The 40,586-nt window shown below is 57.2% G+C and carries 43 protein-coding genes, 2 tRNA genes and 1 pseudogene; 23 read left to right on the top strand and 23 right to left on the bottom strand.

Annotated elements, in window-relative coordinates:
* Window positions 1-355 precede the first annotated feature (355 nt).
* The 3 genes from NW870_RS07490 to NW870_RS07480 form a co-directional block, all read right to left on the bottom strand.
* Window positions 356-1,063 carry an alpha/beta hydrolase gene (locus NW870_RS07490; RefSeq protein WP_414374686.1) on the bottom strand — a complete coding sequence of 236 codons (708 nt, stop codon included), beginning with the start codon at window positions 1,061-1,063 and terminating at the stop codon, window positions 356-358.
* Window positions 1,064-1,102: 39 nt separating this feature from the next.
* Window positions 1,103-2,116 (bottom strand): oxygen-dependent coproporphyrinogen oxidase, encoded by a 1,014-nt coding sequence (gene hemF, locus NW870_RS07485; RefSeq protein ID WP_414342234.1) that lies wholly within the window; start codon window positions 2,114-2,116, stop codon window positions 1,103-1,105.
* A 146-nt stretch (window positions 2,117-2,262) separates the two neighbouring features.
* Complete coding sequence (locus tag NW870_RS07480; RefSeq protein ID WP_011434378.1) at window positions 2,263-2,505, bottom strand: Ycf34 family protein; 243 nt, start codon at window positions 2,503-2,505, stop codon at window positions 2,263-2,265.
* Between the two features lie 214 nt (window positions 2,506-2,719).
* Here NW870_RS07480 and NW870_RS07475 point away from each other — a divergent pair, with 214 nt between their 5' ends.
* The 3 genes from NW870_RS07475 to NW870_RS07465 all read left to right on the top strand — a co-directional run bounded on the left by NW870_RS07475 (window position 2,720) and on the right by NW870_RS07465 (window position 4,890).
* Entirely contained in the window at window positions 2,720-3,016 is a 297-nt protein-coding gene (locus tag NW870_RS07475; protein ID WP_414348680.1) for a hypothetical protein, read from the top strand.
* Window positions 3,017-3,367: 351 nt separating this feature from the next.
* On the top strand, window positions 3,368-3,592 hold the full coding sequence (locus NW870_RS07470; protein WP_414374684.1) for a hypothetical protein: 225 nt from the start codon (window positions 3,368-3,370) through the stop codon (window positions 3,590-3,592).
* A 26-nt stretch (window positions 3,593-3,618) separates the two neighbouring features.
* Window positions 3,619-4,890 carry an MDR family MFS transporter gene (locus tag NW870_RS07465; protein ID WP_414358292.1) on the top strand — a complete coding sequence of 424 codons (1,272 nt, stop codon included), beginning with the start codon at window positions 3,619-3,621 and terminating at the stop codon, window positions 4,888-4,890.
* A 106-nt stretch (window positions 4,891-4,996) separates the two neighbouring features.
* On the opposite strand, the gene NW870_RS07460 is transcribed toward NW870_RS07465, so the two are convergent.
* Window positions 4,997-6,319, bottom strand: coding sequence for a dihydroorotase (locus NW870_RS07460; protein WP_414374683.1), 1,323 nt, complete (start codon window positions 6,317-6,319; stop codon window positions 4,997-4,999).
* 139 nt (window positions 6,320-6,458) lie between these two features.
* On the opposite strand from NW870_RS07460, the gene NW870_RS07455 reads away from it, so the two are divergent.
* Window positions 6,459-6,532: transfer RNA gene (locus NW870_RS07455), tRNA-Arg, on the top strand.
* A 33-nt stretch (window positions 6,533-6,565) separates the two neighbouring features.
* Here NW870_RS07455 and NW870_RS07450 read toward each other — a convergent pair.
* The 3 genes from NW870_RS07450 to NW870_RS07440 form a co-directional block, all read right to left on the bottom strand.
* Complete coding sequence (locus tag NW870_RS07450; protein WP_414374682.1) at window positions 6,566-7,000, bottom strand: type IV pilin protein; 435 nt, start codon at window positions 6,998-7,000, stop codon at window positions 6,566-6,568.
* Between the two features lie 428 nt (window positions 7,001-7,428).
* Entirely contained in the window at window positions 7,429-8,241 is an 813-nt protein-coding gene (locus NW870_RS07445) for an FAD binding domain-containing protein (protein WP_414374680.1), read from the bottom strand.
* A gap of 42 nt (window positions 8,242-8,283) precedes the next feature.
* Window positions 8,284-8,715: a DUF1818 family protein gene (locus NW870_RS07440; RefSeq protein WP_414374678.1), complete on the bottom strand. Its 432-nt coding sequence runs from the start codon at window positions 8,713-8,715 to the stop codon at window positions 8,284-8,286.
* A gap of 89 nt (window positions 8,716-8,804) precedes the next feature.
* Between NW870_RS07440 and NW870_RS07435 the strand changes: the two genes are divergently transcribed.
* Entirely contained in the window at window positions 8,805-10,484 is a 1,680-nt protein-coding gene (locus NW870_RS07435) for a SpoIID/LytB domain-containing protein (RefSeq protein WP_414374676.1), read from the top strand.
* A gap of 85 nt (window positions 10,485-10,569) precedes the next feature.
* On the opposite strand, the pseudogene NW870_RS07430 reads toward NW870_RS07435, so the two are convergent.
* Window positions 10,570-10,665: pseudogene (locus NW870_RS07430) on the bottom strand (IS5/IS1182 family transposase); the annotation flags it as partial.
* A gap of 12 nt (window positions 10,666-10,677) precedes the next feature.
* Entirely contained in the window at window positions 10,678-11,955 is a 1,278-nt protein-coding gene (locus NW870_RS07425) for a cysteine desulfurase (RefSeq protein WP_414374674.1), read from the bottom strand.
* A gap of 184 nt (window positions 11,956-12,139) precedes the next feature.
* On the opposite strand from NW870_RS07425, the gene NW870_RS07420 reads away from it, so the two are divergent.
* The gene (locus NW870_RS07420; RefSeq protein WP_414374672.1) at window positions 12,140-12,358 is read left to right on the top strand and encodes a hypothetical protein; all 219 of its coding nucleotides are present in this window, start codon (window positions 12,140-12,142) and stop codon (window positions 12,356-12,358) included.
* Between the two features lie 137 nt (window positions 12,359-12,495).
* Window positions 12,496-12,804: a photosystem II assembly protein Psb35 gene (gene psb35, locus NW870_RS07415; protein WP_414374670.1), complete on the top strand. Its 309-nt coding sequence runs from the start codon at window positions 12,496-12,498 to the stop codon at window positions 12,802-12,804.
* Window positions 12,805-12,952: 148 nt separating this feature from the next.
* On the opposite strand, the gene NW870_RS07410 is transcribed toward psb35, so the two are convergent.
* Window positions 12,953-13,627, bottom strand: a complete 675-nt coding sequence (locus NW870_RS07410) for a response regulator transcription factor (RefSeq protein WP_414342386.1) — start codon at window positions 13,625-13,627, stop codon at window positions 12,953-12,955.
* A 206-nt stretch (window positions 13,628-13,833) separates the two neighbouring features.
* Between NW870_RS07410 and NW870_RS07405 the strand changes: the two genes are divergently transcribed.
* Window positions 13,834-14,580, top strand: a complete 747-nt coding sequence (locus NW870_RS07405; protein ID WP_414374668.1) for a rhomboid family intramembrane serine protease — start codon at window positions 13,834-13,836, stop codon at window positions 14,578-14,580.
* A gap of 65 nt (window positions 14,581-14,645) precedes the next feature.
* Entirely contained in the window at window positions 14,646-15,242 is a 597-nt protein-coding gene (locus NW870_RS07400; protein ID WP_414374666.1) for a Uma2 family endonuclease, read from the top strand.
* A gap of 51 nt (window positions 15,243-15,293) precedes the next feature.
* Here NW870_RS07400 and NW870_RS07395 read toward each other — a convergent pair whose 3' ends face one another.
* Window positions 15,294-16,898 (bottom strand): NAD(P)H-quinone oxidoreductase subunit 4, encoded by a 1,605-nt coding sequence (locus NW870_RS07395; RefSeq protein ID WP_414357523.1) that lies wholly within the window; start codon window positions 16,896-16,898, stop codon window positions 15,294-15,296.
* Between the two features lie 235 nt (window positions 16,899-17,133).
* Between NW870_RS07395 and NW870_RS07390 the strand changes: the two genes are divergently transcribed.
* From NW870_RS07390 to NW870_RS07380, 3 genes are all read left to right on the top strand, one after another.
* On the top strand, window positions 17,134-18,012 hold the full coding sequence (locus NW870_RS07390; RefSeq protein ID WP_414357522.1) for an isoaspartyl peptidase/L-asparaginase: 879 nt from the start codon (window positions 17,134-17,136) through the stop codon (window positions 18,010-18,012).
* A gap of 127 nt (window positions 18,013-18,139) precedes the next feature.
* Window positions 18,140-19,174, top strand: coding sequence for an adenosine deaminase (locus tag NW870_RS07385; protein WP_414357521.1), 1,035 nt, complete (start codon window positions 18,140-18,142; stop codon window positions 19,172-19,174).
* A gap of 192 nt (window positions 19,175-19,366) precedes the next feature.
* A complete protein-coding gene (locus NW870_RS07380) occupies window positions 19,367-20,170 on the top strand; it encodes a M55 family metallopeptidase (RefSeq protein ID WP_414357520.1) in 804 nt (267 codons plus the stop codon).
* Here NW870_RS07380 and mnmH read toward each other — a convergent pair.
* The gene (gene mnmH / locus NW870_RS07375) at window positions 20,163-21,227 is read right to left on the bottom strand and encodes a tRNA 2-selenouridine(34) synthase MnmH (protein ID WP_414374664.1); all 1,065 of its coding nucleotides are present in this window, start codon (window positions 21,225-21,227) and stop codon (window positions 20,163-20,165) included. The genes NW870_RS07380 and mnmH overlap by 8 nt on opposite strands.
* 191 nt (window positions 21,228-21,418) lie before the next feature.
* On the opposite strand from mnmH, the gene NW870_RS07370 reads away from it, so the two are divergent.
* A complete protein-coding gene (locus NW870_RS07370; protein WP_011430738.1) occupies window positions 21,419-22,114 on the top strand; it encodes a cysteine hydrolase family protein in 696 nt (231 codons plus the stop codon).
* 50 nt (window positions 22,115-22,164) lie between these two features.
* A complete protein-coding gene (locus NW870_RS07365) occupies window positions 22,165-23,709 on the top strand; it encodes an ABC transporter ATP-binding protein (protein WP_414374662.1) in 1,545 nt (514 codons plus the stop codon).
* Window positions 23,710-23,760: 51 nt separating this feature from the next.
* Here the strand turns inward: NW870_RS07365 and urtE are convergent, their stop codons facing one another.
* The 5 genes from urtE to urtA form a co-directional block, all read right to left on the bottom strand.
* The gene (gene urtE, locus NW870_RS07360; RefSeq protein WP_414374660.1) at window positions 23,761-24,525 is read right to left on the bottom strand and encodes an urea ABC transporter ATP-binding subunit UrtE; all 765 of its coding nucleotides are present in this window, start codon (window positions 24,523-24,525) and stop codon (window positions 23,761-23,763) included.
* Between the two features lie 34 nt (window positions 24,526-24,559).
* A complete protein-coding gene (gene urtD, locus NW870_RS07355) occupies window positions 24,560-25,327 on the bottom strand; it encodes an urea ABC transporter ATP-binding protein UrtD (RefSeq protein ID WP_414374659.1) in 768 nt (255 codons plus the stop codon).
* 170 nt (window positions 25,328-25,497) lie between these two features.
* Window positions 25,498-26,706, bottom strand: coding sequence for an urea ABC transporter permease subunit UrtC (urtC, locus tag NW870_RS07350; protein ID WP_414374657.1), 1,209 nt, complete (start codon window positions 26,704-26,706; stop codon window positions 25,498-25,500).
* Between the two features lie 3 nt (window positions 26,707-26,709).
* Window positions 26,710-27,867 (bottom strand): urea ABC transporter permease subunit UrtB, encoded by a 1,158-nt coding sequence (gene urtB / locus NW870_RS07345; RefSeq protein ID WP_414374655.1) that lies wholly within the window; start codon window positions 27,865-27,867, stop codon window positions 26,710-26,712.
* Between the two features lie 104 nt (window positions 27,868-27,971).
* Complete coding sequence (urtA, locus tag NW870_RS07340; protein ID WP_414374653.1) at window positions 27,972-29,246, bottom strand: urea ABC transporter substrate-binding protein; 1,275 nt, start codon at window positions 29,244-29,246, stop codon at window positions 27,972-27,974.
* A 373-nt stretch (window positions 29,247-29,619) separates the two neighbouring features.
* On the opposite strand from urtA, the gene NW870_RS07335 reads away from it, so the two are divergent.
* Both NW870_RS07335 and NW870_RS07330 read left to right on the top strand, forming a co-directional pair.
* Complete coding sequence (locus NW870_RS07335; RefSeq protein ID WP_414374651.1) at window positions 29,620-31,548, top strand: S9 family peptidase; 1,929 nt, start codon at window positions 29,620-29,622, stop codon at window positions 31,546-31,548.
* 177 nt (window positions 31,549-31,725) lie between these two features.
* Window positions 31,726-32,430 carry a Uma2 family endonuclease gene (locus NW870_RS07330; RefSeq protein WP_414374649.1) on the top strand — a complete coding sequence of 235 codons (705 nt, stop codon included), beginning with the start codon at window positions 31,726-31,728 and terminating at the stop codon, window positions 32,428-32,430.
* A gap of 43 nt (window positions 32,431-32,473) precedes the next feature.
* On the opposite strand, the gene NW870_RS07325 is transcribed toward NW870_RS07330, so the two are convergent.
* Window positions 32,474-32,950 carry an urease accessory protein UreE gene (locus tag NW870_RS07325; RefSeq protein WP_414374648.1) on the bottom strand — a complete coding sequence of 159 codons (477 nt, stop codon included), beginning with the start codon at window positions 32,948-32,950 and terminating at the stop codon, window positions 32,474-32,476.
* Window positions 32,947-33,285: a hypothetical protein gene (locus NW870_RS07320; RefSeq protein ID WP_011433606.1), complete on the bottom strand. Its 339-nt coding sequence runs from the start codon at window positions 33,283-33,285 to the stop codon at window positions 32,947-32,949. Before NW870_RS07320 ends, NW870_RS07325 begins: the two co-directional genes overlap by 4 nt.
* A gap of 42 nt (window positions 33,286-33,327) precedes the next feature.
* Between NW870_RS07320 and NW870_RS07315 the strand changes: the two genes are divergently transcribed.
* The 3 genes from NW870_RS07315 to NW870_RS07305 all read left to right on the top strand — a co-directional run bounded on the left by NW870_RS07315 (window position 33,328) and on the right by NW870_RS07305 (window position 35,422).
* Window positions 33,328-33,654, top strand: a complete 327-nt coding sequence (locus tag NW870_RS07315; RefSeq protein ID WP_011433607.1) for a phasin family protein — start codon at window positions 33,328-33,330, stop codon at window positions 33,652-33,654.
* A 107-nt stretch (window positions 33,655-33,761) separates the two neighbouring features.
* Window positions 33,762-34,364 (top strand): 3-isopropylmalate dehydratase small subunit, encoded by a 603-nt coding sequence (gene leuD, locus NW870_RS07310; RefSeq protein ID WP_414374646.1) that lies wholly within the window; start codon window positions 33,762-33,764, stop codon window positions 34,362-34,364.
* Entirely contained in the window at window positions 34,361-35,422 is a 1,062-nt protein-coding gene (locus NW870_RS07305) for an SAM-dependent methyltransferase (protein ID WP_414374645.1), read from the top strand. The genes leuD and NW870_RS07305 overlap by 4 nt, the downstream gene beginning before the upstream one ends.
* On the opposite strand, the gene NW870_RS07300 is transcribed toward NW870_RS07305, so the two are convergent.
* Window positions 35,419-35,613: a hypothetical protein gene (locus tag NW870_RS07300; protein ID WP_011433610.1), complete on the bottom strand. Its 195-nt coding sequence runs from the start codon at window positions 35,611-35,613 to the stop codon at window positions 35,419-35,421. The genes NW870_RS07305 and NW870_RS07300 overlap by 4 nt on opposite strands.
* 139 nt (window positions 35,614-35,752) lie before the next feature.
* Between NW870_RS07300 and NW870_RS07295 the strand changes: the two genes are divergently transcribed.
* The 3 genes from NW870_RS07295 (at window position 35,753) to NW870_RS07285 (ending at window position 36,668) form a co-directional block, all read left to right on the top strand.
* Window positions 35,753-35,941 carry a hypothetical protein gene (locus NW870_RS07295; RefSeq protein ID WP_414374643.1) on the top strand — a complete coding sequence of 63 codons (189 nt, stop codon included), beginning with the start codon at window positions 35,753-35,755 and terminating at the stop codon, window positions 35,939-35,941.
* A 141-nt stretch (window positions 35,942-36,082) separates the two neighbouring features.
* On the top strand, window positions 36,083-36,496 hold the full coding sequence (locus NW870_RS07290; RefSeq protein WP_414329493.1) for an NfeD family protein: 414 nt from the start codon (window positions 36,083-36,085) through the stop codon (window positions 36,494-36,496).
* A 98-nt stretch (window positions 36,497-36,594) separates the two neighbouring features.
* Window positions 36,595-36,668: transfer RNA gene (locus NW870_RS07285), tRNA-Pro, on the top strand.
* A 181-nt stretch (window positions 36,669-36,849) separates the two neighbouring features.
* Here the strand turns inward: NW870_RS07285 and NW870_RS07280 are convergent.
* The 3 genes from NW870_RS07280 to NW870_RS07270 all read right to left on the bottom strand — a co-directional run bounded on the left by NW870_RS07280 (window position 36,850) and on the right by NW870_RS07270 (window position 39,178).
* Entirely contained in the window at window positions 36,850-37,083 is a 234-nt protein-coding gene (locus NW870_RS07280) for a hypothetical protein (protein ID WP_041436636.1), read from the bottom strand.
* A 130-nt stretch (window positions 37,084-37,213) separates the two neighbouring features.
* Window positions 37,214-38,839: a TM0106 family RecB-like putative nuclease gene (locus NW870_RS07275; protein WP_414374641.1), complete on the bottom strand. Its 1,626-nt coding sequence runs from the start codon at window positions 38,837-38,839 to the stop codon at window positions 37,214-37,216.
* A 60-nt stretch (window positions 38,840-38,899) separates the two neighbouring features.
* Window positions 38,900-39,178, bottom strand: a complete 279-nt coding sequence (locus tag NW870_RS07270; protein ID WP_414342410.1) for a hypothetical protein — start codon at window positions 39,176-39,178, stop codon at window positions 38,900-38,902.
* Window positions 39,179-39,633: 455 nt separating this feature from the next.
* On the opposite strand from NW870_RS07270, the gene NW870_RS07265 reads away from it, so the two are divergent.
* Window positions 39,634-40,470, top strand: coding sequence for an ABC transporter ATP-binding protein (locus NW870_RS07265; RefSeq protein ID WP_414374688.1), 837 nt, complete (start codon window positions 39,634-39,636; stop codon window positions 40,468-40,470).
* Window positions 40,471-40,586 lie beyond the last annotated feature (116 nt).

The following is a 40,586-nucleotide window of genomic DNA, read 5'->3' as shown; positions in this document are numbered from 1 at the left end:
TGGCCAGGAACTTCTTGAGTTTTCTCTATCTCGTCAGTGCTCTCTTTTGGCTCAAATGAAAGATCAACACAACCTAGGACACCGCACCCACACCTAAAACGCTGGTCGCGTCAGTGTTGCGGAGCAATGTAACCCAGGCGCTCACCCTAACCTGAAACAACTAATATCCTGGCATCCGAATCCGAAGGAGAGCCGGAAAACCGAGTAGGACACGGATCCCTACCACTTGCCCTCAAAGCCCTAAAGGTGGCGAGAACCGGGCCTGCGCTATTGAGGTTATTGAGGATCTCGCCAAGCGCTGCGAAGCCTTGCCCAACACCTGAATTAGAGTCATCCCAATTTCAGTCAGACTTCTTTAGGGTTTCATTTCCAAATTTCTTCTATCCAATAGATTTTGCAACCACACCTGAATATCGCGCAGACTCTCCGGGGAAACTTCATGGCCCATCTCGTACTCGCGATAGGTGAAGTTCAGTGGCAGCGGGGCAAAATAATCCCTGATCTGGCGGCCAAAAGCAATCGGCAAAACAGCATCAGCAGTGCCATGAACCACCAGGATGGCCAGGTGTTTCATCCGCTCCGGCTCCACCGCCTCGGCCAGGATCTCTGGAGATAGGCGCCCACTCATTGCCACCACCCCCGCCAGCTTCTCCGGCTGGGTCAGAGCCAAGTACAGGCTCATGATCGCCCCCTGGCTAAACCCCAGCAAATACACCTGCCTGGGATCCAAGGCAATATCCGGGATCCCATTGGGCAGCGCCTGTTCCAGAAAGCGGCTCAGGAGCTTGAGGCTATTGCGCGCTTGCTGGGGATCCCCCACCAGCCCTTCTGGCGTCCAGGCCATTTCAAACCAGGCAAACCCGCCCACACTCCCGCCCACACTCCAAGGAATAGGGGCTCTCAAGCTAATCACCGCCAACCGGGGATCCAGATAGGGGGCCAACTGGAACAAATCCCCCTCGTGGCTGCCGATCCCGTGCAGCATCACCAACACAGGTGCGGATCCCAAGCCGACCTGTCGAGGCGGCTGAAAGCGGTAGGTGAGGGGCAAAGAAGAAGGCACGCAGCGGATCCTCAAAGGCGGAGACAAGGTATGGCCGGCCTACGCCCAATCCTGGGGCTGGCGGAGCACCTGGTAGAGCTTAGCTTCCCACGTGTCCGGTTGCGGCTCGTAGCCATATTCCCAGCGCACCAATGGCGGCAAAGACATCAAAATCGACTCGGTGCGGCCCTGGGTCTGGAGTCCAAAGATCGTGCCGCGGTCATAGACCAAGTTGAACTCCACGTAGCGCCCGCGACGATAGAGCTGGAATTGCCGTTCTCTCTCCCCCCATTCCATCCCCTGCCGCCGCTCCACAATCGGCACATAGGCCGGCAAGAAGGCTTCGCCACAGGCTTGCACCAACTGGAAAAGATGTTCCCAACTGCGGGATCCCACCCGCACCTGTAACGATGGTGGCTCAGAAGCCAGTTGTTCGGGATCCCCTTCCGCCTGACCTTCGGGCCGATAGAGCAGCCCAGGGCGTTCATCCTGATAGTCGAAGAAAATGCCGCCAACACCGCGCGCCTCGCCGCGATGGGGTAGGAAAAAGTAGCGATCGCACCAGATCTTGAAAACTGGGTAGTAGACGGGATCCAAGCGGTCACAGGCTGCCTTGAGGGTGCGGTGAAAATGGGCCGCATCCTCCTCAAACAGGTAATAGGGGGTGAGATCCATCCCGCCCCCAAACCACCAAACCGGCCCCGCCTCGAAATAGCGATAGTTCAGGTGTACCGTCGGCACATAGGGGTTGCGAGGATGCAACACCATAGAGGTGCCTGTGGCGTAGAAAGGATGCCCTGCCGCTTCTGGACGCTGTTTCAGAATCGAAGGGGGCAGATGGGATCCGAACACCTCGGAAAAATTGACTCCCCCCTGCTCAAACACGTCTCCCTGCTGAATGACCCGCGAGCGCCCGCCCCCTCCTCCAGGGCGTTCCCAACGGTCTTCCCGAAACTTGGCTTTTCCGTCTAGGGCCTCCAGACGGGCACAGATGTCATCTTGTAGGCGCTGCATGAATTGGCTCACCTGTTGACGGGCATCCACTGGCAGCGCTGTAGGGCTTGAGGCCAGCATCATAGTCTTCCAATCTCTCGAAACTCGATAAAAACCTCTCCAGCCCCCATCAAACCTCTCAGACTGGGAGAGCCGAACTGCCAAACTGAAGAGTTCTAACCTGGCCGGGCAAGAAACTCCCTGGAAATCCAGGCCGCTCTTGGATCTTACGTGGGAACCGCCTCATAGGGACGAAGTCGCGCCCATTTGTTCCGTTCCTCGCGAAAGCTCTGGCAGCCCACCACATCCCATTCCATCTCGGTGCCCCCATTGCGGATATTGACATTGATCTGGGGGCCCTGCGGCTCAAAATCCGGCGTCAGTGTGAGATGAGGTTGCTGATGCTGCGCTTCCACGGCATGGTAGGTGGTACAGCGATCCACGTAGTAGCAGTGAATACAAATACACATGGCTGCTGCCTGCAAGAAACGGTTCCCAATCTTGAGGGTAGCATCCTGCCTCCTTCCAGACGGCGGATCCCCTCTTTCTCAGCCGATTCTTGAGATATTTCTTAGCAAAGAGAGGCATCTTCTCGTCTCTCGTCTAAAATCTCGACATATTTCTCAGGCTGAGGCTTGATCTGCCCTTAGGATCAAACCATCCAGGCTATCCAGAGGAACTGCCATGAACACTCACACCCGCTACCGCTTCACCTGTACCCTCTCCTTTGGAGATATCTACGGCCAGATCATCATTTGGCTGATTGTCATCTTTGCCAGCTTGGCCGCTGCCCTCTCCCTGATGAATAGCCCCCTCTACGCTTTTCTCACCATTGCCCTGATTTTGGTGATTTCTCTGCCTTTCCTGCTCTTCGCCTTCGTGACCACCCTGCTCAACCACATCGAGTTTGCCGTTGTCCCCCCTGAGGAAGAGGAAAATCGCGCTGCTGCTGCGGCTAAGTCGCCCGTGGCCGTCAGCTAGAAGCAACTGGCAGTCGGTTGGCGCTTGTCGGATGGATCCCTTGCCCCAAAGACACCCGTGCTGACTTGAAAAAAACCGCGGCTCTCTTGGTCTAGCGCTTGGGTTGGCTCCTGCAAGGCAAGCAGGTGGATGACTTTTTATTTGCAATTGTTTTACGATTGTTAATGTTAGGACTGTAAGGCACAGCTTTTTCCAGCCTTGTCCAGGTCTGCGGCTGAGCTACAGGCACCCTGTTGTGGGCAAAAGGGAGCTACGGCTCGGCTGTGGCGAGGCAGGGACTGGCTTCCTGCTCAGCAAGTTTTGGGAAAAGCGTTGAGTCGGCTTAGAAGAGGACTGGGTGTTTTGGGGCAGATGAAAAGTAGCTTGGTGCAGCTCGATTATCGAGTTTATAAGTTGGCGCGGCTGTTGAGCGAATATCTGGAGTTGGGGGAATGGGTTGCCCTGTCTGCTGGTTCGCTGGGTGAAGAGCCTTCCGGTAACGAACATCAGGCTTGGCTTGGCAGATTTTCAGCTTACCTGTCAGAGTCGGAGCAGGGTTCTTGCCCTGGCGTCGGTGAACGGGATCCCGTAGGCTAGGTAGGCCCTCCCCCACTGCACCCAACATGCGGATCCCTTCTTGGTGGCCGAAGCTCAGTTTTCAGGTTTGGCTAATCTTTGTCGGTCGGCTGCTTTCCCAAACCGGAACCGGCTTTACCCTGTTTTATGCCACCCTCTTTTTTGTCAATCAGGTAGGGCTGACCGCCACCCAAGTGGGCTTGGGGCTGGGCATTATGGCTTTTGCCGGGGTGTTTGGCCGCATCCTGGGCGGCTCGATGGCCGATGGAGCTTGGGGGCGCCGCTCCACTTTGATCCTCTCCCTGGCCATTTCCAGCTTGGGGTCGTTTGGGTTTGCGCTCTCCCATAACTTCTGGAGTTTTGCTCTGGCCAATGTGGCTGCAGGTTTGGGGCAGGGGTTGTACTGGCCGCCTGCAGAAGCGATTGTAGCGGATCTAACCACCCGCGAGCAGCGCAACGAAGCCTACGCCCTCAACCGTCTGGGGGACAACTTGGGCCTCAGCCTTGGGGTGGCTATGGCCAGCACGCTGGTGGCTCTGACGGGGGCCTATCGGCTCTTGTTTGTGATCGATGGTGTCACTTTTCTGATCTTTCTGGCGGTGCTTTGGTTTTTTATCCGGGAAACTCGGGCGACTTGTCCGGCAGCAGAGCCGGTGTTGGCAGGTTGGAAAACCGCTCTCAGGGATCGCTCCCTCTTGGTGTTTGGCCTGTCGAATATCCTGTTCACCACCTATGTCGCTCAGCTCAGCAGCAGCATGCCCCTCTACTTCCGCAATGGGGTAGGGATCCCAGAGGTGCAAATCGGCATTTTGTTTGCCTTACATGGGGCCTTGGTTGCTCTGCTGCAGATGCCGGTGGCCCGTTGGCTGAATCGCCGGACGCGCATTCAAGGGTTGCAGGGATCCGCCCTGATGTGGGGGGTAGGATTTCTCTTGGTTTGGCTTAGCGGTCTGGCGGCGGGATTGGGGTCGGTGGTGGCAGTCTTGGCGCTGGCGGTGCTCTCTTTGGCGTTGGTGAGCTACAACCCCTCTGCCTCTGCTTTGGTGGCGGATTTGGCACCGGATCACTTGCGGGGAGTGTATCTGTCGGTCAACTCTCTTTGTTGGTCGGCGGGGTTTGCCCTTGGCCCGATGATTGGGGGGATGGCCTTGGACTTGCCGCAACCGTGGGCAAGCGGGCTGTGGATCTTTTGGGTGATCACCGTCAGTTGGGTTTGGGGGATCCTCGGCTTTCTAAACCGCATTCTGCCCTGCAAGGTGAATAGAACCGCAGCGCCTCTGGTGATGGAGCCCGCTCCCCTCGGTGATGCGGAACGCTAGAGCCTAGAAAGGAGACAGATCTCGGGATCCCAATCTTGGCCAACAGTTTGCCAGGGTATGGATGATGACTTTTAGATGGAATAGATAGAACGCCAGGGATCCCTGGCTAGCGCTGAAATTGCAGGGCCTTTCCCCGCACCGAGGGATCCACACGGCCATTTTGAAAGGCGATCTGCCCGCCCACGAGGGTTAGCAGTGGCCAGCCTACCAGCTCCCACCCTTCAAAGGGGCTCCAGCGGCATTTGGTCAACAGTTCTTCTCGCCGCACCGGCTTGGGGGTATGGCGATCCACCAACACCAAGTCAGCATCGTAGCCCACTTGCAGTCGTCCTTTGTTAGGGATCCCGTAGAGGCGGGCCGGCGCCTCACACATCCACCGCACCACCTGCGCCAGCGTACAACGCCCCTGCTGGGCTGCCGTCAACATCAGAGGCAAAGCGGTTTCCACGCCGGGCATACCGGAAGGGGAGTGGGGATAGGGCTGAGCCTTTTCTTCCAAAGTATGAGGGGCATGGTCGGTGGCAATGCAATCCAGGATCCCGTCGTGCAGCCCCTGCCACAGTTGGGCCAGGTTAGCGGGATCCCGCAGGGGGGGGTTCATCTGGGCCAGGGATCCCAGACGAGCGTAATCGGCGGTGCTGAGCAGTAGGTGTTGGGGGGTCACCTCTGCCGTCACCCAAGCTGGCTTGTGCTGGCGCAGCAGCTCGACCTCTAGACCGGTGGAAAGGTGCAAAATGTGTAGGCGATGGCGGTAGCGGGTGGCCAAGTCCAAAGCCCGCCGTGAGGCGATCAGGGCCGATTCCTCGTCCTGAATTTGCGAGTGAACAGCTACGTCTGTGCGTCCGGCAAACAGGGCCTTACGAGCTGTGATGCGAGACAAATCTTCGGCATGGACGGCAATTAAAAAGTTGGGATCCGTTTCCCCGAAAATCCGTTCTAGCGCCGCCTGATCATCCACCAAGAGGGGGCCATGCATGGATCCCATGAAGATTTTGATGCCACAGGCTCCCTGCACCGTTTGCAGCTCTTTTAGGTTATCGGCAGTGGCCCCGATAAAAAAGCCGTAATTGACTACACACTTGCTGGCCGCACGGGCCAGCTTGTCATCCAGCGTCGCTTGGTCAATCGTCAGGGGGTCGGTGTTGGGCATCTCCAAAAAGCTGGTCACCCCGCCCCGGGCACAGGCCCAGGATCCCGTCTGCAGGTCTTCTTTGTGCTCGCGGCCAGGCTCGCGAAAGTGAACTTGGGGATCGATAACCCCCGGCATCAGGGTATGGCCCTCAGCGTCAATGATCCTTGCCACCCCTTCTGGCGAGAGGTTTGGGCCGATTTGGGCAATGCGCCCCTCCCGCACCAGCACATCTCCCCGCCAGGGATCCCCTTCCGGCACCAGCAGCTCAGCATTTCGGATCAGCAAATCGCCAGACAAAGCTCCGCCCTCCCTCAAAGGCGCTCTCAGAATAACACCAACCCCAGTCGGAGCGCGTTAAGAATTGGCTGAGCACCACTTCATCTGCAAAAGGGCTGTAATCTGGGATGGGGGCTAAGATCGGTAGGATGTCCGACAAGGGGCTGTAGCTCAGATGGATAGAGCAAGCGCCTCCTAAGCGCTAGGTCGGCGGTTCAAGTCCGCCCAGTCCCGTCTCCTCAAGCCACCAAATCTCGCCCAGGCAAGTCAATGATAAAGGTTGCAGGAGTTGTGCAGGTCGTAGCCAGAGACCAGAACCTCTTGCTGGCGATCCCCGAGGCCAATGTCACAGCGCAGGGGATCCCCACCAGCAGTTGTGTAGGTGTAAGACTCAGTCATCCAACGAATGCCGCTTGGGCCAGGTGTGGGAGGAACAACTTCGGGGAGACGATAGTTGGGGGCTTGCCAGGGATCTTGCAGATAACGATCCCCGTGGATCCCTCCGAATTGAATATCGGCGTAGCTGGAAGGATAAACCGTAAAATCCATGCGGAAGATTTCTGAAGCGCGGCCAATGGTCGCCAAAGCTGTTTGGGCTTCAGCAACTCTGGAGCGGCGAATGTGGTTGAGCAGGTTGGGAATGGCCACCGCGCAGAGAGTACCGACAATCACGATGACCACCAGCAACTCGATCAATGTCATGCCACGAGGAGCCGCAGTGGCCAGACGGAAAAGGATTCTCCTGAGATAGACTTCATGAAGGGAAAACCGATTCATGACAGCCTCAGCCCCACTTTGGGAGAAATCAGGCACCCGGCTAAACCCGAAGGATCTTGCCCTGGTATTCAAGCCTTTTCTTGGTCTCAGGTTACCCTTCGCAGACCCAAAACTTTCCCTGTCAAATCACGCGAACTCCTGAATCCAAAACCTCACTGGCTATCAACTGTGGGTAAGTTTTTTATAAACTGGCCTCAAGTTTTAAGCTCAGATAAAGCTGGGTTCACTGTGAACTATTTTCGCGGTTGTCTGTGGGGTGGCACTTGCTGCCGCCGCGGACTCTCATGGGTCATTCGTTTTTGGGAGCTCAGCAGATGAATTTATCCTCTCTCATTTGGTCAGGGAGGTCAGGCTTACTCTCGGAGCAAGATTGCCAGACAGCGGCGAATCAATACCTCGCTCATGCGTTGGCGGTAAAGGGCGCTGGCCCGAAAATCCGCGATCCAGCCGTGGGCTTGCTCTGCCAAAAGTTGGGGAAGATGTTCTGGATCGGGCCGGGATCCCATCTGGATCAGTTGTGGGGGCGAAAGGGCGGCATTGAGCCCGAAGCGATAGTTGCCTGAGTCGGGATCGCGCGATCCGGCAACGATCACCAGGGCGGGATCCGTTTGGGTGATGCCGAGCCGCTGAAAGGTGCTGGGGCCGCGCAGCCGTTGGGCCGGGATCCAGATGGATCGCAAGGCTTCGCCCGGCTGCAGCAGAGTTTGTTGGGGGCCGATTTGAAAGTCCTGAGCGGGGATGTGGCGCAGGGATCCCTGCAGATCGATCAGCGTGTAGGTGGCCTCAAGGGCGATCAACACGGGCGCTACGACACCGACACTCAGGGCCAGGCAGAGATTTCCCCCTATCGTTGCCAAGTGGGCCACCTTAAAAGAGGCCAAAGACGCCATTCCCTCGCACAGGGCGCGGATCCCTGGCCAATGGGGTGGCCAAGGGTATTGCAGCAGTTGCTGGAAGGTACAGGTTGCCCCCAGTTTTAGCCCTTCTGCGCTGATTTCCAGCTCGTTCCAGTCCAGAGGATGCAAATCGACCAGTCCCCGCAGGTGGGGTTGCGGCTGTGAGAAGAGCCAAGTCCCCCCGGCCAGCCAGTTCCAGCCGGGATCCCATGCGGTCAAGTCCTCAAGCTGTCGGGGACGAATGTAAGTGTGCAGATGGTGCAGATCCATGGGTTCTCTCAGGCAGGGATCCAGACTGCAGGCTTCAGGGGGCTAGAGAGCTTCCTGAAAGCATTGGGCGAGGGCCTGGCATAGCTCAGGGACAACATCAGCAGGCCAAAAACCTTCTCCGCGCCGGCCTTGATGCAATTGCACGTAGAGGCCCCAGGCAGTGGCGCTGCCGCTGGCTATCAGGGTCAAAGCAGGGAAAGTCTGCTCCAGCGTAATGCTCTCCTCCGCCATCAGTTGGGAGGCGATGGCCTCCATATCCTGCTGCAGGCGCTGCACCCCCTGCACAAACGCTTGCCACTCCTCCTGAGTGAGCTCCAGCGCCCAGGTTTCTCCCCCCACCAGCGCAACAAAAGGGGAACGGGTGGGATCCCAGCCCAGCCGCCAGCCGGATCCCTTGTGCAAAGAGGGGCGGCGTCCCGCCGTGGCGATTGGGAACCCGTCGTCGGGAACAGACATGCGAGGAAAAGCATCCATGGTGCTCCGCACCGCTAACGCGACCACTGCAGGTGGGCCAGAAAAGATGCGGGTAAAATCGACAGGGTGTGTTTTAGGATAAAGCGGCCATGGCCAGTTGTCAGCCTCCCACTGCCAAACCTCGCCGGTTTTCAAGGACTTCGTCCTGCAAGCAGAGCACCCTCATTTCCGGCTTGGGCCTGTTGCTGACGGCCTTGGCGCTCCATGCCGCCGACGCGACCGGCGTTGGCGAAGAGACCTTTGCCACGGCGGCCACCCCCGAAAACCCAATCCTGCACATAGGCATTGTGCAACGCTTTGGCCGTTCTGAGACGGATCAGGTGGAGCTGGCAGCGCCGACGGGATCCCTTCTCACCCTGGAATTTGCCCAAGCAGACGGCAGCACCCAAACGCAGCGAACGCCTCGGGTCAGCATTGGCATTGTCAATCGCGCCCTGACCTCCCCGGAAACCGTATATCGTCTAATTCTCAGCAGCCACAAAAGCTTTGAGAGTGCCGAGGCCAATGCCAACCATTGGCAGTCTCTGGGCATCAGCACCGAGATCGCCCAGCCGCAAGAATGGCAGGTGTGGGCCAGCCGCGCCTACACCCCGCAACAACTGGCCCAGATTCAGCAGTATGCCCAGAAAGAAGGGATCCCCCATGTGCGGCTCGAGGTGCAGGAGCGGCGAGAACGGGCGGAGCTGAGCTGGATCCATGAACACTTTCGCTACCACCGCACCCGCCTCAGGGTGACCTCTGATGCCGGCTATCTACGGGTGAACGACCACTACTATGCCGGATCCATCACCTTTCAGCCCAATGCCTACGGCAGCTACACTGTGGTCAATGCCGTGCCTCTGGAAACCTATTTGCGGGGGGTAGTTCCCCACGAGGTGGGGCCAGGGGCCCCTTTTGCCGCGATGGCCGCCCAGGCGATTTTGGCGCGCACCTACGCCCTCAAGAACCTCCACCGCTTTCAGGTTGACGATTATCAGCTCTGCGCCAATACCCATTGCCAGGTTTACAAGGGGTTGACCGGAACTCACCCACGGGCAGACGAAGCCATTCGCCAAACCAGTGGCCTGGTGCTCACCTACAATGGCGAGCTGGTGGATGCTGTCTATTCCTCTACCAATGGCGGCATCTCGGCGGCCTTTGAAGATGTTTGGGACGGGGATCCGCGCCCCTACCTGCGCCGGCAAGCGGATATTGCCCATCAACCGGGTAAGCCCTTGGATTTGCGGCAGGAGAGCAGCTTCCAGGCGTTTTTGGCCCAACGAGAGGGCTTCAACGAAGCAGGGGTATCCCGCCTATTCCGCTGGGAGTTCTCCCTATCTCTGGAGGAGCTGAACACCCAGTTGCGCGCCGGCCAAGACTACCTGGGGATCCCCATGCCCACTTGGAGCAGCATCGCGGGAATGCAGATCCTGGAGCGCTCCGCCAGTGGCCGGGTGCAGGCGATGCAATTGGACTTGCAGACGGCAGAAGGGATCCACTCCATTCTTTTGCGCAAAGATCAGGTGCGCTTGGCTTTTCCCCGCCTGTACAGCACCCTGTTTCGGATAGAGCCTCTCAAACAAGGGGAGCGATTGGCGGGCTATCGCTTTATCGGCGGCGGCTTCGGCCATGGGGTGGGCTTGAGCCAGTACGGCTCCTATACCCTGGCTCGGCAGGGGTTTAACGCGGCGCAAATCCTCGCTTTTTACTACCCCGGCACCACCTTGGCCCCGCTGGGATCCCTCTCCCTGCAGTTGCCTGCCGTCTCAGCAGCCTACTCCGTCCGCTAGAGATTCAGCTAGAAGCCACAGGAGCCCTGCCCTCTGCCCACAGGGCGAGGGTCGGGAGGAATGCAAGGTTGTGTTGATCTTTATATTTGAGCCAAAAGAGAGCACTGACGAGATAGAGAAAACTCAAGAAGTTTCTTGCCAATTTGTCAAAACGAGAAAATAGATGTCGGTACTGCTTTAAGATCAACACGACCTAGCTTAGGGCAACGCTGAAGAACTCCACCGCTTCTGCCAACACGTCCAAAAAGCGATCCACCTCCGCCAAGGTGTTGTACAGGTAAACACTGGCTCGGGCAGTGGACTGTACTCCCAAATAGCAATGGAGAGGCTGAGTGCAGTGGTGCCCTGCTCGAACGGCAATGCCCTGCTCATCCAGCAAGGTAGACAGGTCGTGAGGATGGACGGCCTCCACCGAAAAGCTGACCAGCCCTGCCCGTCGCGCCGGATCCTTGGGGCCATAAACCCTAATACCCGCTATGCGCTGGATCCCGTCCAACAGGTGGGCAATCAACCTTTGTTCGTGGGCATGAACCCGCTCCAGACCGATCTGGCTCAAGTAATCTACGGCTGCCCCTAACCCCACCGCCTGGGCAATCGCCGGCGTACCGGCTTCAAATTTGTGGGGGATATCCGCATAGGTGGCGTGATCCCAGTACACATCGGCGATCATCTCTCCCCCGCCCAAAAAGGGAGGCATCGCTCGCAGCAGCTCCCGCCTGCCGTAGAGGACGCCGATCCCCGTCGGGCCACACATCTTGTGCCCCGAAAAGGCCAGCCAATCGCAATTCAGCGCCTGGACATCCACAGGCATGTGGGGCACGCTCTGGCAAGCATCCAGCAGAACCTTGGCCCCGTAGCGATGGGCCAGCTCAGTCATCTCCTGGACGGGATTGATGGATCCCAGCATGTTGGAGACCTGGGTTACCGCCACCAAGCGGGTGCGGTCGCTGAGCAAAGACCGGTAGTGCTCCAGATCCAGCTCTCCCTCTGGCGTGATCTGGATGAACTTGAGGTGGGCTCCCGTCCTTTGGGCCACCCATTGCCACGGGATCAGGTTGCTGTGATGCTCCATCACCGAGAGGACGATCTCATCCCCCCGCTCCAGATGGCTCAAGCCCCAACTGTAGGCCACCAGATTGATGGCTTCGCTGGCATTGCGGGTGTAAATGATCTCCTGAGGAGAAGGCGCGTTCACAAAACGAGCGATCTTTTCCCGCGCCCCCTCATAGGCATCTGTGGCTTCGTTGCTCAGCGTATGCACCCCGCGATGCACGTTGGCATTGCAGTGTCGATAGTAATGATCCATCGCCTGCAGGACTGCCAGTGGCTTTTGAGAAGTGGCAGCGTTGTCAAAGTAGATCAGCGGGTGGCCGTTGATCTGGCGCTGCAAAATCGGAAAATCTGACCGCACCTGGGCAGCCAGGTCGAAAGAATGATCAAGCTTGAAAGAAGAAAGGGGGGATACCGCCATAGTCTGCGCAAAAGGCCTGCTTCCCTCAGTATGACATTGCTTCCGGCCAGCCCTCGGCCAACCCCTCTGCCCAAACCGTTGCAACGGCCAGGGATCCCTTCCGCCCTGACCTGAAAGCGAAACTTGTCACAAAATGTAACCTGATGTTAAGATTAGTTACAGCAATCGATATGAGGTATTGACAATGCAATCTTCTCCCAGGATCCCTTCTCGCTTGGACTCCGCTTCTGTTGCCCAGTACTACGACACCACCAACGACTGGATTCCGGGCTGGACGGAGCAAGCAGAGCGTTGGAATGGACGCTTGGCCATGTTGGGCTTGGTGATCAGCATCGCTACGGAAGCGGCGTTGGGCCACAGTGTTTTTGCCAGCACTCTCGCCCAGTGGCTAGGTCTGCAATAACCTGCAATAATCTGTCAAAGAACTTTTCGGTAGAGCCACATCGGGCATCTCACAGACTTTCTCTTCGGCTTTGAGATGTTACAGCTCTACCCTTTTTGGGAGCTTTTTCATCCTTCAATCCCTATCTTGACAATCCAATGATGCTTGACAATCCCTTCCTCCCCTACATTGCCGTAATGGTGGCCGGGTTGGTGGCTGCTGTTGTGATTGGTTCGATGGCTTTCTTCAACTCCAAGCGCCCTGCCGGTTGGGAGAGTGCCAGTCGCCCGCGGTATGTGCCGCAGTACGGTCAAGATGGCGATACCCCGCCGGAGTGGGAGATTGGCTGGACGGAGAAGGCGGAGCGATGGAACGGACGGCTGGCCATGCTGGGGTTTGCCATCAGTGTTGTGGTAGAGGCCATAGTGGGCCACAGCGTGTTTGCCTCTGCACTGGGGATCCGCTGATCCCAGTTGAAAGCTGTCTGATGGCTGGAAGAATTGGAAAATGGCAGCCGGAGAGCTCCGCCTCTCTTCTTCTGGCTTTGACTAAGCCTTTGCCAGTACCCCAAGCTGGAGCTGGCCGCAGATGCAAGTCACTGCTGGCCTTCAGCCTTTACCACTGGATAATCTTTTTCTGAACAGCTGTCATGCACATGGCAACGCGGGCGTTGATCTCATCCTCAGAGCCGAAAATATCTAGCTTTTCTTTGAGCCTTTGGATACAGTTTTGTACGGTCTTCTTGCTGGTGTGAATGCGATCGGCAATGGCTTGGTCGGTGAGGGCTTCTTTGCAGAGCAAATTCAAGACCTCAATTTCTCGTTCCGTCAGCTTCGTAAGACCGCGCAACTCCCGCGGCATGCGCAATTCTCCATTCAGGGCGCTTTTGGCCCCCTCCAGAAACACGGTGCGCCGTTCCATTTTGTTGACCGCGGCAAACCCACCCTGGTGTTTGCTGATCAGGCCCACCAATGGAGTTAGCAGCAGCGGCTCGCTGGAATAGGCCATCACATTTAGGGTGGGGTAGTTCTCAAAGATATGACGCAGGAACTCTAGGCCAGGCTCGGCAGACTGCTCCCCGCTGGTTTGACCGTAGAGCAGATCGGCTACAACCAAGTCCGGTTGTTCCCGCTGCAAGCGCAGGATGGCGTCCATAGGGTTGGTGACCGTAATGCACTGAGCATCGGCTGCAATCCGTTGCAGCCACTCACAGTTGTTCTGGGCCACCTCTGGATGATCTTCGACGATCAAAAACTTGAGCGGGGCAGTGGCGCTTTCAACCTCGGGCATCAATCCACTCCTCTAAATCCTTATCTTGTAGTCCATTCTCTGCCGAGCGAGCTTGGCCGAGATGCGTTCGTCGGTAAGGGATCCGTCTGCAAGCATAGCTCCCAGCCGACTACCCCAGTGTAGCCTCAGGTAGGGGCTTAGAGGTGAGCCTGGGGGGTGGGAAAGGACAGGTTAGGCTAGAGGGTGACGTCAACCGGATCTGAACTGTGGTACCCCTGCAAGATCGCAACCCAACCACCCGCACAGCCTATGTCACTTATGCCCTGGTGATCGTTAACATCTTAATTTTTCTGTACCAGCTAACCCTGTCGCCACAAGAGCTGGCAGCTTTTTTCCGGGAGTGGGCAGTGGTACCGATAGAGTTGACGGCCAGTTTTCGAGGGGAGATCACCTCTTCGTCGCGTCCAGAATGGGTAACCCTATTCACCTCACAATTTCTGCATGGGGGCTTTCTCCACATTGGCGGGAACATGCTTTTTTTGTGGGTTTTCGGCAACAACGTTGAGGATCGCTTGGGCCATGTGCGCTACCTCATCTTTTACCTGGCTTGCGGAGCTTTGGCTGCGCTAACGCAGTGGTTTTTCGATATGGGATCCCCCATTCCTTCACTGGGGGCAAGTGGTGCCATTGCCGGCGTATTGGGAGCCTATATTTTGCGCTTTCCACGGGCCGAGATCCTAACCTTGGTGCCCTTGGGTATTTTTATCACAACCCTCTACATTCCAGCTTGGGTGTTCCTGGGCTTTTGGTTCATCCAGCAAGCCTTCTACGGCATTGCCAGCCTACAGACGCCTACCAACATCGGTATGCAGGGTGGGGGGATTGCCTATTGGGCCCATGCGGGCGGTTTTGTGTTTGGGGCCATTTTGGGGCCGCTGATGGGGTTGTTTTCCGGCAAAAGCCCTTATGACCGCCAAATGACTTGGCAACAACGTGACAGGGATCTGTTTTGATTTGATCAGCTTTGATACTTTCTCAGTCTATTGTTAATCGGATAGCAGCGTGATGGGAGAAAGCCATGGTCAGTCTATCTGCCAAGCCTCTAACTCTGGAAGACTTTCTACAACAGCCGGAAACTCAGCCCGCCAGCGAGTTCATCAAAGGAGAAATTATCCAGAAGCCCATGCCACAGGGAAAACATAGCCGTCTCCAACTAAAACTGGGTAGCTTCATTAACGAGATGTTGGAGCCTTCTCAACTGGGAATGGCATTTCCAGAGCTGCGCTGCACCTTCGCCGGATACGCGATTGTGCCCGATATTTCTGTGATCCCCTGGGATCGGATCCCTGTGGATGAAGATGGCACCATTCAAAATCTCATCCCCTTTTGCCCGGATTGGATGATCGAGATTTTCTCTCCCAATCAAAATCAAATGAAGCTGGTCAAAAAAATCCTGATCGGTTTGGCCCACGGCTGCCAAATGGGGTGGGTGGTGGATCCCGAAGAAAGGGTTGTTTTCGCCTACCCTGCCGGGCAGCAGCCGACAGTACATGAGGATCCCCAAGAGGTGATCCCCGCTCCCGCCTTCGCCTCAGGGATCCAACTGACAATCGCAACTTTGTTCGGCTGGATGCAAGTTCAAGCTGGCGAGAGCCACAAGTCCAATGCGGGATAGAAAAAGAGTGGATCTCCTTCCATCCCTCAATTCTCAATTCAAATTCAACATTCAGTTGTTGTAGAGGGCAGGAGCTTGGGCAACCGTCTCACCAGTTTGGGGCAGTTCCTGCCGCAGCAGCGCCACCAAGGCGTTGGTGGATTGGTCGTAGAGGCTGGTCACCAGCTTGGGATAGAGGCCAATGCCGATGATGGGGATCAACAGGCAGGCGATGATGAACACCTCGCGCGGCTCGGCATCCACCAACTCTTCGTGTTCGGTGAGCTCTTTGTTCTCTGGGCCAAAGAAAATCTGCCGCAACATCGACAGCAGGTAGATGGGGGTCAGGATCACCCCAACTGCTGCCAGGAAAACCACCACCAACCGGAAGGGGAGAGAGTAGGCATCGGTGGTGGCCATGCCGATAAACACCATGATCTCGGCCACAAAGCCGCTCATGCCGGGTAGGGCTAGCGAAGCCAGGGAGCAGGCGGTGAACATGGAGAAGATCTTGGGCATCTTCAGGCCAACGCCGCCCATTTCCTCCAGCTCCAGCGTATGGGTGCGGTCGTAGGTGGCCCCCACCAAGAAGAACAGGCTGGCCCCGATCAGCCCGTGGGAGATCATCTGCAGCATGGCGCCGCTCATGCCGATCTCCGTCAGGGATCCGATACCGATGAGCACGAAGCCCATGTGGCTGATGGAAGAATAGGCGATCTTCCGCTTCAGGTTGCGCTGCGCGAAAGAGGTGAGGGCCGCAAAGATGATGTTCACCACCCCCAGCACGATCAGCACTGGCGCAAAGTAAAGATGAGCATCCGGCAGCATGCCCGCATTCATGCGCATCAGGGCATAGCCCCCCATCTTGAGCAGGATCCCGGCCAGCAACATGTGCACCGGCGCAGTGGCCTCGCCGTGGGCATCGGGCAGCCAAGTGTGCAAGGGGAAAATGGGCAGCTTCACCCCATAGGCAATGAGGAAGGCCCCATACATCAGCAGTTGGAAGGTGAGTGGATAGGTCTTGTGGGCCAGATCCGTCATGTCAAAGCTGATGGGATCCCCGTAGAAGGCCATAGCCAGACCTGCCACCAGGATAAACAGGGAGCTGAGAGCCGTGTAGAGGATGAACTTGGTGGCCGCATACAGGCGGTTGTATCCCCCCCAAATGGAGAGGAGCAAGTACACCGGGATCAGCTCCAATTCCCACATCAGGAAAAACAGCAACATGTCCTGCACGGCAAACACCCCGATCTGCCCGCCATACATGGCCAGCATCAAAAAGTAGAAGAGGCGAGGTTTGAGGGTGACCGGCCAAGCGGCCAAGATAGCTAGGGTAGTGATAAACGCCGTGAGCAGGATCAGGGGCATGGAGAGGCCATCAGCCCCCACCGACCAACTCAAGCCCACTTGGGGTACCCAGGTGTAGCGCTCCAGCAGTTGCAAACCTGTCTGGCCGGGATCGTAGCCGACATAGAAGCCGGCCAGCAGAATCAGCAGATCCGTGACCGCAATGAACAAAGCAAACCAGCGGATCCGCTCGGCCAACTTTTGTGCGTAGGCGCGGGTACTGGGATCCCCAGCCGGTGCTGGGATCAGGGGAATAAATAGGGCGGCCAACACAGGGTAAGCGATGACCGTGGTCAGCCAAGGAAACTCGTGCAAGCTGGGCAGCGCCATGGATGTAACCTCGCTTGTGCCATACCATCAGGGGGATCCCTGCCGGCTGCAATCCGACAGCCCTTTACCAGAATCGCCCTTGAGTATCTATGCTTAGCAAATCTACAGGATTATCTTAAGGCTCCCTCTCCCTTTGCGTTGGGATCCCTGGGATGGAGCAGATGCATGGGTGGATGTTGTACCCGAAAATCAAAATATAGTCTTCCACTGTTCTCACAAGGTAACCGATCTCATCATGCCTCAGCCCAAACTGATCATCCACGGCGGAGCCGGCAGCGCCCTGGAAGGGGAAAGCAGCCTGGAAAAAGTGAGGGGATCCCTGCAGCAGGTGGTGGAGAGCACCTACGAGCTGCTGTTGGCTGGGCAGAGTGCCGAGGCGGCGGTGATGCATGCCTGCCAGTTGCTGGAGGATGATCCGCTCTACAATGCCGGGACGGGGTCGGTCTTGCAATCGGATGGGCAAATCCGCATGAGCGCCGCTCTCATGAACGGGGCCACCCAGTCTTTTAGCGGGGTGATCAACGTCAGCCGAGTTCAGCATCCCATCCTCATGGCCCAGGCTCTGCAATCAAGCCCGGATCGCGTGGTGGCCGAACAAGGGGCAGCAGAGCTGGCGCGGGAGCTGCAGTTGCCGGTCTATGACCCGGCCACTCTCAAGCGGGTTCAAGAGTGGGTGCAGTTGCGCCAAACCCATCCCCCAACTAGGGTTCTCACTGCTCTGGCCATGGGCACGGTGGGGGCGGTGGCGCTGGATCAACAGGGGCAAATCTGTGCCGGCACCTCCACCGGCGGGCGGGGGTTTGAACGGGTGGGGCGAGTAAGCGATTCGGCCACTCCAGCGGGAACCTATGCCAGTGCGGCGGCGGGGGTCAGTTGTACTGGTGTCGGGGAAGATATTTTGGATGAGAGCTTGGCGGCGCGGATTGTGATTCGAGTGGAAGATGGCCTCAGCCTGAAGGCTGCCATGGCCAAGTCTTTTCAAGAGGCCCGCCAACGTCGCCGCTCCTTTGGGGCCATCGCTCTATCCTGCTCGGGGGAGATTGCCTGGGATACCACCACCGACCTACTGCTGGCCGCCTATCACGATGGGCAGGGGATCGGCTTGACGATCTAAACTTCTAGCCGGGCTTGCGGGATTAGACCTGGACAAGCCTGAGGCGGTTGGATAAGAGTAGGATAAGAGTAGAAATAGTACTTAAACAAACCAAGTCTGCCCCCTGGCGGGCCACTGTAGAGCGTTTATGGCACTTCACGCGGAGTTGCACCGTCATTTGGGCGGTTCGGTTGTCCCCCGAATTCTGTGGCGCTATTTTCACCGCCAGGGATCCCCTTTGGCAGAGCGCTTTCCCACCTATGCCGAGTTTGAGGAGTTCTACACCCGCCCGCGCAACACCCTCGAGGATTACCTGGAGCTGCACACGCTGGTGGAACAGGTGCAGACCCTGGAAACCCTGCCCTATTTTATCTACCGCCTGCTGCGGGGAGCCTACATCTTTGAGGATCTGGCCTACCTAGAGATTCGCTACACCCCCTACCTGCGCACGGATCCCAGCCTGGATGAGGCGGAGCGCCTCAAGCAGATGCGCCAGGTAATCGAGACGGTAGGACAAGCCAGTCAACAGCGAGAGTATCCCATCGTCACCACCCAGATCGTCTGTTTGCACTCGCGCTTGCCCAGCCACATCAACCGAGCCATGGTGGAAGCTGCCGCCGAGTCGGAGTATGTGTGTGCCATCGACCTGGCCGGAGGAGACAAGCCCTACGGTGAACGGATGGACGAGTGGATTGAGCTGTTCAAGTATGCGCTGGCCCGGGGCCTGAAAACCACTGCCCACCTGTACGAAACTTTGGATGGCTGCTACCCGCAGTTACTGCCCTATGTCTCGCGGATCGGCCACGGCATTCAGATCCCTCTCCACTATCCAGAATTGCTGCCGGAGCTGGCGCGGCGAGGCCAATGCCTAGAAGTTTGTCCCACCACCTATCTAAAAACGGGAACCCTGCCCAGTTTGGAGCCCCTCAAGATTGTCTTTGACCGCTGCTTTGAGGCGGGGGTGGATATCGCCATCTGCACCGACAACGCCGGCTTGCACAATGTGCGGCTGCCGTTTGAGTACGAAAACCTGCTAACCCACGACATCATCGATTTCGAGCAGCTCAAACACTGCCAGGAAGCAGCCTTTCGTCACGCTTTTGCCTGGCCCTACAAGGGGCGTCCGGCCTCATTGTTGTCGGAGTTACAGCAGGGGGTATCTGCTTCTTTGGTGGCTCTCTGATCCCCTCAGCGGGACGGAGTCTTTATTCTTCATCCGAGCTTCTTGAGAATAGGGAAGGGATCCGTAACAGAGACAGGGGCAGCTTTCGCAAGGGAAATAACCGCTTGGATCCCTTGCCCAGAGCGATGCTGAGGGGCATCCGAGGGTGGATGAAGCCCAACAGAATCCAATGCTGAGTCTACTGAGCCAAGCATGAAGGTCTATATCAGTGCCGATATTGAAGGGATTGCCGGCATCAGCCATTGGGATGAGGCCACCATCGGCCAGCCGGGTTACGAGGCATTCCGAGAGCAGATGACCCGAGCAGTGATCGCGGCTTGTGAGGGATCCCTGGCTGCCGGAGCCACGCAGATCACGGTCAAAGATGCCCATGACTCAGGGCGAAACCTCATCCCCGAACGGTTGCCGGAGCCGGTGCAACTCATCCGCGGCTGGAGCGGCCACCCCTACTGTATGGTGCAAGAGTTGGATCGCAGTTACGATGCCCTGCTCCTAATCGGCTATCATGCCCGCGCCGGATCTGCTGCCAACCCCCTCGCCCACACCTACACCACCGAAGTTAGCCAAATCCGGCTGAACGGCCAGGCCATCGCCGAGTTTCACCTGGTCAGCCTCACGGCTGCCTATGAGGGAGTCCCAGTTGTGTTTGTAGCCGGAGATGCGGAGGTGTGTGCCGCAGCGAAAGCTTATGACGCCCACATCGAGACGGTGGTCACCCACAAAGGAATGGGCCAGTCGGTCATTGCGCCACATCCGCAGCAAGTTTTGCGGGCCATCCGCCAAGGTGTAGAGGGATCCCTGAGGCGGCTGTCGGCCTACCGTCCTCGCCCACTGCCGGATCACTTTCAATTGGAAGTGGACTACAAGGATCCCGCTCGGGCCTACCGCAAGTCTTTTTATCCTGGCTGCCGGTGGATTGCCGATTCCACGGTTCGGCTGGAAGTTTCCGAGTGGTTTGAGGTGTTGCGGGCTTTGGAGTTTATCGTGCTCACCTAGCCAGGGATCCAAGCGGCATCTGGATGAGGCGAGCAGCAGCTTCCCTGAGGCTGGTCTCGGAAAGGTCAGACAGCTCAATCCGGGCCCGAAGGCGATTGAAGTTTTGCTGCAGCCCGTGTCGATAGGTGGGGTCGTAGTGCTGCTCCAGCAACTCCTGCACAAACTGCGGCCAGTCTTGGGCGTCGATCAGCTCAAACCAACGCTGCAGGCGGGCCTGGCCAAGACGGGACTTCAGAGGCAGCAATTTCCCCTTTAGCGCTTGGGGGTGAGCAATCCAGTGGGGATAGTGGGCGATTAACCCCTTCACCCGCTCCTCTAGAGGCAACTGCACTTCGACACAGTCGGCTTGGGTAAGGGCTTGCCAAAGGGCAGGCGGCAGATGGAGCTGGCCCACTTTGGCACTCTCAGCTTCTACCCAGACTGGCTTGGCGGGATCCCACTGGAGAAAAACCTGCACCAGTTGACTTTCAAAGCTCTTCTGACTGGGCTGTGGCACCCCCCACTCGGCCCCCAGGAGGGATCCCCGGTGACAGGCCAGCTTTTCCAGATCGAGAACTTGGGATCCCTGTTGGCGCAGATAGTCAAGCAACTGGGTTTTGCCGCTCCCTGTTGGTCCGCAGAGCACTCGGTAGGTAAATTCCTGGGGCAAGATCTGCAGTTGCCGGCGCACCCAGGCCCGGTAGGTTTTGTAGCCACCTTGCAAAACCGTAACCTGCCAGCCCACCTGGGACAACACCAATGCCAAGCTGGCAGAGCGCTGCCCTCCCCGCCAGCAGTAGATTAGGGGCCGGTAATCGCGATCTTTATCGGCAAAATGGGTTTGCAAGTGGCGACTGATGTTCTGGGCCACCAAGCTTGCCCCTCGTTTGCGGGCTGTAAAGGGATCCACCTGCTTGTAGAGCGTGCCCACCTCCGCCCGTTCTGTATCGTAGAGTACAGGCAAGTTGATGGCTCCCGGCCAATGATCCTCTGCGAACTCTGCCGGAGAGCGCACATCGATAATTTCGCTGTAGGTGTGCAGCCAGGGCTCTGCAGTGAAGTGAATCGGAGGAGACACAAACCTGTGGATAGAAATGGCAAGCTGTGTTCTATCTTGGCAGGGTTCTGGCCAAGGCTCACCGCCCCAGCTTTAACTTGGGAGAGCCGAGGTCAAGCGCAGGGTGACCCGAAGGCTTGGGTTGGATATCCCTCTTGATTGGGCTTTTGCTCTTTCTTTGCTCTTTATTGAATTGATTTGCCAGAGGTGCTATGGGATCCTATATTGCGGCAGAACCTTACCCCTATCCCTACAACGGTGACTTACGGCCTGAGAACACCGCCCTGATCGTCATCGATATGCAGACCGATTTCTGCGGGGTAGGTGGCTATGTAGACAAAATGGGCTACGACATTTCCCTCACCCGTGCCCCCATAGAGCCGATCCGACGGGTTTTGGCGGCAATGCGAGCCCTGGGTTTTTTCATCGTGCATACCCGCGAAGGCCATCGCCCCGATCTATCGGATTTGCCGGAAAACAAGCGCTGGCGCAGTCAACGCATTGGGGCAGGCATTGGGGATCCCGGTCCCTGTGGGCGCATCCTGGTGCGAGGGGAACCCGGCTGGGAAATTATCCCGGAACTGGCTCCTCTGCCGGGGGAGGTGATCATCGACAAGCCGGGCAAAGGCGCTTTCTATGCCACCGATCTGGACTTAATCCTGAGGCGCAAAGGCATCCAAAACCTGATCTTGACGGGCATCACCACCGATGTATGCGTCCACACCACCATGCGAGAAGCCAACGACCGGGGCTATGAATGTTTGTTGCTGTCCGATTGCACAGGTGCCACAGACTACGGAAATTATCTCGCCGCTCTGAAGATGATCCAGATGCAAGGCGGGGTTTTCGGGGCAGTTGCCGATTCAGGTGCCTTGATAGCAGTACTTCAGGAACTCAAAACCGACTAGACCTCGATTTCTTTACGTGAGACACCCAAACCAGGAGATCTTGACCAACCATGACTACCACTGCCCAAACTGAAATCTCAACAGCACGGAAAGCCCCCCCGGAACTGGAGGTCGTCAACCTCACCAAGCGATTTGGATCCCTGTTGGCCCTAGACCACGTCTCGATGAAACTCAAGCCGGGATCCCTTCATGCCTTACTTGGGGAAAACGGAGCCGGGAAAAGCACCCTCGTTAAGTGCGTGATGGGCTTTTATCATGCTGACTCTGGCGATGTTTGTATTGACAAGCGAGCTCGTGCCATCCACAGCCCACGGGATGCCTATCACTACGGCATTGGCATGGTGTACCAACATTTCACCTCTGTACCCGCCATGACTGTGGCGGAAAACTTGGTCTTGGCCCGCCCAGATTTGCCTTTGGTGATTGACTGGAAAGAAGAGGAAAAAAAGCTGGCAGATTTTATGGAAACAGCCCCTTTCCAAGTCAACTTGCGGGCTTTTGTTTCCGAACTATCGGCAGGAGAAAAGCAGAAGGTCGAGATCCTCAAGCAGCTTTATTTGAACACCAAGATCCTGATCTTGGACGAGCCTACTTCTGTGCTCACGCCAGAGGAAGCCGACGAAGTCTTGGGCCTTGTGCGTCGTTCGGTGGAAGCTGGCGACCTGAGTGTATTGCTCATTACCCACAAGTTTCGCGAGGTGAATGCCTTTGCCGATGAGGTGACGGTGTTGCGACGTGGGAAGCTGGCCGGCCATGGACAAGTGAAAGATTTATCCACAGCAGAAATGGCCGAAATGATGCTGGGCCGGCAACAGGTGCAGATCCAGTTGGAGAAAGCCTTGGTCAAAGGGGGATCCCCTCTGCTGGAAATTGAAGGGATCCAGGCTGACAAGGACAATGGCTTGCCCGCTGTGCGGGGGGCGACCCTGACTGTTCATGGAGGTGAGATTGTGGGAATTGCCGGCGTTTCCGGCAACGGCCAGCGGGAGTTGATGGAAGTCTTGGCCGGGCAGCGGATGGCTACAGCCGGGCAGATCAAGATCAACGGGCAACTGTACAGGGCCACCCGCGCAGAAATGGTGCGCCACCGGGTTTGCTGTTTGCCGGAGGAACCTCTGAGAAATGCCTCGATCCCCAACATGAGCGTTGGCGAAAACTTGGCCCTGCGTCGTTATGACCGGGATCCTATGGCCAAAGGTTGGATGTTGATCTGGCAAGAGATTTGGCGCTCTGCCCGCGCGTTAATCGAGCAATTTAAGGTGAAAACGCCTGCAGCCCAAACTCCCATCAGCCACCTGTCGGGGGGTAATGTCCAGCGAGCCATTTTGGCACGGGAACTCGCCGGAGATCCACAAATTTTGATCGCCGCCAATCCTTGTTTTGGTCTGGACTTTGCGGCAGTAGATTACATTCACTCGCAGATTGTGGATGCTCGTAACCGAGGAGTTGCCGTCTTGCTGATCAGCGAAGATCTGGACGAGCTTCTCAAGCTCTCCGATCGTTTGCTGGTGATGGCGGGCGGTCGGATCGTCTATGAAAGTCCTATCAGCAGCGTGGATCTCAAAGAAGTTGGCCACAAGATGGGCGGACATTAAGCATTAAGTGATTTGGTAAGTAATCAGCAGTGAATATGACATGGCTTCCCCTCAAATGGAGAGGTGAGCCCGAACTTTTTCTTCATCCATCTGGTTGGTCGGCCCCTCCATGATAAGGGATCCATTCTCCATGAGATAAAAATAATCGGCTAGGCTTTGGGCAAACTCAAAATACTGCTCCACCAGCAACACCGAAACGCCCCGCTCCTTTTGAATACGGGTGATGGCTTCTTCAATCTCGATGATGATGGAGGGTTGGATCCCTTCTGTAGGCTCATCCAGGAGCAAAAGTTTGGGCTCTGCCACCAAAGCTCTGGCGATGGCCAGTTGCTGCTGCTGCCCACCGCTCAAATCCCCACCCAGCCGTTTAAGAAAAGAACGCAGAATTGGGAATAGGTCATAGACAAACTCAGGTATGATCCGTTCTCTGTCCGGTGCCGCTTCTAGCCCCACCAGCAGGTTTTCCTCAACCGTTAGGCGGGGAAATATCTCTCGACCTTGAGGTACATAGCCAATACCGGCGCGGGCTCGCCAATTGGGAGGGTAATGGTTGATAGGACGGCCCTCAAAAGCAATTTTGCCTGTGCAGTCTTTCAGAAGTCCCATCAGGGCTTTAAGTGTGGTGGTTTTGCCCATACCATTGCGGCCCAGAAGGCAAACCGCTTGGCCGGGAAAGATCTTAAAAGAGAGATCCTTCACAATTAAACTCTGACCATAGTAAACCCTCAAGTTGGAGACCTCCAGGAGAGGCCCGGATCCATCTCGGGATAAGTTTTGTGTTGCGGTCGCGTTTTCCGTATTCATAGGCCTGCGCATGAGTCGATTAGATACAGAACTATAGCCTCTTTGCTTAGTTTTTCCCCTTGTGGGATCCGAGATAGACCTCAATCACTCGCGGGTCGTTTTTCACATCCTCAAAGGTACCTTCGCACAGCACCGAGCCTTGGTGTAAAACGGTAACCTTGCGGGCAATTTGTCGGACAAACACCATGTCATGTTCGATCACCAAAATGGTGTGGCTTTGGGCTAAGGATTGAATTAACTCTCCTGTAGCTTCTGTTTCTTTGTCCGTCATCCCGGCCACGCATTCATCCAGCAGCAGCAAATCCGGATCTTGAGCAATCACCATGCCGATCTCCAGCCATTGCTTTTCTCCGTGGGAAAGCAGCCCTGCCGGAACCCGATCCTTACGGCTGAGGCCAATGGTTTCCAAAAGAGCATCCGTTTCTTGTCGCAGATGCTTTTTGCCAAGTAGGGTGGAAAAAACCCTTTTGTCAGGGTTGAGGGATAGCTCCAAGTTTTCTCGCACGCTCAAGTTTTGATAGACCCGCGGCGTCTGAAACTTGCGCCCAACACCCAAAATCGAGATCTCATGTTCCTTGAGCTTGGTCAGATCTTTTCCTTTAAACAGCACCCGGCCTCGAGTAGGCTTAACCTTGCCCGTCAGCACATCGAGAAACGTAGTCTTGCCTGCCCCATTGGGGCCGATGACCACCCGCAGCTCCCCTTCCTCCAGAGAGAAGTTCAGCCTGTCCAAAGCCTTGAAGCCATCAAAGCTGACGGTGAGATCCTGAGTTTGTAAAATTTGTCGGGTAGCGGTGGGAGCTGCAGTGAGCATAGGGATCACATCCAAGAACGGAAAGGCCAAAGGTCAAACCGGATTCTCAACCCATCAAATAAACCCATCAAATAGGAGAGGAAACTTGGCATCGCTGGCTCACCCATGGGATCCTCTTACCTTAAACTTATATCTTGCACATAACTGACATCCTCAAGAGAAAGCCAGATTTAGGCTGGAGAAGTATTTGCAAAACGCCTGCGCCAAAGCTGGACAGTGACCCAAAGCTGCCTGCCTTGGGTGCGCACCCAACCCACCAGTCCATCCGGCAGCACCAGCACCACCAACAGGAACAATCCCCCCTGGAAAAACAACCAAATTTCGGGAAAATTTTCGCTCAGCAAGCTCTTGGCAAAGTTAACCAACAGAGCCCCCAGCACCGCCCCCACCAAACTGGCCCGACCGCCCACCGCCACCCAGATTACCATCTCAATGGAAAAGGGAACGGCCATCGCATTGGGAGAGATGATCCCAGTTTGCAAGGTAAACAAAGCTCCGGCAACACCCGCCAGGGCAGCAGACACGGCAAACACCAGCACTTTAAAGCCGGTGGGATCGTAGCCGGAAAAACGAACCCGCGGCTCGTCATCTCGAATGGCTACCAGGATCCGACCGAATAGGCCGCTGGTCAGCCAACGACAGAGAAGGTAAGCCAAAACCACCGCCAGAACTGTAGTGACATAGACAGCGAAGCGCATCTCGGACGAGTTGACATCCAGGCCAAACAAAGTCTGGAAGTTGGTCAGGCCGTTGGTGCCATTAATTAAGCGCTGTTGGCCGTTGAAGAAGTTAAAGAAAATAATCGTGGTGGCCTGAGTTAGAATGGAGAAATAAACCCCTCGAATGCGATTTCTCACCACCAAATATCCCAGGGCTGCTGCCACCAAAGCCGGGATCAAGACCACAGCAACAGCCGTAAACGGAAACGAATAAAAGGGATACCAAAACCAGGGCAATTCCGTTACCCCGTAGAGGCTGAAAAACTCCGGTATCTGACCTTCCGGCAATTGCAATTTCAGGTGCATCCCCAGAGCGTAGCCCCCCAAAGCAAAGAACACCCCATGCCCCAGACTGAGCATGCCGGTATAGCCCCAGATGAGGTCGATTCCCAAAGCTACAATGCTGAGGGCCAGAAACCGCCCCAACAAGTTGAGCCGAAAGCCAGACAGCACAGTTGGGGCCACAAAGATCAAGGCCAGCACCAAAACGATGAGGATCCCGGCCTCCCACAGAAGCTTGCGAGAAGAATTGGGATCCCCACCCGCGGCGGGAGCAGCCACTTCATGATCAGCACGGGGGGAATGAACCAGTTTCATGGGCTTTGTGAGGGAGTAGAAGATGGAGAGTCTGGTCCTAGAGTTTTCGCCAAGCGAGATCATTCCCTAGGCATCCACCATACGACCTTTTTCGGGGAAAAGGCCCCGAGGTCGCACCTGCAAAAAGGCCACGATCAAAGCAAAGACCATCACCTTGGCCATGCTCGTGGTGGCAAAAAAGTTGAGGGTATCGGTCAGGATGGGCACGTTGGGAAAAATCAAAGCCAGCGTCCCGGAACCGATGACAAAGTTGGCAATCCCGATCCCAAGCGCTGCCACAATGCTGCCCAAAAGCTTACCGACACCCCCCACCACGACCACCATAAAGGTATCCACGATGTAGTTTTGGCCGGTGTTCGGCCCCACGGATCCCAGCAGGCTGACCGCTACGCCGGCCACTCCCGCCAGACCCGAGCCGACGGCAAAGGTAAGGGCATCCACCTTTTGCGTAGGGATCCCTACACAGGCACTCATGGCCCGATTCTGGGTAACCGCCCGGATGCGCAGCCCCCAGCGGGTGCGCTGCAAGAAGAAGTACAGCCCTAGGATGCAGAAGACAGTGAGGGCGATGATAAACAGGCGGGTATTGGGCAAAAACAGGCTGCCCACCGGGATCCCACCCCCCAGCCAACGGGGAGCGGTCACATCTTTGTTCTGGGCTCCAAACCAGGGTTGAGTGACTGCTAAAGCATAGGTTTGCGCCAGCACCCGCCCCCCCACCGCTGCAATTGCCGTGGAAAGCACCAGTAGCAGCGCCAGCGTCCACCCTTTGAGGCGCGGCCAATCCGTTCGCCTGGCCAAGAGCCACCAGCCGCCAAAAAAGAGCACCGCGAAGGCCCCCAAGCGGAAAGCCAGCACCCAATTGACGCTGCGCACAAACTGCTGCAGGATCAGGCTCACGCCCCAGGTGGCCAAAAGGGTCTCCAAGGGTCGGCCATACAAAAAGCGAATCACCCCCCGCTCCAGGGCTAGTCCCACCAGAGCCGTGACGGCAAAGGCAGCTACCAAAGCTGGAAAGATGTACAGATCCCGCCAGGGATCCCCTAGGGGACGAAAGGCATTTTGAACCACAAAAGTGGTGTAGGCCCCCAACATCATCAGCTCCCCATGGGCCATGTTGATGACCCCCATGAGGCCGAAAACAATAGCCAAGCCCAGAGCGGCTATCAGCAAGACGGTGCCAATGCTAATGCCGTTGAACAAGCTGTCCAGGAGCAAGGTCATGGGCAGGGGATCCTCCTTCCAACTAAACTAGGGAGGCTAACCGAGCATCTAGGCGGGATCCCCGACCCTATCCAAACGGCAAGGGATCCCAGCCCTGGCCAGGACTAGCTGACTTTGTAGCGACCGCCCTTGGCCGGATCTGACCAATCGCAGGCAAAGCCCTTGGTCTCTGCCACAAACTGGTTCCAGGGCTGCGGCTCCACGGCATCCGTAGAAAAGATGACATCAAACAAACCGTCAGAGCGCACCTGGCCGATCCGCACATACTTGGTCAGGTGGTGATTGGTGTTCATGGTTACCAAGCCTTCTGGGGCATCAAAGGTCTGGCCATAGGCTGCCTGCCGCACGGCGTCGATTTCCACTGTTCCCGCTTTTTCCACTGCCTGCTTCCAGATGTAAACCATGATGTAGGCGGCTTCCATCGGGTCGTTGGTGACGCGGTTTTGGCCGTATTCTGCCTTGAAAGCTTCCACAAACTTCTTGTTGGCAGGCGTATCCACCGTCATAAAGTAGTTCCAGGCGGCGAAGTGCCCTTCCAAGAATTCGGGGCCGATGGCCTGTACCTCTTCTTCAGCAATGCTGACGGACATGGAAGGATAGCGATCCGGCCCCAGCCCTGCCCCTTTCAACTGTTTGAAAAAGGCCACGTTGCTGTCGCCGTTCAAGCTGTTGTAGATCACACCGCCATTGGGAAGAGCGGCCCGGATCTTGCTGATGATGGGAGTAACTTCTGTGTTGCCCAAAGGCAGATAGTCTTCACCCACCACCTTGCCCCCCAGGGCTTCCAACTGGGCCTTGATGATGGTGTTGGCCGTGCGGGGGAACACGTAGTCGGATCCCACCAGGAAGAACTCTTTGCCCTTGTTCTTGAGCAGCCATTCCACCGAAGGCTCGATCTGCTGGTTGGGGGCAGCGCCGGTGTAGAAGATGTTTTTGGAGCACTCTTGTCCTTCGTACTGCACGGGATACCAGAGCAGGTGCTGCTTGGATTCAAACACCGGCAACACGGCTTTGCGACTGGCCGAAGTCCAGCAGCCGAATACCGTTGCCACCTTGTCCACATCGATCAATTTGGTGGCTTTCTCGGCAAAGGTTGGCCAATCGGAAGCCCCATCCTCGATAATCGGCTCGATCTGCTTGCCCAAAACCCCACCGGCGGCATTGATCTCTTTGATGGCCAGCTTTTCCGCATCCACCACGCTGGTTTCTGAAATGGCCATGGTGCCGCTAAGGGAGTGCAAAATGCCAACGCGGATGGTCTCTCCCTGGGCGTAGGCGGGCACGGATCGCTTCACCCAGATCTGCGGCCCTAGGGCAGCCCCGGCTCCGGCCAGAGCGCCCATTTTCAGCACTTGACGACGATTAAATGATAGAGCCATCGGTGATCTCCGAAACGAAGTGAGTGCAAAGGGTATTAAGAAGTCCAGTTGTTGCAGCAGCCCGGCCAACAGAGGGAAGCACTTAGCTCATCACCTCGCCCATGTGTTGAACCTGCCCAACTGCGCTCAGCTGAGGCTTTCACCGAATGCCTTCCCAACCTCAACAGAGGAAAAGGCTAATCCTGCAGTCGAGAAAGCGTTGTGCATCCCTGTTGCCTTAACGTGTTCCATCAAACCCATTCGGCCCGGAGAGAATTGTATCGTGGGATACCTTTTCCCAGAATCCGAGCCCTTTCCCCGCAGGCTGCAGGCAGAGGCAGGGATCCCTTGCTGCCGGCATAATAGGGGTTCTGGGGTGGAGAATTAACAGCCTATGGTGCAGCAGGCCGGCTATGGATCTTGGCGATCCCCGATTACCGCTGACCTGGTGGTGACGGGATCCCTGCGCTTGGGACAGATGGTTTGGGATCAGGGGGATCTCTACTGGACGGAGGGCCGCCCGCAAGAAAAAGGGCGCAATGTGTTGATGCGGCGCTCTGCCGACGGGATCCTGGTGGAGCTGACACCGGCACCTTTCAATGTGCGGACGCGGGTGCATGAGTATGGGGGTGGAGCTTATTGGGTGTCGGCAGGGGTAGTGTATTTTTGCAACTTCGCTGACCAACGGCTCTACCGCCTGCTGCCGGGTTCAGATCCCCAGCCCCTGACGGAAGCAGGCCCCTATCGCTATGCAGATGGGGTGGTGGATCGGGCGCGTGGACGCATCCTCTGTGTGCGGGAAGATCACAGCCGCCAGGGAGAGCCGGAAAACAGCCTTGTCTCGATTGACTTGGAAAGCGGATCCCAGCGCGTTTTGGCCTCTGGGCACAATTTCTATGCCAACCCTCGCCTCAGCCCCGATGGCCAGACTTTGGTATGGCTGACCTGGGATCACCCCCAAATGCCCTGGGACGGCACAGAGCTGTGGCGGTCTGAGGTGAACCCTGACGGCAGCTTGGGAGAACCTCAAAAGCTAGCCGGTGGCCCTGCCGAGTCGATCTTCCAGCCCCAGTGGTCACCGCAAGGGGATCTCTACTTTGTTTCCGATTGCAGCGGCTGGTGGAACCTCTATCGCTGGGATCCCCAGGGCCCCATTCCCCTCTGCCCTATGGAAGCGGAGTTTGGAGAGCCGCAGTGGGTGTTTGGCCTGAGCACCTACGGCTTCTGTGGCGATGGGCGCATCCTGGCCTGTTATGAACAAGACGGGCTGTCTCATCTGGCTTATCTGGATCCCCATTCAGGACAGTTGGCAGGGATCCCCTTGCCCTACACCCAGATCAGCGGTTTGCAGGTGAGTGGGGAAAAAGCCGCTTTCCTGGCCGGATCCCCGACGGAAGCCACTGCCTTGGTCTGCCTAGACTTACCCTCCAGCCAAGTGGAGGTGGTGGCCCGTTCCAGCAGCGTGGCGGTGGATCCCGACTATCTGTCGATCCCAGAGCCTATTGTTTTTCCCACCGGCGGCGGCAAGGCAGTGGCCTATGCTTTCTTCTATCCCCCCAAGAACCGCGACTTTGTTGCTCCCACTGGCGAAAAGCCACCCCTATTGGTGAAAAGCCACGGCGGGCCCACCGGAGCGACGGCAGCGGTGCTCAACCTAGGGATCCAATACTGGACCAGTCGGGGGATTGCGGTTTTGGATGTGAACTACCGGGGCAGCAGCGGCTACGGACGGGCCTATCGGGATGCTCTCAAAGGCCGGTGGGGCCTGGTGGATGTGGAAGATTGCATTGCCGGAGCTCAATTTTTGGCAGAACAGGGCAAGGTGGATGGGGAACGGCTGCTCATTCAAGGGGGCAGCGCTGGCGGCTATACCACGTTGGCGGCCTTGACCTTCCACGCCGTCTTCCGAGCAGGTGCCAGCTACTACGGGGTGAGCGATCTAGAAGCCCTGGCCCAGGAGACCCACAAGTTCGAGTCTCGCTACTTGGACAGCCTCATTGGCCCCTACCCAGAGCGGCGGGATCTCTACCGGGAGCGTTCCCCCATTCATCACCTGGAGGGCCTCAATTGTCCGGTTATCTTCTTCCAAGGGTTGGAAGACGCCATCGTGCCCCCCAATCAGGCGGAGAGGATGGTGGCAGCGCTGCGGGCCAAAGGGATCCCAGTGGCCTATGTGCCCTTCGAGGGAGAGCAACACGGCTTTCGCCAGGCGGCCAACATCAAACGGGCTTTGGAGGCAGAGCTTTACTTTTATGCCCAGGTGCTGGGGTTTCCGCTGGCAAAACCTCTTGAGCCGGTTCGGATCGAGAACTTGGACACCTGATGATGACTGCTCAATGGGTCGAATAGAAAGGGATCCCGTCCCATCTATGGCCCATTGTTGCTCCACAACGCTGTCGCGACAGAGCAGCCCCTCTATGATGGACTTACCAGCCAACCCGGATGGAGTCATCGATATTGCTCCGCAACACTGTCGCGACTGCTGGTAAGAGAGCTGGTCATGAGCGTCAGTAGCCCTTCCTTCCGTGAACTGCCCATCTTAGAAAGCGGCGATCGTCTCACCCGCGATGAGTTTGAACGGCGCTATCAAGCCATGCCTCAGCTCAAAAAAGCCGAGCTGATTGAGGGAATTGTTTACGTGGCATCTCCCCTCAGATATCGCCGACATGGCAGACCACACAGCCACATCATGGCCTGGCTGGGAGTTTATGAAGCAGCAACGCCGGGGGTTGAGTCGGCGGGCAATCCAACCGTTCGCCTGGACTTGGACAATGAGCCGCAGCCAGATGCCATATTGCGGATGCACGAATCTTGTGGGGGACAGTCCCGCATTAGCGAGGATGACTACATTGAGGGTGCACCGGAGCTGATTGTGGAGATTGCCGCCAGCACAGCTTCCTACGACCTGCATGATAAGCTGCGGGCCTACCGGCGCAACGGCGTGCGGGAATATCTGGTCTGGCTAACCCAAGAGCAAGCCTTTCGCTGGTATGTCTTCCAGAATGGAGAGTACGTGCAGCAACAGCCCAATGAGTTGGGCGTTTTGTACAGTCGGGTGTTTCCGGGGTTGTGGTTAGCCGTGGACGCGCTGCTGACGGGCAACATGCAGCAGGTGTTGGGTGTGCTGCAAAGGGGAATTGAGTCGGAGGAACACCAGGAGTTTGCGGCGCGGTTGGCAACCCGAGAAGCAGAGGCTGGAGCCTAGGCCATGAGTCGGAGGGACGGGTTTGCGCTCGCAAAGGCTCAGGTTAATGGCTGTGGGCCAACAGGTTGGGCTCGAAGACAGCCATCTCCAACCGAAACGGGATCCCCATGTGGGCCAGCCAGTCCTGCAGCGGATCATCGGCCAGCGCCAGGATCTGCCCTTGGGGGGAAACGTGGGCCGGACGGTGCCAGTTGCCCAGTTGATGAATCACTTGGCCCATCTGGATGGGGTTTTCAGGTTGAATCAAGAGCACCGGTTCGGGTTGGGCTCTGACCCGAATGTGTCGCTGCGCATCCGCATAGAGCAGATCCCCATCGTGAAGATGGGTGCCGCGGGGCAGCATCAGCTGGATCTCGGTGCCCCAGTCGCTCACCAGCCGTTGCCGGGATCGCTGGCGGTCGTGCCAAGTGAGGGCAACCACTTCCAATTGGCCGGGGATCCCCTCTGACGGCTCGTCCAGCAGTTGCGTCACCGTAATGGCCGCGGGATCCTCTCCTGCAGCATGGGCATCTTCGCTCATGTTAGGGACTCCAGATATTGGCTGAGGTCTTCTTGAAGGCGAGAGAACTCCACTTCGGTGGAAAGGCGCAGCACCTTGGTTTTCAGAGTCACCAGCACCTTGGCTGCGTGGGGGCCAGCCCAGATGTTGGGGTTGCAGAACATCTCCAAGCTGAAATCTTCAGTAGGGTAACGAAACTCAACCGGCTCCTGAGGCTGCTGTCGGGAACGGATCTTGAGTCGCTCCAAGAGGATTTGCAGAGCCTTGTGCCATTGTTGTGCCGCCTCAGGCGAAAGGGAGAAACTGGCCGAGCCGGTTGCGAAGTTGAGGGCAAACTGAGGAAAATGGGTAGTCATGGAGGCCCGTACCGTTCGCGAAGCGTCCTTTGGAGGGCAGCATTGGACAACAACAGTATCTTACGTCAGCTCTTGCTAATGGGCGTGGGCACAACCACTCTGCTGGCAGAACAGTTGAGAAAGGCTGCCGACGACTTGGTGCAGAAGGGGCAGCTCAACCCAGAAGAGGCATCCAATGTCATCAACAACCTGCTCAACCAGGTGAAGGCCGAGCAGAGTAACTTTGAATCCTACGTTCAGCGGCAGGTGCGCAACGTCCTGCAGGATCTGGGCGTGCCCCGCCAATCGGAAATGGACGAGCTGCGGGGGCGGCTGGATCGGCTGGAGCGGCAGGTGCGCAATTTGGAGAATCAGGTTTACCGCCGGTAGCCGAGCTGAGCCTTCCCCTTTTGCCGGCTTTCCTTTGCCGTTGGGCAGGGTTTTGCCGAACGTTGCGATACCCTGAAGTCCTCTCTGGGAGAATTCATCAAGTTCCCATGTCAAGCGAAGTTTTGACCGTCACAGGCCGAGGGATCCCCCTGCTGGGCAACGACATCGACACCGATCGGATTATCCCGGCCCGCTTTTTGAAGTGCGTCACCTTCGACGGCTTGGGCCAGCACGTGTTTGCCGACGACCGCGCCCAGGATCCCGGCCAACACCCCTTCGATCAACCCCAGTACCAGGGAGCCCAGATCCTTGTGGTCAATGCCAATTTTGGCTGTGGCTCCAGCCGGGAGCATGCCCCCCAAGCGCTGGCCAAATGGGGGATCCGCGCCCTCATTGGCGAAAGCTTTGCCGAGATCTTCTTCGGCAACTGCTTGGCTCTAGGGATCCCTTGTGTTACGGCACCCCCGGCTGTGATTCAAGCTCTGCAGAAGGCGGTGGCCGAGGATCCCCAGCTCCAGTTGACACTGGATCTGCCCAGCAAACAGGTGTGCTGGGGGGAGAACGCCGCTGCTGTGGAGATCCCCCAGGGAGCCTGGCAAATGCTGGTGCAGGGCACCTGGGACGCCACAGGACAACTGCTGGCCGCCCAAGCCCAGATTCAGCAAGTAGCCGCTTCTTTACCCTACGTGCGTTGGCAGCGAGCCCGTTGAGCAATCCTCTCCCCCCTGATACCCATACATGGCTGGGCAGTGCTGACCCAGATTTTCTGGATTTGGCGATCCGGGAGATAGAAGCTGCGGATCCAGAGGCTGCCGTGCAGCGGCTAAAGGAAGCACCTGGCTTGGTATGGGTGTGCAGCCAACGCTCATTTGCTGACCTGGCTGAGGCTTGGCAAGCTGACCCGCCCATTTTTTTACGCCACATCTGCCCCATTCACCAAGAACGGCGGCTGGCCGAGGGATCCTTAGTTGAATTGCGCCTTGATGGGGAAATGTTGGCAGCCATTGACCCCGCCCTCAGCTTTTCGGTTCAGACGCGCCTGTTTGGAGAGCCGGCTCTCAAGCCCTTCCAGGTCAATGAAACCCTGGCCGAACAGGTGATGGCAGCGGTGGGATCCCCCCTGGAGGTCAAAGACCCACAGCAGGTGATCTCGGTGGTGATCCTGGCTCAACCGATGGGCATTCGCGCTTGGCTGGGCCTATCCTTGGCTGCCCAGAACCTCTCCAACTGGGCCGGTGGGATCCATCGCTTTCGGCGGGATCCAGAGCAAATCAGCCGCTCCGAGTTTAAGCTGCTGGAGGCCATCCAGGTGTTTCAGATTCCCTTGGTGCCGGGGGGACAGGCTCTGGATCTGGGGGCAGCACCGGGGGGATGGTCGCGCATTTTGCGTCTATATGGCCAGCAGGTCACGGCAGTGGATCCGGCGGACTTGGACGAGCGCCTCAGCCAAGATTCGGGGATCCGCCACCATCGCCTCAGCGCCCAAGCCTACTTGGCCCGTGGCCCAGGCCGGTTTCACCTCATCCTCAACGACATGCGCATGGATGGCCCGGCTTCCGCCCGCCTGATGGTGGCTTTTGCCCCCCATCTGCAGCCACAGGGGAGAGCTGTGATGACCCTGAAGCTACCCCACCAACACCGCCTGCGGGTGCTGCGGCAAAGTTTGGAGATCTTGGGTAGTGCCTTCCCCCTGGTGAGAGCCCGCCACCTGTTTCACAATCGCAGCGAAGTCACCCTCTACTTGCAACAGGGGATCCCTGCCCCTTAATCTGCCGTTTCCACCACCTGAATCTCCCGACGGAGCACCATTTCGCGAATGGACTCCAGCAAGCCTATCTCTTCGGGGGAGATTTTGCCGTCCGACCGGATGGCGTTGACGATTTGATCCACCTCTGTGCGGGTGAGCTTTTTGTCTTCCAGCGCTCGATCCACCAGCGCTTGCAATTGCGAAAACTCCATAAGGCTCCTCTTGCTTGAACAGGTCTTGTCGCCTCATCTCCTCATCCAAGCTACCCGCGCTGCCCAAAATCTCCTGCAAGCGCAAGATTCTCTTCAGGTATCCTAAAGAAAACGTGAAACCCACCGAGAGGAAGACATCATGGCTGGCCCGGATCCCAGGAGCACTGCGCACGATTGCGCCACCCTCTGTCGAGATGGCTGTGTCTTGGGAGAGGACTGCCCCCACCGAGAGGCGGCTCGCCAAGCCGTGGCCTTTGTCATGAGCACCGACTGGGAGACCTTGATGCGGATTGCCGAATCCAAGAACCTGCCCAAAAGCTCCCCTTAGGAGGAGATGGATCCCCTGCAGTTTTTGGAGAACTACCGCTTGGGCGGGTAGGCCCCAACCAGTCTCCCTAAGGACAAGGGATCCCTGCTGAGGATCCAGGGGTTTTGAGCCATACTGAATTTGGTGGGATCCCTGGATTCTATGGTTTGGCCTTGGATCGTCATCGGGTTAGTCCTCATTTCTGCCGAATTGTTTTTGCCAGAATTGGTTGCCGGCTCGGTGGGGCTGGCGGCGCTCTTGGCGGGGCTTTTGGCTTATTTGGGGCTGCCGATCTGGGTACAATTTGCCAGCTGGATTGGGGCATCGGTGGTGTTGATTATCCTCAGCCGCCGTCTGGTGCCCCATGGATCGGTTCAGGTAGAGGAATCTCGCGAGGCGCGGGCAATCACCCCCATTCCCCCAGGCGAACGGGGGCGGGTTTCTTATCTGGGTTCCACCTGGAACGCCAAGTGCAGCATTCCCAACCTGGAAATCCAAGCCGGGCAGGAGCTCTACGTGGTGGAGCGACAGGGGAATACCCTCATTGTCATGCCGGCCAAGATGCTCAAGTCCTGACCTGGACAAATGTTTGTTTCCCTTGTTGCCTTGAGCGAGGGATCCCTGCTTGGGTGTGCATCAGAGGCGGGGATCTGGCATAATCACAAAAGCTAAGCCGGGATGTAGCGCAGCTTGGTAGCGCATCTGCTTTGGGAGCAGAGGGCCGCAGGTTCAAATCCTGTCATCCCGATCCTGACTGCACCAAGAACAGAGCCATTCGCGTTCTTGGCCGATAGCTTCGCGCTTATCCAGGGCCCCAAAATCTTCCCATTGATGTTGCTAACTGCTAAAGCGGGCGTCTATTGGTGGAGGCGCAGTCTTTGTCTTGAAGGCGCGAGAAGCAAACTCTTCGATGCCATCGAATGGGTGGGTCAGGCAGCCAAGCGGGATCCCTCGTAGCCAGGCCAAGGAGAAGCAAGCACAAAAAAGGCAGGGTTAACTTGCCCCTGCCGAGAAGATCGAGAGTTGAGAGCTTGCTCTCGTTGTCGTAATCGTTGCATCAAGGCGCGGTTCCGTTTGTCCAGTTGGCGCTTGCGTGCCGATCCCCCACGACCGCGACGGTTTCTGCCCTGATGGCGAGGAGATTCATGAGATTTCAACAGCATGGGATTCCCCTGATAAACTAAACAGTCCTGCCTGATTCTAAACGAAACCTCAGCAACTGGCCACAAGACTGGCGGCGCAAGCTGCGGCATTTGCGGCTGGGGATAGGCCGTCTTTGTCAATTTATTCGCATCATTCGGCATGGAGGACTCCTTGGGACAGCCAGTCTTTTAGGCGGTGGGTAGCCCGGCAGTCATCCTCGTTGTAGATAAGCGAGTGCTCCAAATATCTGCGCTCCCGAGTTTCCAGCCATTGGCTATACCAATAAATGGACTGGGCGCCATTGGCATCCGGCAGACGCCACTGAAACCCCAACCAGCGGGCGATGTTTTTCAGGGAATAGCTCTCGATCGGCAGCACCACCGAGCGTTGCACCCAGGCCTGTAAATCCACAAAGCGCTGCAACAACTGCCGCAGCTGTCGGGGATCCGTGCGGTATTGCTCCCCCAGCCGTCGGCAGGTCTGCACCTCAAAGCCGTGAAAGTGATAGATGGGAGCGTCGGGATAGCGTTGTGCCAGTTGCAAGAATTGCTCCCAAGCTTGCCTTTCTTCCCGCGGCTCGGCGGCCAGGCAACTGTGATAGCTCGCAACCTTTTTCCCCTCGGCTTGCTCCACCACCAGCAGGCCCAGCAGATAGGCGACGTTGTGGCGGGGATCCGCCTCGATATCGAAGTACAGCTCTACGGGTGTGGTGGGCAGGGTTTGCGGGGGGGATTGAATCCAGAGGGGCTGCCGGCTGAGGGTGGCGCGGGCTTGAAGCTGCAGTTGCAGGGCCACGCCGGATCCCAACTTGGGAATGGCTTGCAACCTGTCCAACTGAGCGTTAGCCAGGGCTTCAATCGAGTGGATCCCCGCCTCTTGCAAAAGGGGATAGCGGGATCCCGTTACGCCCGGCAGCAGGCTGAGGGGTTGGGCGGTGGCGTTCAACTGCCGACAATGCTCCCGCCAGTGGCAAAGATGACAGCGGCTGCGGGCCATAAACACCTGGGGCGGTTCCGGCTGGCTGAGGGAGTGCAGGTACTCCTGCAGCAATTGCCGCACCTGTGCTCGTCGGCGGCTCAGGTGGACGGGGTGCCACTTCCCATCTTTCAGGATCAAAATGCCCCGCTTGGGAACGTTTCCCTGCAGGGATCCGAGCAACTCTGCCTGCAAAGCCAGCAACAATTCGTATTCCGGTTTGGGGCGTTTGCCGATACGAATATGAACCGGCAGGTAAGAGGATCGGGCGGCGTGGCGACTTCTGCCAACGAGAGCGGGATCCCGAATTAGCAGATCCAGGGAGCTGCTCACCCAAACTGAACGTCCCTCTGGAACAGCTTCAGGCGGCAACGCAAGAGCGGGCACCATCTCGCAGTCTTCTGGGGCAGGGATGGGATCCCTTGGAGAGGAGGGGTGAGGGACAGGTTCAGAAGCAAGCTGCAACAGCTCTGCCTCAGCAGTACAGTTGAGATCTTCCTGCGGTTGCCAAAACAGCTCTGCGGCAATCCGTCCGCCGTAGATCCGCTCCGCCCCGTCGGCCATGGCTGCCAAGAGAGCTTCATTGCCCGGCGCAACCCGTTCTCCGGGGAATCGCTCAAACACAGCGGCTGCCAGGGCTTGGCGATCCCGCCGCCATTGCTCCAGCAGGTTGTCCGGCGGCAGCTTGGCCTCTTGAGGGCCAAAGCGATCCAGGTAAGGCAAGCGTCGGCAGCGAAAAAAAGCAAGCAGCTCCTCAGCCTCAACAGAACCCTGTCCTGCTGCTGCAACCTGGCACTCCAACGGTGGAAAACCTCAGCTCTGCTGCCATTGTGGCACGCCCCCAGGTTGCCCTCTGATCCTTCAAGACTTGGGATCCTGAGTGGGCAGGAGATGGGCAATAATGCGCTCAATCGTCTCAGATTGGCGACGAGCTGTATCGGCTTGCTGTTGACATATCGTCTTTAACTCTCCCAGCCAGGTGTTGTGCTCCTGGGATATCAGCACCTGTTGTTGAACAACAGCTTTCAAATGGGTTAGGTCATCCTTGACGAAGCTGACGGTCTCGGCCAGGGTCAACACAGCCCCAACCAGGCGATCCAGCCGGAAGTCAATTTGGTCGAATCGGTCTTTGCTCTGCATTTTCCTTACATTGGTTAGTAGAGGTTATCGGTGGGCGCTGAAGGGAAGTCACTTCACCAAGAAAAAGCCCCAAGCCGAACAGTCAGCCCGCTCAAGCTTGTGTCTTTATTGCTACCCATACGTACAGATACAGCACTAGCTATTTAGTGCGACTTCCCCTATCTGCTGTACGATCACGCCCTGCCCTGCGGACGTAACTCACCCTTCAGGTGCAATGTATACTATTTTGCAGAGCTTGGAGAAAAACCCCAGAGAACGAGATCACAGCCACGGAAGACTTGAAGGGATAGCATAAACTACTGCCAAGGGCAGGGATCCCTGATAAGACCTGCAGCTTGCTGACACGGCTGGCGTATGCTGGAGAATAAAGATTTCTTTACACTTTACCGGAGCGGACTGTGACAGCTCTTTCGACGGCCCCAACCTTGTCCCAAACCAAGACGGCGGCGGTGGAAATGCAGGGGGTGTGGAAACGCTTTGGGCAGCAGGTTGCCGTTCAAGATTTGAGCCTGCAGATCCCCCAGGGGGAAGTGTTTGCCCTGTTGGGGCCCAACGGCGCCGGCAAATCCACCACCATCCGCATGCTTACTAGCCTTACCCGACCCAGCCAGGGATCCATCCGGGTGGGGGGGTATGACGTGGTGCGGGATCCGGTGGCGGTGCGGCAGCAAATTGGCGTAGTTCTGCAGCCTATCACCCTAGAGGCAGAGCTGACCGTTTGGGAAAACCTGGAGTTTCATGCCCGCATGCACCACATCCCCAACCCAGAGCGGCAACGGCGCATCGATGAATGGCTGGAGTATGTGCGGCTGGCGGATCGCCGGCAAGACAAAGTGAAAACCCTCTCAGGGGGAATGAAACGACGCTTGCAGGTGGCCAGGGCGTTACTGCATCGCCCCCAGATTTTGTTTTTGGACGAGCCCACCGTCGGGTTGGATCCCCAGGCGCGGCGGCTGTTGTGGGAGATCTTGCGGGATCTCAATCGGCAGGGCATGACCTTGCTGATTACCACCCACTACATGGAGGAGGCAGAAGAGCTGTGCGACCGCATCGGCATCATGGATGGGGGAAGGTTGATCGAGTTGGGCAGCACCGAGCAACTGCGGGCTAAGTACGGAGAGGCCCTGCTGGTGCGATCCTGTCCTGGCCGGGAGGTGGAGTACACCTTTTTCCCCAGCTTGGCGGAAGCTCAGCGGCAGTTGGAAGCTGAACCTGACAAAACCGGCCTCATGGTGCGCCCGGCCAACTTAGAAGACATTTTTGTGCGTTTGACAGGCCGCCGCTTGGATTAACGGGCCCTCACCCCTGGCCCCTCTCCCAACGTGAAGAGGGGAGCATGACTCTAGTCAATAATAAGCTCAACTATACTGAAAATAATGTATAATATGTTCAGTACGGATTACTACCA

It is taken from the genome of Synechococcus sp. R50.1 (assembly GCF_047462115.1).
Classification (GTDB): domain Bacteria; phylum Cyanobacteriota; class Cyanobacteriia; order Thermostichales; family Thermostichaceae; genus Thermostichus.
This window is presented reverse-complemented; position numbering and strand designations above follow the sequence as displayed.

Excerpts from the sequence above, each read along its gene's own strand:
- hemF (WP_414342234.1), bottom strand. The coding sequence starts at position 2,116 with ATGCTGGCCTCAAGCCCTACAGCGCTGCCAGTGGATGCCCGTCAACAG.
- NW870_RS07480 (WP_011434378.1), bottom strand. The coding sequence starts at position 2,505 with ATGTGTATTTGTATTCACTGCTACTACGTGGATCGCTGTACCACCTAC.
- NW870_RS07475 (WP_414348680.1), top strand. The coding sequence starts at position 2,720 with ATGAACACTCACACCCGCTACCGCTTCACCTGTACCCTCTCCTTTGGA.
- NW870_RS07470 (WP_414374684.1), top strand. The coding sequence starts at position 3,368 with ATGAAAAGTAGCTTGGTGCAGCTCGATTATCGAGTTTATAAGTTGGCG.
- NW870_RS07465 (WP_414358292.1), top strand. The coding sequence starts at position 3,619 with ATGCGGATCCCTTCTTGGTGGCCGAAGCTCAGTTTTCAGGTTTGGCTA.
- NW870_RS07450 (WP_414374682.1), bottom strand. The coding sequence starts at position 7,000 with ATGACATTGATCGAGTTGCTGGTGGTCATCGTGATTGTCGGTACTCTC.
- NW870_RS07445 (WP_414374680.1), bottom strand. The coding sequence starts at position 8,241 with ATGGATCTGCACCATCTGCACACTTACATTCGTCCCCGACAGCTTGAG.
- NW870_RS07440 (WP_414374678.1), bottom strand. The coding sequence starts at position 8,715 with ATGGATGCTTTTCCTCGCATGTCTGTTCCCGACGACGGGTTCCCAATC.
- NW870_RS07435 (WP_414374676.1), top strand. The coding sequence starts at position 8,805 with ATGGCCAGTTGTCAGCCTCCCACTGCCAAACCTCGCCGGTTTTCAAGG.
- NW870_RS07425 (WP_414374674.1), bottom strand. The coding sequence starts at position 11,955 with ATGGCGGTATCCCCCCTTTCTTCTTTCAAGCTTGATCATTCTTTCGAC.
- NW870_RS07420 (WP_414374672.1), top strand. The coding sequence starts at position 12,140 with ATGCAATCTTCTCCCAGGATCCCTTCTCGCTTGGACTCCGCTTCTGTT.
- psb35 (WP_414374670.1), top strand. The coding sequence starts at position 12,496 with ATGATGCTTGACAATCCCTTCCTCCCCTACATTGCCGTAATGGTGGCC.
- NW870_RS07410 (WP_414342386.1), bottom strand. The coding sequence starts at position 13,627 with ATGCCCGAGGTTGAAAGCGCCACTGCCCCGCTCAAGTTTTTGATCGTC.
- NW870_RS07400 (WP_414374666.1), top strand. The coding sequence starts at position 14,646 with ATGGTCAGTCTATCTGCCAAGCCTCTAACTCTGGAAGACTTTCTACAA.
- NW870_RS07395 (WP_414357523.1), bottom strand. The coding sequence starts at position 16,898 with ATGGCGCTGCCCAGCTTGCACGAGTTTCCTTGGCTGACCACGGTCATC.
- NW870_RS07390 (WP_414357522.1), top strand. The coding sequence starts at position 17,134 with ATGCCTCAGCCCAAACTGATCATCCACGGCGGAGCCGGCAGCGCCCTG.
- NW870_RS07385 (WP_414357521.1), top strand. The coding sequence starts at position 18,140 with ATGGCACTTCACGCGGAGTTGCACCGTCATTTGGGCGGTTCGGTTGTC.
- NW870_RS07380 (WP_414357520.1), top strand. The coding sequence starts at position 19,367 with ATGAAGGTCTATATCAGTGCCGATATTGAAGGGATTGCCGGCATCAGC.
- NW870_RS07370 (WP_011430738.1), top strand. The coding sequence starts at position 21,419 with ATGGGATCCTATATTGCGGCAGAACCTTACCCCTATCCCTACAACGGT.
- NW870_RS07365 (WP_414374662.1), top strand. The coding sequence starts at position 22,165 with ATGACTACCACTGCCCAAACTGAAATCTCAACAGCACGGAAAGCCCCC.
- urtE (WP_414374660.1), bottom strand. The coding sequence starts at position 24,525 with ATGCGCAGGCCTATGAATACGGAAAACGCGACCGCAACACAAAACTTA.
- urtD (WP_414374659.1), bottom strand. The coding sequence starts at position 25,327 with ATGCTCACTGCAGCTCCCACCGCTACCCGACAAATTTTACAAACTCAG.
- urtC (WP_414374657.1), bottom strand. The coding sequence starts at position 26,706 with ATGATCTCGCTTGGCGAAAACTCTAGGACCAGACTCTCCATCTTCTAC.
- urtB (WP_414374655.1), bottom strand. The coding sequence starts at position 27,867 with ATGACCTTGCTCCTGGACAGCTTGTTCAACGGCATTAGCATTGGCACC.
- urtA (WP_414374653.1), bottom strand. The coding sequence starts at position 29,246 with ATGGCTCTATCATTTAATCGTCGTCAAGTGCTGAAAATGGGCGCTCTG.
- NW870_RS07335 (WP_414374651.1), top strand. The coding sequence starts at position 29,620 with ATGGTGCAGCAGGCCGGCTATGGATCTTGGCGATCCCCGATTACCGCT.
- NW870_RS07330 (WP_414374649.1), top strand. The coding sequence starts at position 31,726 with ATGAGCGTCAGTAGCCCTTCCTTCCGTGAACTGCCCATCTTAGAAAGC.
- NW870_RS07325 (WP_414374648.1), bottom strand. The coding sequence starts at position 32,950 with ATGAGCGAAGATGCCCATGCTGCAGGAGAGGATCCCGCGGCCATTACG.
- NW870_RS07320 (WP_011433606.1), bottom strand. The coding sequence starts at position 33,285 with ATGACTACCCATTTTCCTCAGTTTGCCCTCAACTTCGCAACCGGCTCG.
- leuD (WP_414374646.1), top strand. The coding sequence starts at position 33,762 with ATGTCAAGCGAAGTTTTGACCGTCACAGGCCGAGGGATCCCCCTGCTG.
- NW870_RS07300 (WP_011433610.1), bottom strand. The coding sequence starts at position 35,613 with ATGGAGTTTTCGCAATTGCAAGCGCTGGTGGATCGAGCGCTGGAAGAC.
- NW870_RS07295 (WP_414374643.1), top strand. The coding sequence starts at position 35,753 with ATGGCTGGCCCGGATCCCAGGAGCACTGCGCACGATTGCGCCACCCTC.
- NW870_RS07290 (WP_414329493.1), top strand. The coding sequence starts at position 36,083 with ATGGTTTGGCCTTGGATCGTCATCGGGTTAGTCCTCATTTCTGCCGAA.
- NW870_RS07280 (WP_041436636.1), bottom strand. The coding sequence starts at position 37,083 with ATGCTGTTGAAATCTCATGAATCTCCTCGCCATCAGGGCAGAAACCGT.
- NW870_RS07270 (WP_414342410.1), bottom strand. The coding sequence starts at position 39,178 with ATGCAGAGCAAAGACCGATTCGACCAAATTGACTTCCGGCTGGATCGC.
- NW870_RS07265 (WP_414374688.1), top strand. The coding sequence starts at position 39,634 with ATGCAGGGGGTGTGGAAACGCTTTGGGCAGCAGGTTGCCGTTCAAGAT.